The 55,632-nt window shown below is 70.8% G+C and carries 56 protein-coding genes and 1 tRNA gene (2 of these 57 running past the window's edge); 44 read left to right on the top strand and 13 right to left on the bottom strand.

Features of this window, described 5'->3' with window-relative positions; genetic code table 11:
• Window positions 1–99: the end of a peptide-methionine (S)-S-oxide reductase MsrA gene (gene msrA / locus ABIA36_RS01655; RefSeq protein WP_369960536.1), read on the top strand. Its footprint begins 414 nt before the window's first position; 99 of the gene's 513 nt are visible here — the last part of the coding sequence; the start codon falls outside the window, past its left edge; its stop codon occupies window positions 97–99.
• Between the two features lie 145 nt (window positions 100–244).
• On the opposite strand, the gene rlmC is transcribed toward msrA, so the two are convergent.
• On the bottom strand, window positions 245–1,369 hold the full coding sequence (gene rlmC, locus ABIA36_RS01650) for a 23S rRNA (uracil(747)-C(5))-methyltransferase RlmC (RefSeq protein WP_369960535.1): 1,125 nt from the start codon (window positions 1,367–1,369) through the stop codon (window positions 245–247).
• Window positions 1,370–1,499: 130 nt separating this feature from the next.
• Between rlmC and ABIA36_RS01645 the strand changes: the two genes are divergently transcribed.
• From ABIA36_RS01645 to ABIA36_RS01625, 5 genes are all read left to right on the top strand, one after another.
• On the top strand, window positions 1,500–2,285 hold the full coding sequence (locus tag ABIA36_RS01645) for a DeoR/GlpR family DNA-binding transcription regulator (RefSeq protein WP_369960534.1): 786 nt from the start codon (window positions 1,500–1,502) through the stop codon (window positions 2,283–2,285).
• Window positions 2,282–3,247 (top strand): 1-phosphofructokinase family hexose kinase, encoded by a 966-nt coding sequence (locus ABIA36_RS01640; RefSeq protein ID WP_369960533.1) that lies wholly within the window; start codon window positions 2,282–2,284, stop codon window positions 3,245–3,247. The genes ABIA36_RS01645 and ABIA36_RS01640 overlap by 4 nt, the downstream gene beginning before the upstream one ends.
• Window positions 3,248–3,306: 59 nt before the next feature.
• Complete coding sequence (locus tag ABIA36_RS01635) at window positions 3,307–5,370, top strand: fructose-specific PTS transporter subunit EIIC (RefSeq protein WP_369960532.1); 2,064 nt, start codon at window positions 3,307–3,309, stop codon at window positions 5,368–5,370.
• A gap of 53 nt (window positions 5,371–5,423) precedes the next feature.
• On the top strand, window positions 5,424–5,693 hold the full coding sequence (locus tag ABIA36_RS01630; RefSeq protein WP_369960531.1) for an HPr family phosphocarrier protein: 270 nt from the start codon (window positions 5,424–5,426) through the stop codon (window positions 5,691–5,693).
• 123 nt (window positions 5,694–5,816) lie between these two features.
• On the top strand, window positions 5,817–6,728 hold the full coding sequence (locus tag ABIA36_RS01625; RefSeq protein WP_369960530.1) for a serine protease: 912 nt from the start codon (window positions 5,817–5,819) through the stop codon (window positions 6,726–6,728).
• 63 nt (window positions 6,729–6,791) lie between these two features.
• Here ABIA36_RS01625 and ABIA36_RS01620 read toward each other — a convergent pair.
• A tRNA-Arg gene (locus ABIA36_RS01620) sits at window positions 6,792–6,864 on the bottom strand.
• Window positions 6,865–6,947: 83 nt separating this feature from the next.
• Window positions 6,948–7,547: an iron ABC transporter ATP-binding protein gene (locus tag ABIA36_RS01615; RefSeq protein ID WP_369960529.1), complete on the bottom strand. Its 600-nt coding sequence runs from the start codon at window positions 7,545–7,547 to the stop codon at window positions 6,948–6,950.
• Window positions 7,548–7,645: 98 nt separating this feature from the next.
• Here ABIA36_RS01615 and argS point away from each other — a divergent pair, with 98 nt between their 5' ends.
• The 8 genes from argS to prfA all read left to right on the top strand — a co-directional run bounded on the left by argS (window position 7,646) and on the right by prfA (window position 18,787).
• Window positions 7,646–9,349, top strand: a complete 1,704-nt coding sequence (argS, locus tag ABIA36_RS01610; RefSeq protein ID WP_369960528.1) for an arginine--tRNA ligase — start codon at window positions 7,646–7,648, stop codon at window positions 9,347–9,349.
• Between the two features lie 4 nt (window positions 9,350–9,353).
• Window positions 9,354–10,118, top strand: coding sequence for a DUF2993 domain-containing protein (locus ABIA36_RS01605; protein ID WP_369960527.1), 765 nt, complete (start codon window positions 9,354–9,356; stop codon window positions 10,116–10,118).
• A 152-nt stretch (window positions 10,119–10,270) separates the two neighbouring features.
• Window positions 10,271–11,686 (top strand): diaminopimelate decarboxylase, encoded by a 1,416-nt coding sequence (lysA, locus tag ABIA36_RS01600; RefSeq protein WP_369960526.1) that lies wholly within the window; start codon window positions 10,271–10,273, stop codon window positions 11,684–11,686.
• Window positions 11,683–13,038, top strand: coding sequence for a homoserine dehydrogenase (locus ABIA36_RS01595; protein WP_369960525.1), 1,356 nt, complete (start codon window positions 11,683–11,685; stop codon window positions 13,036–13,038). Before lysA ends, ABIA36_RS01595 begins: the two co-directional genes overlap by 4 nt.
• Complete coding sequence (gene thrC / locus ABIA36_RS01590) at window positions 13,038–14,159, top strand: threonine synthase (protein ID WP_369960524.1); 1,122 nt, start codon at window positions 13,038–13,040, stop codon at window positions 14,157–14,159. The genes ABIA36_RS01595 and thrC overlap by 1 nt, the downstream gene beginning before the upstream one ends.
• A complete protein-coding gene (gene thrB, locus ABIA36_RS01585; protein WP_369960523.1) occupies window positions 14,156–15,118 on the top strand; it encodes a homoserine kinase in 963 nt (320 codons plus the stop codon). The genes thrC and thrB overlap by 4 nt, the downstream gene beginning before the upstream one ends.
• Window positions 15,119–15,378: 260 nt before the next feature.
• Window positions 15,379–17,622, top strand: coding sequence for a transcription termination factor Rho (rho, locus tag ABIA36_RS01580; RefSeq protein WP_369960522.1), 2,244 nt, complete (start codon window positions 15,379–15,381; stop codon window positions 17,620–17,622).
• Between the two features lie 88 nt (window positions 17,623–17,710).
• Window positions 17,711–18,787: a peptide chain release factor 1 gene (gene prfA, locus ABIA36_RS01575; RefSeq protein ID WP_369960521.1), complete on the top strand. Its 1,077-nt coding sequence runs from the start codon at window positions 17,711–17,713 to the stop codon at window positions 18,785–18,787.
• Between the two features lie 73 nt (window positions 18,788–18,860).
• Here the strand turns inward: prfA and epsC are convergent, their stop codons facing one another.
• Together epsC and cysK are read right to left on the bottom strand one after the other, a co-directional pair.
• On the bottom strand, window positions 18,861–19,430 hold the full coding sequence (gene epsC, locus ABIA36_RS01570) for a serine O-acetyltransferase EpsC (protein WP_369960520.1): 570 nt from the start codon (window positions 19,428–19,430) through the stop codon (window positions 18,861–18,863).
• A 4-nt stretch (window positions 19,431–19,434) separates the two neighbouring features.
• The gene (gene cysK, locus ABIA36_RS01565; RefSeq protein ID WP_369960519.1) at window positions 19,435–20,373 is read right to left on the bottom strand and encodes a cysteine synthase A; all 939 of its coding nucleotides are present in this window, start codon (window positions 20,371–20,373) and stop codon (window positions 19,435–19,437) included.
• A gap of 62 nt (window positions 20,374–20,435) precedes the next feature.
• Between cysK and prmC the strand changes: the two genes are divergently transcribed.
• Window positions 20,436–21,308: a peptide chain release factor N(5)-glutamine methyltransferase gene (gene prmC / locus ABIA36_RS01560; protein WP_369960518.1), complete on the top strand. Its 873-nt coding sequence runs from the start codon at window positions 20,436–20,438 to the stop codon at window positions 21,306–21,308.
• Window positions 21,309–21,332: 24 nt separating this feature from the next.
• Here the strand turns inward: prmC and ABIA36_RS01555 are convergent, their stop codons facing one another.
• A complete protein-coding gene (locus ABIA36_RS01555) occupies window positions 21,333–21,989 on the bottom strand; it encodes an HAD-IA family hydrolase (protein WP_369960517.1) in 657 nt (218 codons plus the stop codon).
• Between the two features lie 62 nt (window positions 21,990–22,051).
• On the opposite strand from ABIA36_RS01555, the gene ABIA36_RS01550 reads away from it, so the two are divergent.
• The 13 genes from ABIA36_RS01550 to ABIA36_RS01490 all read left to right on the top strand — a co-directional run bounded on the left by ABIA36_RS01550 (window position 22,052) and on the right by ABIA36_RS01490 (window position 32,929).
• Entirely contained in the window at window positions 22,052–22,816 is a 765-nt protein-coding gene (locus ABIA36_RS01550; RefSeq protein WP_369960516.1) for an L-threonylcarbamoyladenylate synthase, read from the top strand.
• 3 nt (window positions 22,817–22,819) lie between these two features.
• Window positions 22,820–24,079 carry an MraY family glycosyltransferase gene (locus ABIA36_RS01545; protein ID WP_369960515.1) on the top strand — a complete coding sequence of 420 codons (1,260 nt, stop codon included), beginning with the start codon at window positions 22,820–22,822 and terminating at the stop codon, window positions 24,077–24,079.
• Window positions 24,076–24,582 carry a hypothetical protein gene (locus ABIA36_RS01540; protein WP_369960514.1) on the top strand — a complete coding sequence of 169 codons (507 nt, stop codon included), beginning with the start codon at window positions 24,076–24,078 and terminating at the stop codon, window positions 24,580–24,582. Before ABIA36_RS01545 ends, ABIA36_RS01540 begins: the two co-directional genes overlap by 4 nt.
• 170 nt (window positions 24,583–24,752) lie before the next feature.
• Window positions 24,753–25,550, top strand: coding sequence for a F0F1 ATP synthase subunit A (gene atpB / locus ABIA36_RS01535; RefSeq protein WP_369960513.1), 798 nt, complete (start codon window positions 24,753–24,755; stop codon window positions 25,548–25,550).
• A 51-nt stretch (window positions 25,551–25,601) separates the two neighbouring features.
• Entirely contained in the window at window positions 25,602–25,823 is a 222-nt protein-coding gene (atpE, locus tag ABIA36_RS01530) for a F0F1 ATP synthase subunit C (RefSeq protein WP_179607020.1), read from the top strand.
• Between the two features lie 35 nt (window positions 25,824–25,858).
• Entirely contained in the window at window positions 25,859–26,428 is a 570-nt protein-coding gene (locus ABIA36_RS01525) for a F0F1 ATP synthase subunit B (protein WP_369960512.1), read from the top strand.
• Window positions 26,428–27,219 carry a F0F1 ATP synthase subunit delta gene (locus ABIA36_RS01520; protein WP_369960511.1) on the top strand — a complete coding sequence of 264 codons (792 nt, stop codon included), beginning with the start codon at window positions 26,428–26,430 and terminating at the stop codon, window positions 27,217–27,219. The genes ABIA36_RS01525 and ABIA36_RS01520 overlap by 1 nt, the downstream gene beginning before the upstream one ends.
• Window positions 27,220–27,252: 33 nt before the next feature.
• A complete protein-coding gene (gene atpA / locus ABIA36_RS01515; protein WP_369960510.1) occupies window positions 27,253–28,890 on the top strand; it encodes a F0F1 ATP synthase subunit alpha in 1,638 nt (545 codons plus the stop codon).
• A 26-nt stretch (window positions 28,891–28,916) separates the two neighbouring features.
• Window positions 28,917–29,816 carry a F0F1 ATP synthase subunit gamma gene (locus ABIA36_RS01510; RefSeq protein ID WP_369960509.1) on the top strand — a complete coding sequence of 300 codons (900 nt, stop codon included), beginning with the start codon at window positions 28,917–28,919 and terminating at the stop codon, window positions 29,814–29,816.
• Between the two features lie 25 nt (window positions 29,817–29,841).
• Window positions 29,842–31,305: a F0F1 ATP synthase subunit beta gene (gene atpD, locus ABIA36_RS01505; protein WP_369960508.1), complete on the top strand. Its 1,464-nt coding sequence runs from the start codon at window positions 29,842–29,844 to the stop codon at window positions 31,303–31,305.
• Window positions 31,306–31,307: 2 nt separating this feature from the next.
• Window positions 31,308–31,568: a F0F1 ATP synthase subunit epsilon gene (locus ABIA36_RS01500; protein ID WP_369960507.1), complete on the top strand. Its 261-nt coding sequence runs from the start codon at window positions 31,308–31,310 to the stop codon at window positions 31,566–31,568.
• A 2-nt stretch (window positions 31,569–31,570) separates the two neighbouring features.
• Window positions 31,571–32,128, top strand: a complete 558-nt coding sequence (locus ABIA36_RS01495; protein ID WP_369960506.1) for an AAA family ATPase — start codon at window positions 31,571–31,573, stop codon at window positions 32,126–32,128.
• A complete protein-coding gene (locus tag ABIA36_RS01490; protein WP_369960505.1) occupies window positions 32,129–32,929 on the top strand; it encodes a YaaA family protein in 801 nt (266 codons plus the stop codon).
• A gap of 350 nt (window positions 32,930–33,279) precedes the next feature.
• On the opposite strand, the gene ABIA36_RS01485 is transcribed toward ABIA36_RS01490, so the two are convergent.
• Together ABIA36_RS01485 and ABIA36_RS01480 are read right to left on the bottom strand one after the other, a co-directional pair.
• Window positions 33,280–33,909, bottom strand: a complete 630-nt coding sequence (locus tag ABIA36_RS01485; RefSeq protein ID WP_369960504.1) for a DNA-3-methyladenine glycosylase I — start codon at window positions 33,907–33,909, stop codon at window positions 33,280–33,282.
• Window positions 33,906–34,403: a methylated-DNA--[protein]-cysteine S-methyltransferase gene (locus tag ABIA36_RS01480; protein ID WP_369960503.1), complete on the bottom strand. Its 498-nt coding sequence runs from the start codon at window positions 34,401–34,403 to the stop codon at window positions 33,906–33,908. Before ABIA36_RS01480 ends, ABIA36_RS01485 begins: the two co-directional genes overlap by 4 nt.
• A gap of 132 nt (window positions 34,404–34,535) precedes the next feature.
• On the opposite strand from ABIA36_RS01480, the gene ABIA36_RS01475 reads away from it, so the two are divergent.
• The 4 genes from ABIA36_RS01475 (at window position 34,536) to ABIA36_RS01460 (ending at window position 39,954) form a co-directional block, all read left to right on the top strand.
• A complete protein-coding gene (locus tag ABIA36_RS01475; protein WP_369960502.1) occupies window positions 34,536–35,507 on the top strand; it encodes an aldo/keto reductase in 972 nt (323 codons plus the stop codon).
• 78 nt (window positions 35,508–35,585) lie between these two features.
• On the top strand, window positions 35,586–36,230 hold the full coding sequence (locus ABIA36_RS01470; RefSeq protein WP_369960501.1) for a TetR/AcrR family transcriptional regulator: 645 nt from the start codon (window positions 35,586–35,588) through the stop codon (window positions 36,228–36,230).
• Complete coding sequence (locus ABIA36_RS01465) at window positions 36,221–37,954, top strand: ABC transporter ATP-binding protein (protein WP_369960500.1); 1,734 nt, start codon at window positions 36,221–36,223, stop codon at window positions 37,952–37,954. Before ABIA36_RS01470 ends, ABIA36_RS01465 begins: the two co-directional genes overlap by 10 nt.
• Entirely contained in the window at window positions 37,951–39,954 is a 2,004-nt protein-coding gene (locus ABIA36_RS01460; protein WP_369960499.1) for an ABC transporter ATP-binding protein, read from the top strand. Before ABIA36_RS01465 ends, ABIA36_RS01460 begins: the two co-directional genes overlap by 4 nt.
• A gap of 9 nt (window positions 39,955–39,963) precedes the next feature.
• On the opposite strand, the gene ABIA36_RS01455 is transcribed toward ABIA36_RS01460, so the two are convergent.
• Entirely contained in the window at window positions 39,964–40,746 is a 783-nt protein-coding gene (locus ABIA36_RS01455; protein ID WP_369960498.1) for a DUF1206 domain-containing protein, read from the bottom strand.
• A 109-nt stretch (window positions 40,747–40,855) separates the two neighbouring features.
• On the opposite strand from ABIA36_RS01455, the gene nusA reads away from it, so the two are divergent.
• The 5 genes from nusA to ABIA36_RS01430 all read left to right on the top strand — a co-directional run bounded on the left by nusA (window position 40,856) and on the right by ABIA36_RS01430 (window position 46,010).
• The gene (gene nusA, locus ABIA36_RS01450; protein WP_369960497.1) at window positions 40,856–41,863 is read left to right on the top strand and encodes a transcription termination factor NusA; all 1,008 of its coding nucleotides are present in this window, start codon (window positions 40,856–40,858) and stop codon (window positions 41,861–41,863) included.
• A 210-nt stretch (window positions 41,864–42,073) separates the two neighbouring features.
• On the top strand, window positions 42,074–42,316 hold the full coding sequence (locus ABIA36_RS01445; RefSeq protein ID WP_369960496.1) for a YlxR family protein: 243 nt from the start codon (window positions 42,074–42,076) through the stop codon (window positions 42,314–42,316).
• 114 nt (window positions 42,317–42,430) lie between these two features.
• Window positions 42,431–45,211: a translation initiation factor IF-2 gene (infB, locus tag ABIA36_RS01440; RefSeq protein WP_369960495.1), complete on the top strand. Its 2,781-nt coding sequence runs from the start codon at window positions 42,431–42,433 to the stop codon at window positions 45,209–45,211.
• A 65-nt stretch (window positions 45,212–45,276) separates the two neighbouring features.
• Window positions 45,277–45,714: a 30S ribosome-binding factor RbfA gene (gene rbfA / locus ABIA36_RS01435; RefSeq protein WP_369960494.1), complete on the top strand. Its 438-nt coding sequence runs from the start codon at window positions 45,277–45,279 to the stop codon at window positions 45,712–45,714.
• A 2-nt stretch (window positions 45,715–45,716) separates the two neighbouring features.
• Window positions 45,717–46,010, top strand: a complete 294-nt coding sequence (locus ABIA36_RS01430) for a YciI family protein (protein WP_369960493.1) — start codon at window positions 45,717–45,719, stop codon at window positions 46,008–46,010.
• Window positions 46,011–46,020: 10 nt separating this feature from the next.
• Here ABIA36_RS01430 and ABIA36_RS01425 read toward each other — a convergent pair whose 3' ends face one another.
• Window positions 46,021–46,890: an A/G-specific adenine glycosylase gene (locus ABIA36_RS01425; protein WP_369960492.1), complete on the bottom strand. Its 870-nt coding sequence runs from the start codon at window positions 46,888–46,890 to the stop codon at window positions 46,021–46,023.
• Window positions 46,891–46,929: 39 nt separating this feature from the next.
• On the opposite strand from ABIA36_RS01425, the gene ABIA36_RS01420 reads away from it, so the two are divergent.
• Window positions 46,930–47,520 carry a hypothetical protein gene (locus tag ABIA36_RS01420; protein WP_369960491.1) on the top strand — a complete coding sequence of 197 codons (591 nt, stop codon included), beginning with the start codon at window positions 46,930–46,932 and terminating at the stop codon, window positions 47,518–47,520.
• On the opposite strand, the gene ABIA36_RS01415 is transcribed toward ABIA36_RS01420, so the two are convergent.
• The gene (locus ABIA36_RS01415; RefSeq protein WP_369960490.1) at window positions 47,517–48,524 is read right to left on the bottom strand and encodes a ketopantoate reductase family protein; all 1,008 of its coding nucleotides are present in this window, start codon (window positions 48,522–48,524) and stop codon (window positions 47,517–47,519) included. The genes ABIA36_RS01420 and ABIA36_RS01415 overlap by 4 nt on opposite strands.
• Window positions 48,525–48,621: 97 nt before the next feature.
• Complete coding sequence (locus ABIA36_RS01410) at window positions 48,622–50,154, bottom strand: DHA2 family efflux MFS transporter permease subunit (protein ID WP_369960489.1); 1,533 nt, start codon at window positions 50,152–50,154, stop codon at window positions 48,622–48,624.
• A gap of 105 nt (window positions 50,155–50,259) precedes the next feature.
• Here ABIA36_RS01410 and ABIA36_RS01405 point away from each other — a divergent pair, with 105 nt between their 5' ends.
• The 6 genes from ABIA36_RS01405 (at window position 50,260) to ABIA36_RS01380 (ending at window position 54,927) form a co-directional block, all read left to right on the top strand.
• A complete protein-coding gene (locus tag ABIA36_RS01405) occupies window positions 50,260–50,892 on the top strand; it encodes a TetR/AcrR family transcriptional regulator (protein ID WP_369960488.1) in 633 nt (210 codons plus the stop codon).
• Window positions 50,889–51,812 (top strand): tRNA pseudouridine(55) synthase TruB, encoded by a 924-nt coding sequence (gene truB, locus ABIA36_RS01400; protein ID WP_369960487.1) that lies wholly within the window; start codon window positions 50,889–50,891, stop codon window positions 51,810–51,812. Before ABIA36_RS01405 ends, truB begins: the two co-directional genes overlap by 4 nt.
• On the top strand, window positions 51,809–52,177 hold the full coding sequence (locus tag ABIA36_RS01395) for a hypothetical protein (RefSeq protein WP_369960486.1): 369 nt from the start codon (window positions 51,809–51,811) through the stop codon (window positions 52,175–52,177). Before truB ends, ABIA36_RS01395 begins: the two co-directional genes overlap by 4 nt.
• A gap of 64 nt (window positions 52,178–52,241) precedes the next feature.
• A complete protein-coding gene (locus ABIA36_RS01390) occupies window positions 52,242–52,721 on the top strand; it encodes a hypothetical protein (protein WP_369960485.1) in 480 nt (159 codons plus the stop codon).
• The gene (locus ABIA36_RS01385) at window positions 52,718–53,662 is read left to right on the top strand and encodes a bifunctional riboflavin kinase/FAD synthetase (RefSeq protein WP_369960484.1); all 945 of its coding nucleotides are present in this window, start codon (window positions 52,718–52,720) and stop codon (window positions 53,660–53,662) included. Before ABIA36_RS01390 ends, ABIA36_RS01385 begins: the two co-directional genes overlap by 4 nt.
• On the top strand, window positions 53,659–54,927 hold the full coding sequence (locus tag ABIA36_RS01380; protein WP_369960483.1) for a CynX/NimT family MFS transporter: 1,269 nt from the start codon (window positions 53,659–53,661) through the stop codon (window positions 54,925–54,927). Before ABIA36_RS01385 ends, ABIA36_RS01380 begins: the two co-directional genes overlap by 4 nt.
• A 199-nt stretch (window positions 54,928–55,126) precedes the next feature.
• On the opposite strand, the gene ABIA36_RS01375 is transcribed toward ABIA36_RS01380, so the two are convergent.
• A protein-coding gene (locus tag ABIA36_RS01375; protein ID WP_369960482.1) for an ROK family protein crosses the window boundary here: on the bottom strand, window positions 55,127–55,632 show its 3' portion. 451 nt of this gene lie beyond the right edge of the window; 506 of the gene's 957 nt are visible here — the last part of the coding sequence; its start codon lies beyond the right edge, outside the window; its stop codon occupies window positions 55,127–55,129.

Here is a 55,632-nt window from a genome sequence, read left to right as displayed (position 1 = left end):
GAGCACCAGGACTACCTGGAGCGGATCCCATGGGGCTACACCTGCCACTTCGCCCGCCCGGACTGGAAGCTGCCGCGTCGGGAGGCCGCCGCGAGCTAGTCCGCCTGCTGAACGCGAGGCCCGCGTCGCCCAGACGCGGGCCTCGTGCCAGAACTGAGACCGAGTCGCCCTGAGGTGGGCGTCGTCCCAGGACCGTGGCCGAGTCGCGCTGACGCAGGGCTCGTGCCACGACCCGGCACTGGTGTCAGACCCGGTCGAGCAGCACCGCGACCTCCTGGTGCCCGGTCTGCGGGAACATGTCCAGCACGCGCCCGGTGCGGATGCGGTACGACGGCATCCGGGCGAGGTCGTGCGCGAGGCTCTTCGGGTTGCAGCTCGAATACACCACGCTCGGAACGCCGGAGCCTTCGAGCCAGCCGGACAGTTCGGCGCCGATGCCGCGCCGGGGCGGGTTGACGATGACCAGCTCGGGCGCGGTCTTCGCCGCGAGCGCGAACGCGGTCGCGTCGCCGGCGCGGAACGCCACCAGCGGCAGGCCGGCGGCGGAGGCCGTCGCGCGGGCGCTCCGCACCGCCTCCGTACTGGTCTCGACGCCGACCACGCGGCGCCCGGGCGCCGCCACGTTCAGCGCGAACCCGCCGACGCCGCAGTACAGGTCCCACACGCTCGCCGGCGACACCTCGTCCACCCAGGCGGCGACTTGCGCGTAGAGCGCCTCGGCGACGGCGGTGTTGGTCTGGAAGAAGCTCTGCGGGCGCAGCCGCAGCGGGATGCCGCCCACCCGCATCACGAGCGACGACTCCGCGGTCAGCACGATCTCGCGTTCGCCCTCCACGACCGCCTTGTGCTCCGGTTGCAGGTTCACGGTGACGACCCGCGCGTTCGGCAGCGCGGCCAGCAGTTCGGGCAGCAGCGCCCGGATGCGGCCGACGGACTCCTCCGACCGGACGACGAACCGCACCATCAGCTCGTCGTCGGGGGAGAGCGTCACGAGCACGTACTTGAGCTCGCCGCGGCGGTCGGGCACGCTGTACGGCTCGATCCTCGCGCGGGTCACGAAGTCGGCGAGCACGGGGAGCGCGGCGCGCACGCCCGGCGCGCAGATCCCGCACTCGCGGAGGTCCACGCCGCGTCCGGCCTCGTCGAGGATGCCGATGGTCGGCGCGTCGACGGTGCCGGAGACGACCATCTTCGCCTTGTTGCGGTACCCGGACTCGGCGCTCGCCACCGGCGGCAGCCAGACCGCGTCCCCGAACGGCGCCAGCAATTCGCGGGAGTGCCGGTCCTTGCCGGCGAGCTGCTCGGCGTAGGGGACGCCCATCAGCGTGCACGAGCGGCACACGCCGGCGTCGAAGTACGAGCAGTCCATTCCGCGAACGATTGTACGTGGCAGGGCGATTCCCACACGGCCACGCAAAACCACAGAAAAAACAACAGAAGATTCTCTTGTATGCTGTTGTTTCGTGTTGTAATGTGTGGGAAACCAAAGGAGGTCCCGCGTGTATGCAACGGAGCGTCAAGAGCTGATCGAGCGGCTGCTGCTCGAGGAGGGCCGCGTCGCCGTGGTCGAGCTCGCCGAGCGGTTCGGGGTGACCACCGAGACGGTGCGCCGCGACCTCGACGCCCTGGAGACCGCGGGAGCCCTGCGCCGCGTGCACGGCGGAGCCGTCGCCCTGGAGCGCGTCAGCACCGCTGAAGCCTCCGTCTTCGAGCGCACCGGCCTCCGCGCCGACACCAAGCAGCGCATCGCCGCCCGCGCCCTCGACGTGCTCGGCGACGGCTTCCGCGGCTCCCTCTACCTCGACGCCGGCACCACCACGGCGGCCGTCGCCCAGCTCCTCCCCGCCCGCCTCACCGCCACCGGGGGAGAGGCGGAGGTCGTCACCCACTCGCTCACCCTCGCCCCGGCCCTCGCGGCGGCCGACCGCGTGGCCCTCACCGTCGTCGGCGGTCGCATCCGCGGGGTCACCGCCGCCGCAGTCGGCGCAGCGACCGTCCGCTCCATCCAGTCGCTGCGGCCCGACATCGTGTTCGTCGGCGTCAACGGCGTCTCCGCCGGCTTCGGCCTCAGCACCCCCGACCCGGAGGAGGCCGCCGTCAAGGAGGCCATCGTCCGGGCCGCCCGGCGCGTCGTGGTCGTCGCGGACGCCACCAAGTTCCAGCAGGAGTCGCTCGTCTCGTTCGCCGCGCTCGACGCCGTCGACGTCCTGGTCACCGACCGTGCGCCCGACGGCGAGCTCGCTGACGCGCTCGCCGCGTCCGGAGTCGAGGTCGTGCAGGCATGATCGTCACTCTGACCGCCAACCCGTCCCTCGACCGGGCCGTCACGCTGAGCGCGCCGCTGCGTCCCGGCGAAGTCCAGTCGGCCGCGTCGTCGCGGGAGGACGCCGGCGGCAAGGGGATCAACGTGGCGCGCGTCGTCGCATCCTCCGGCGTGCCGGCGCTGGCCGTGCTCCCGCTCGCCGCCGAGGACCCGTTCGGCGTCGTGCTCCGCTCGGCTGCCGTGCCCGTCCGCACGGTCGACATCCACGGCCACGCGCGCGCCAACCTGACCATCACCGACCCGGCCGGCGTCACCACCAAGCTGAACCTGCCCGGCGCCCCGCTCGACCGCGACGACGCCGCCGCGCTGGTGGAGGCCGTGGTGGAGGCCTGCGCCGGCGCCCGGTGGCTCGTGCTCGCCGGTTCGCTGCCGCCCGGCGCTGGGGACGACTTCTACGTGACCGTCATCCGCGCCGTGCGCGAGCGCTGGGCGGACGCCGCCCCGCTGATCGCGGTCGACACGTCGGGGGAGGCACTGCGGGCTGCGGTGTTCGACGGCCACCCCGACCTCATCAAGCCCAACGAGGACGAGCTCGCCGAGCTCACCGGTTCCCCATTCATGTCCGGAGAGCTCGGCGCGTCCGGCGAGCTCCCGGAGGCGGTCCTCGCCGTCGCCCGGACCCTCGTCCCCGAGCAGGCCGGCGCTGCGCTGGTCACGCTCGGCGCCCTCGGCTCCGTCCTCGTGACCGCCGACGGCGGCTACGTGGCCGACGCCCCGCGCATCCGCGTCCGGAGCACCGTCGGCGCAGGCGACAGTGCGCTGGCCGGCTACCTGCTGGCCGACGTCGCCGGCGCCACCCCTTCCGAGCGGCTCGTCCACGCGATCCGCTACGGCTCGGCCGCGGCGTCGCTGCCCGGCACCCAGGCCCCCCGACCGGCCGACCTGCCCACCGGCGACCTCAAGGTCGCCGCACTCCACCCCTGAACCCCGAACTCCCCGGAATTCATCTCCGGCGGAGTTCATCCCCCGACCTGGAGGACACCGTGTCACCGAAGACAATCACCCCAGCCCTCGTCAGCCTCGACAACCATGCGGCCGGCGACAAGAGCGACGTCATCCGCGCCCTCGCCGCGCGCGTCGTCGCCGAAGGCCGCGCCACCGACGCCGACGCGCTCTACGCCGACGCGTGGGCCCGCGAGCAGAAGGACGAGACCGGCCTGCCGGGCGGCATCGCCATCCCGCACGCCAAGAGCCCGTCCGTCACGGTCCCGACGCTCGCGTTCGCGCGGCTGGAGCCCGGCGTGGACTTCGGCGCACCCGACGGCCCCGCCGACCTCGTGTTCCTGATCGCGGCGCCGGCCGACGCGGCCGAGGCCCACCTCGCCGTCCTGTCGAAGCTGGCGCGCAGCCTGATGACCGAGGAGTTCACCGCGGGGCTCCGTGCCGCGAAGACCCCGGAGGATGTGGTAGCCCTCGTGGACGAGGCGATCGGCGAGGGCGAGGCCCCCGCTGCCACGACGAAGCCGGCCGCGGCACCGGGCGCCGCGCCCGACACCTCCCTCCACATCGACGGCCGCCCGGCGCGCATCGTCGCCGTCACCTCCTGCGCGACCGGCATCGCCCACACCTTCATGGCCGCCGACGCGCTCACCGCCGCCGGCACCAAGAACGGCGTGGCACTGACCGTCGAGCCACAGGGCTCCAGCGGCTACCAGGCCATCCCGCAGAGCGTCATCGACGACGCCGACGCCGTCATCTTCGCCAACGACGTGGACGTGCGCGAGGAGGCCCGCTTCGCCGGCAAGCCCGTCGTGCGCTCCACGGTCAAGCGCGGCATCGAGCAGCCCGACCAGCTCATCGCCGAGGCGGTCGCGGTCGCGAACGACCCGCACGGTGCGCGCGTCACCGCGACGCGCGGCTCATCCGCCGGCTCCCCGGCGGTCTCGCTCTCCTGGGGAGCCAACCTCAAGCGCATCCTGCTCACCGGCGTCAGCTACATGATCCCGTTCGTCGCCGGCGGCGGCCTGCTGATCGCGATCAGCTTCCTGCCGTTCCTCGGCGGCTACGGCATCGCCCTCGCCCACGGCACCTCCGGCATGAACAACGCCGTCTACACGCTGACGCACTACGCGATCTGGAACCTCCCGCCGGAAGGCCTCGGCTACTACCTCGGCGCGATCGCCTTCGAGATCGGCAGTGTGAGCCTCGGCTTCCTCGTCCCGGCGCTGGCCGGCTACATCGCCTTCGCTATCGCCGACCGGCCGGGCATCGCACCCGGGTTCGTCGCCGGCGCCATCGCGGTCTTCATGAACGCGGGCTTCCTCGGCGGCCTGATCGGTGGCCTCCTGGCCGGCTATGCCGCGTGGCTGATCGGCCGCCCGGCCGTCCCGCGCTGGCTGCGCGGCCTGATGCCGGTCGTGATCATCCCGCTCGGCGCCTCGATCATCGCCTCCGGGCTGATGCTGCTCATCCTGGGTGCACCGATCGCCTGGCTGATGACCCAGCTCACGCACTTCCTGAACGGGCTGTCCGGAGCCGGCGCGATCGTCCTCGGCGTCATCCTCGGCCTGATGATGTGCTTCGACCTGGGCGGCCCGGTCAACAAAGTCGCCTACGCATTCGCCGTCGCCGGCCTCGCCGCGCAGACCGACGCCAGCTTCCAGATCATGGCCGCGGTGATGATCGCGGGAATGGTGCCTCCGCTCGGGATGGCGCTCGCCTCGACCGTGCTCTACCGGCGCGGCTTCACCGAGGTGGAGCGCGAGAACGGGGCCGCCGCGTGGCTGCTCGGCGCATCCTTCATCTCGGAGGGCGCCATCCCCTTCGCCGCCGCCGACCCGCTGCGCGTCATCCCGGCCAACCTCGTCGGCGGCGCGGTCGCCGGCGGTCTGGCCATGGCGTTCGGCGTCCGCTCGCGGGCCCCGCACGGCGGGATCTTCGTCTTCTTCGCCATCGACCCGTTCTGGGGTTTCGTCGTCGCGATCCTGGCCGGGATGACCGTCACCGCCCTCCTCGTGGTCGGCCTGAAGAAGTTCGCAGTGCCCCGCACGACGACCACGGCGGCGGCCGAGGCCGACCAGCCCGTCCCCGCGGGCGTCGCGGCCTGAGGGCACTGCGGCCCCCATTCCGTCACCGCCACGACCACGGAGAGAACAGAACCATGACCCAGCGCACCGCTACCGTCGCCAGCTCCTCCGGGCTCCACGCCCGCCCGGCCAAGCTGTTCGTGCAAGCCGTCCAGCAGACGGGCATCCCGGTGACGATCGCCGCCGGCGACGGCCCCGAGCTCGACGCCCGCAGCATCCTCTCCCTGATGGGTCTCGCGGCGAGCAAAGGCACGGTCGTGACCCTGAAGTCGGACGCCCCGGGTGCGGAGGCCGCGCTGGACGGGCTCGTCGTCCTCCTGGGGACCGACCTCGACGCCGAGTAGCGGCTGAGGCTCCCCCTTCCCGCGGCCGATGCGGCTCGCCGGCTCCCCGCCCTAGCGTCGAAGGACACGACCGCCCCGCAGTCGCGTCCGGCGGGGACACAGGGGGCGGGAAGGGGGAGCAGGATGCGCACGACCATTCGAGGACTGGGCGCGCTCGCGGTGGCTGTCACAGTGGCGATCGCGCTGGCGGCGGGAGGTCTCGTGCCCGCCTCGGCGGCCGAGCCGCCGATCGATCCGCACGGCTACTGGACGGCGGAGAGGCTGCGGGCCGCCGCGCCCGAGCTCCCGGCCGACCCTGGATCGCCGGCGCCCGCGCCCGCGCATGCGGGGGAGCGGACGCTGGGCTGGGGGTCGACCACCACCGTCAACAACACGGTCGGGAGACTGTTCTTCCGCACGCCGACGGGCGACACCTCCTGCACCGCGACCGTCGTCAACAGCGCCACGAAGAACGTGGTCATCACCGCCGCACACTGCGTGCACCCCGGCGGCCCGGGCCGCGCGTACTACGGGAACTTCCTGTTCGCCCCCGGCTGGAACAACGGCCCGTCGGCGCACGGCTACTGGTCCGGCACGGCGGTGGGCGCCTCCGCCGAGTGGACGCAGAGCAAGAAGTGGGATCACGACTACGCGTTCGTCCGGCTCGCCCCGAGCGGAGGCCAGCAGATCGCGAACCGGCTGGGCGGCAACGCCGTCGCGGCGGGGGCGGGACAGGCGCAGGCGAACGTGCAGATCTGGGGGTACCCCGTGCTCGCGCCCTACACCGGGCAGACCGCCCACCGCTGCATCGTCTCCACCATCCCTGTGAACAGTTACGCGCCCGACGCGCGGGCCGCGTGCCCCTTCACCCACGGGGCGAGCGGGGGCCCGTGGCTGAAGGACGTGCAGGCGTCCGGACTCGGCCTCGTCTGGGCCGTGACCTCCCGCTGCGAGAGCGCGCCGGGCGGCGGCGGCGCGTGCGCGGGCACGGCGCTGTTCGCGACGCCGCTGCCTCCCGCGGCCTTAGCGCTCCGGGACGCGGTCGGCGGCGCCTGACAACGGCGCGTGAGAACGACGAAGGCCCCTCCCGCGGGAGGAGCCTTCTCATGGTGCTTTCGGTGCCCCCAGTAGGATTTGAACCTACGGCCTTCTGCTCCGGAGGCAGACGCTCTATCCCCTGAGCTATGGGGGCCAGGAGTGCCCGTCCAGGCTAGCATCCTTTCGCGCCGTGCCCAGCCAGCGCGGCCCGGCCAGCGCGGCCCGGCCGGAGCCGGCTCAGCTCGCGGGCAGGTCGCTCAGCACGCTCTGCATCAGCGGCGCCGCGTCGCCCGGCTCGAAGAACGCGGTCGACTCCGCGACCACCCAGTACTTGCCGCGGAAGATCTGCACCTGCCCGGCCGTGGCCGGCTTGAAGTAGCCCTCCACCTGCGGCGGCGTGCCGTAGGTGGGAACGGGCTGGGCCACCGTGATCGCGGTGTTCTTCAGCCCTTCGAGCTTGTCCGCGGGAGGCATCGCCACGGCGATCTGGACGACGTCGCCGCTGGTCTGGTTCTTCCAGGCGCAGGTGACGCCCTTCCAGTCGGCGATCTGCTTCTCCAACGTCCCCGCGGTGGGGGCGTAGCCCGGGTCGGTCGAGAAGTTGGGGTTGTACGCGTAGAGCTGGTCGGCCGTCACCACCTGGTCGCAGGTGAGCGTGACCGGCGTCGGCGGCAGCGTCGGCGTCGGGGTCGCGACCGGCTCGGCCTTCGTTCCGCCGGGGTGCGCCGACGACGACGCGACGGCGTCCGGCTTCGCTGCAGGCGTGCAGCCCACGAGCGTGACGGCGGCGGCGGCGATCGCGAGGGCGGCGAGGGTCCGTGCTGTGTGCTGCTGCATGCGGTTGTGCGTCTTCCGTGTCGTCCCGGTGCGTGTCGCATCGCACCCTATCAAGAGCCGCGAAGGGAAGGCTTGGAGCGCCATTAGACTGTTTCTCTATGACTCCCGATGACCTCTCCGCCGCCCTGCTCGCCATCGTGACGACCGTGGTGAGCCGCCGACGCGAGGCCGACGAGAGCATCCCGGAGCTCACGATCACGGCGGAGGACATCCCGCTCGAGCGCCCGAAGAACCGCGAGCACGGCGACTGGTCGTCCAACGTCGCGATGCGGATCGCCAAGCGGCTCGGCGCCAACCCGCGCGAGCTCGCGGGCGAGATCGCCGAGGGCGCCGCCGGCATCGAGGGCGTCTCCTCGGCCGAGGTCGCCGGACCCGGCTTCATCAACTTCCGCCTGGAGGCCGCGGCCGCCGGCAAGCTGGCCCAGACCATCGTGGAGGCCGGCGAGGCGTACGGCCGCGGCGACCTCTACGACGGCCTCCTGGTCAACCTGGAGTTCGTCTCCGCCAACCCGACCGGCCCCATCCATCTGGGCGGCGCGCGCTGGGCGGCCGTCGGCGACAGCCTCGCCCGCATCCTGCAGGCCGAGGGCGCCGACGTCACCCGCGAGTACTACTTCAACGACCACGGCTCCCAGATCGACCGCTTCGCGCGCAGCCTGCTCGCCGCGTACCTCGGTGAGCCCACGCCGGAGGACGGCTACGGCGGCGCCTACATCGGCGAGATCGCGGCCGAGGTCGCGACCCGCGCCGCGGCCGACCCGGCGATCGGCGACCTGGCCGACCTGCCGCGCGAGCAGCAGCAGGAGGTCTTCCGCCGCATCGGCACCGACCTCATGTTCCAGGAGATCAAGGACCGGCTGCACGCGTTCGGCGTCGACTTCGACGTGTACTTCCACGAGGACTCGCTGCACGAGTCCGGCGCCGTCGAGCGCGCGATCGAGCGCCTGGACGAGCTCGGCCACATCTTCGAGGCCGACGGCGCCATCTGGCTCCGCACCACGACCTTCGGCGACGACCGGGACCGCGTCATCGTGCGCTCGAACGGCGAGCCCGCCTACATCTCCGGCGACCTCGGCTACTACCTCGACAAGCGCGAGCGCGGCTTCGAGCAGAACATCATCATGCTCGGCGCCGACCACCACGGCTACATCGGCCGCCTGATGGCGATGGTGGAGGCCTTCGGCGACGAGCCGCACGTGAACCTCCAGATCCTGATCGGCCAGATGGTCAACCTGGTGAAGGACGGCGAGCCGGTCAAGATGTCGAAGCGCGCCGGCACCATCGTCACGCTCGACGACCTGGTCGACGTGGTCGGCGTGGACGCCGCCCGCTACTCGCTGGTGCGCTCCTCCACCGACTCGCAGCTCGACATCGACCTCGACCTGCTCACCAAGCGCAGCAACGACAACCCCGTCTACTACGTGCAGTACGCGCACGCCCGCACCCGGTCGGTGGCGGCGAACGCGGCCAGGTCCGGGGTTGACCGCAGCGTGTTCAAGCCCGAGCTGCTGACGCACGAGACCGAGAGCGCCCTGCTCGGCGGCCTCCAGGAGTTCCCCCGGGTGGTCGCCCAGGCGGCGGAGCTGCGCGAGCCGCACCGCGTCGCGCGCTACGTCGAGGAGCTCGCGGGGCTGTACCACGCCTGGTACGCCGTGCGCGACGGCTCCACCCGCGTGCTCCCGCACGGCGACGAGCCGGTCACCGACGCCCACCGCACCCGCCTGTGGCTGAACGACGCAACCGGCCAGGTCGTCCGCAACGGCCTCGCGCTGGTAGGAGTGTCCGCCCCGGAGCGGATGTGACGGCATGAGCGTTCGAAGCGATCGGCCGGCCCGCCCGCGCTGGCTGAAGACCCTCCTGCGGATCGTGATCCCGGTCGTGGTCGTCGTCCTCCTGCTGGTGGTGGCCGACGCCGTGACGCGCGCGGTCGCCGAGCAGCGGGTGGCAGCCGAGATCGAGAAGAACCTGCCCGACACGGTGAAGGCCGACGTCTCCGTGCACATCGGTGGATTCTCGGTGCTCGCGCAGTTCTTGGAGGGCAGCTTCTCGGACGTGGATCTGACGGCCCCGCACGCGACCGTGAACGGCGCCCCGCTGAGCGCGGCCATCCATGCGACGGGAGTGCCCACCGACTTCAGCAAGCCCATCGCGTCGGCCACGGGCACGCTGAACATCTCGCAGGACTCGCTGAACAAGCTCGTCACCATCCCCGGCGCGAAGGGCGACATCACGCTGGGCGACGGCGCGCTCGGCTACGACGGGAGCATCGACCTGCTCGGCCTCCCGGTCGACTACACCGTGAGCGCCACCGCCAAGGCGAACGGGAGCACCGTCCTGCTCACGCCGGGCAAGGCCAGCGTCTCCGCGGGGTCGGGCAATGTGAGCATCACCAAGCTGCTCCAGGCGCTGACCGCCAGTGGACCGTTCCCGCTGTGCGCAGCCCAGTACCTCCCCGCCGGGGTGCAGGTGAGCGACATCCGGGTGACGCCGAATCACGCCGAGGTGACCCTGACCGCGTCGAACTTCGTCATGGACGAGAAGTTCCTGCACAGCAAGGGAAGCTGCTCGTAGCCGCGGCGGCGCGTAACACGGCGAAGCGGTTTGCGCGCGCTCGATAGACTTCTTGCACTTCTCCACCGGCTTCAGGGGCCAATCCGGGCCCGCTCGCCAGAGAGAACCCCACTCGTCGACTTGTGTTTCTCCGTACTCGTGAGGTTGTCCCCATGGCATCGAATCCGCTCGCACCCCCGTGGCTGCCCGAGCCCGGCGACGCGAACGCGCTGGCCCCCGGCCTCTGGTCGCGCACCGTGCACCGCGAGGAGGGTGTGCTCGTCGTCGGCGGCGTCCCCGTCACCGAGCTGGCCGAGCGCTTCGGCACGCCGCTCTACGTCGTCGACGAGGCCGAGGCCCGCCAGCGCGCGGTCGAGGTCCGCTCGGCCCTGCAGCGCGCGTTCGCCGAGGTGGACTCCGCCGCCCGCGTCTACTACGCGGGCAAGGCGTTCCTCTCCATCGAGGTCGCGCGCTGGATGGTGGCGGCCGGGCTCAACATCGACGTCTGCTCGGGCGGCGAGCTGGCGGTCGCCCTCGCCGCGGGAGTCCCCGCCGAGCGGCTCGGGTTCCACGGCAACAACAAGTCCCTCGCCGAAATCGACCGCGCCGTCGCGGAGGGCGTCGGCGCCGTCATCATCGACAGCCTCCAGGAGGTCGACCGCGTCGCCGCGGCCGCCGAGCGGCACGGCGTCGTGCAGCGGGTGCGGCTGCGGGTGAACAGCGGCGTGCACGCGCACACGCACGCCTTCCTGGCCACCGCGCACGAGGACCAGAAGTTCGGCATCGCGCTCGCCGACGCCGCGGACGCCGTCGCACGCATCCGCTCGCACGCGGGCCTCGCCTTCCTCGGCCTGCACTGCCACATCGGGTCGCAGATCTTCGGGGCCGACGGCTTCGCGGAGTCCGCCGCCCGGCTGCTCGCCGTGCACAAGGAGCTGCTCGCCGGCGGCGACGTCCCCGAGCTGAACCTCGGCGGCGGCTTCGGCATCGCGTACACCGCGGCCGACGACCCCGCGCCGATCGAGAGCCTCGCCCGCAGCATCGCGGAGACGGTGGCGGCGACCTGCGAGGACCTGGACATCCCGATCCCGGCGGTCGCGTTCGAGCCCGGCCGGTCGATCATCGGCACCGCGGGGCTCACGCTCTACACGGTCGGCACCACCAAGGACGTCACGGTGTCCGCGCAGGACGACGGCGAGACCGCGGTCCGCCGCTACGTGAGCGTGGACGGTGGGATGAGCGACAACGCCCGGCCCGCGCTCTACGGCGCCGACTACTCCGCCCGGATCGCCGACCGGGAGTCCGCCGCGGCGCCCGTGCTCGTGCGGGTGGCCGGCAAGCACTGCGAGAGCGGCGACATCGTCGTGGACGCCGAGTACCTGCCCGGCGACGTCGCCCCGGGCGACCTCCTCGCCGTGCCCGCGACGGGCGCCTACTGCTGGTCGCTGGCCAGCAACTACAACTACCTCGGCCGTCCGCCGGTCGTCGCCGTGAACGACGGCCAGGCCCGCGTCATCGTGCGCGGCGAGACCGAGGCGGACCTGCTGGCACGCGACGCCGCGTACGAAGACGGGAGCACCGGCCGATGATCGAATACCGCAACCTCCGGGTCGCGCTGCTGGGCGCCGGCTCCGTCGGCTCCCAGGTGGCGCGGCTGCTGCTGGAGCACGGCGACGAGTTCGCCTCGCGCGTCGGCGCACGGCTGGAGCTCGTCGGCATCGCCGTGCGCGACGTGAACGCGCCGCGCGACGTCGACCTCCCGAAGGAGCTCTTCACCACCGACGCCACCTCGCTCATCCTCGGCGCCGACATCGTCGTGGAGCTGATGGGCGGCGTGGAGCCGGCCCGCGGCTACGTGCTGGAGGCGCTGAACTCCGGCGCCGACGTCATCACGGCCAACAAGGCCCTGCTCGCCACCCACGGCCCCGAGCTGTTCGAGGCGGCGGAGCAGGTCGGAGCCCAGCTCTACTACGAGGCGGCCGTCGCGGGCGCCATCCCGATCATCCGGCCGCTGCGCGACAGCCTCGCCGGCGACACGGTCTCGCGCATCCTCGGCATCGTCAACGGCACCACCAACTTCATCCTCGACCGGATGGACGCGACGGGGGAGACCCTCGCCGACGCGCTCGCGACCGCCACCGAGCGCGGCTACGCGGAGGCCGACCCCACCGCCGACATCGGCGGCTACGACGCCGCGCAGAAGGCCGCGATCCTCGCGAGCCTCGCCTTCCACACCACCGTGCCGCTGGAGCAGGTCTACCGCGAGGGCATCACCTCCGTCACCCGCGAGCAGGTCGAGGCCGCCCGCGCGGGCGGCTGGGTGATCAAGCTGCTGGCGATCTGCGAGCGGCTGGTCGACCCGGAGACCGGCGAGGAGGGCGTCTCCGCCCGCGTCTACCCGGCGCTGATCAGCCGTGAGCACCCGCTAGCCGCCGTGCGCGGCGCGCACAACGCGGTGTTCGTCCAGGCCGAGGCCGCGGGCGACCTCATGTTCTACGGCGCGGGCGCCGGCGGCGTGGAGACGGCCTCCGCCGTGCTCGGCGACGTCGTGTCGGCCGCGCGCCGCCACGTCGTGGGCGGACCGGGTGTCGCCGAGTCGACCCACGCCGGCCTCCCGGTGCTCGACGTCGGCCGCGTGGTGACCCGCTACCAGATCACGCTGTCGGTGGCGGACCAGCCGGGCGTGCTCGCCACGGTCGCCCGCATCCTGAGCGACGGCGGGGTGAGCGTGGAGACGGTGCAGCAGTCCGTACCCAGCAGCACCGGCGCCGTCGTCATCTCCGGTAACGCACCGATTCACGGCGCGACCGCGCCCACCGCTACCCTGGTGATCGGCACCCACGAAGCCGAGGAGGCCGCGCTGGCGGCCACCGTGGAGGCGCTCGCCGCGAGCGACGTGGTCACCGCCGTCTCTTCCGTTCTCCGAGTCGAAGGATCGTAATGCCCCAGTCGTCGAATGGGCCGAAGTCGTACAGCCGGCAGTGGCGCGGCGTGCTCCGCGAGTACGCGGACCGCCTGAACATCTCCGAAGCGACTCCGATCGTGACGCTCGGCGAGGGCGGCACGCCGCTCCTGCCCGCCCCTGCGCTCTCCGCGCGCACCGGCGCCAACGTCTTCGTCAAGTTCGAGGGCATGAACCCGACCGGGTCGTTCAAGGACCGCGGCATGACGATGGCCATCTCCAAGGCCGTCGAGCACGGCGCGAAGGCCGTCATCTGCGCCTCCACCGGCAACACCTCCGCCTCGGCCGCGGCCTACGCCACCCACGCCGGCATCCAGGCCGTCGTGCTGGTGCCCGAGGGCAAGATCGCGATGGGCAAGCTCAGCCAGGCGATCGCGCACAACGCGCAGCTCCTCCAGGTGCAGGGCAACTTCGACGACTGTCTCGACATCGCCCGCGAGCTCGCGACCAACTACCCGGTCCACCTGGTCAACTCGGTGAACCCCGACCGCATCGAGGGTCAGAAGACCGCCGCGTTCGAGGTCGTCGAGGTGCTCGGCGACGCGCCGGACTTCCACATCGTCCCGGTCGGCAACGCCGGCAACTACACCGCCTACCACCGCGGCTACACCGAGGAGCTGCAGCGCGGCGAGGCCACGAAGCTGCCGCGGATGTTCGGCTTCCAGGCCGCGGGCAGCGCCCCGATCGTGCTCGGCCACCCTGTCACGGAGCCCGACACCATCGCCACCGCCATCCGGATCGGCAACCCCGCGTCGTGGGAGCTCGCGCTCAACGCGCGCGACGACAGCGACGGCTACTTCGGTGCCATCGACGACGCCGCGATCCTGGAGGCGCACCGCATCCTCTCGGCCGAGGTCGGCATCTTCGTGGAGCCCGCGAGCGCGATCAGCGTCGCCGGCCTCCTGGAGCGCTCCGCCGCCGGCGTCATCCCTGCCGGCGCCACCGTCGTGCTCACCGTCACCGGCCACGGCCTGAAGGACCCGCAGTGGGCCCTCCGCACGGCCGACGGCTCCGACGTGCAGCCGACCAGCGTGCCGGTCGACACCAACGCGATCGCCGACGTGCTCGGCCTGGTCCCCACCGCCGGAGCGTCGGCATGACCTTGCGCGCCGTCGACCTGCGCGGGCGCACGGTCGCGGTCAAGGTCCCGGCGACGAGCGCGAACCTCGGTCCGGGCTTCGACACGCTCGGGCTCTCGCTCGCCCTCTACGACGAGCTGCGGGTCAGCGTGCGCGACCAGCCCGGCGCGACCGTGGAGGTCGTCGGCGTCGGCGCGGGGGAGGTCCCGACCGACGAGAGCAACCTCGTCGTGCGGGCGATCGCCCACACCTTCGAGTCGGTCGGCGTCGCTCTGCCCGGACTGAACCTCCTCGCGCGCAACAGCATCCCGCACGGCCGCGGCCTGGGCTCGTCCGGTGCGGCGATCGTCTCCGGCATCATGGCCGCCAAGGGCCTGCTGGAGGGCGTCGTCGACCTCGACGCTCAGGCGCTGCTCGCGCTCGCGAACGACATGGAAGGCCACCCCGACAACGTCGCGCCCGCGCTTTTCGGCGGCCTCACGATCGCCTGGGTCACCCCGGACGGTCCGCGGTTCAAGAAGCTGATCGTGCACCGCGGCGTCTCGCCGCTGGTGCTCGTGCCGGAGCACGTCATGTCGACCGCGCTCGCCCGCAGCCTCCAGCCGGAGTCGGTGCCCCACGAGGATGCCGTCTTCAACGTCTCGCGCTCGGCCCTGCTGGTCGCCGCGCTCATCCAGAGCCCCGAGCTGCTGCACGCGGCGACGGAGGACAAGCTCCACCAGAGCTACCGCGCCTCCGCCATGCCGGAGACCGACCGGCTGATCACGCTGCTACGGTCCAACGGTTTCGCCGCCGTGGTCTCGGGAGCGGGGCCGTCGATCCTGGTGCTGTGCAGCGACCCGAGCCAGCGGCTCGCCGCGGCGGAGCTCGTCGCCCGCGAGGCGCAGACGGCCTGGCAGCCGCTGATGCTCGCGGTCGATTTCAAGGGCGCGACGGTCGCTCCGGTGGCCGTCGAGGACGCGGACACACCGGCGGCGTAGCGTCCGAACCGCCTGTCGTGAGGTGGTAAACTACCGAGTGCACCCGTGAAGAACCCGCGTCACGAGCGAATCCAGCTTCCGGGTGATCTCTTAGCAATCATGCCGTCACTCCTGCCTGCGCTTTTCGGATATCCGGAGCATCCGGGTCTCCAGAGCGCACCGTAGCGCGGATCAGAACGCAGCACGGTAAGGCAGGCTCACGTGACGAGTGCTCCACAGCGGCGCGCAGAGTGCGCGCCGGGGGAAAGGAATCCTCTTCAGTGACTGATGTCGAACTCCACGCCGGGGGCGTGGACACCAGCGACCTGACCTCGCTCAAGGTGGCGGAGCTCCAGGCTCTCGCCGCCGAGCTCGGCCTCCAGGGCGCGACCCGGCTCCGCAAGGGCGAGCTGGTCGAGGCGATCGCGGCGGCTCGCGCCGCTGCCGCCGGAACCGAGGCGCCCGCCGAGCAGGAAGCGGCCCAGCCCGTCTCCCTCGAGACGGTCCCGGCCGAGACCGAGCAGCAGGCGGACCACGCCACCGCGGCCTCCCAGGTGCTCATCGAGCCGCTCATCGCCGAGCCCGTCACGGACGCGCCCATTGCGGGCGACGCCCTCCTCTCGCAGGTCGCCGCCGAGCCGCGTCGCCGCGGCTCCCGCCGTGCCTCCAGCCCGGGCGGCACGAGCATCGAGCCGTCGACCAGCGCGCCGTCGACCAGTGTCGGCGCGGGCTCCCACGTCAACACCGGCGAGACCGGTGTCGAGTCGCTCATCCCGGACGTCGACGCTCTGCTCGACTCCGCTCTCGCCTCCCGCGAGCAGGCGCAGCGCGACGGCCAGGGCGGCCGCCGCCGCCGTGGCCGCGGCGGCCAGAACGGCCAGGGCCAGCAGAACGGTGCGCAGGAGGCCGACGAGCAGTCGGCCGAGGCGCCCGCGCAGGCCGAGCAGGCCCGAGGCGACCAGAACCGCGGCGACCAGAACCGTGGCGACCAGGGCGGCGAGCCGCAGGGCGACGCAGCCGAGCAGGGCGGCGAACAGCAGCCCTCCGGCCGCAGCCGCCGCAACCGCAACCGCAACAAGGGCAACGCCCAGAACGGCGAGCAGGGTCAGCAGAACCAGCAGGGCGGTCAGCAGGGCCAGAACCAGCAGGGTCAGCAGAACCAGCAGAACCAGCCCAAGGACCTCCAGGGCGACGGCGACAAGCAGGGCGGTCAGCAGAACCGCGGCCCGCAGCAGCAGCAGCAGGCCGACGGCGACCGTGCCGGCCGGTTCCGCGACCGCAACCGCAAGCGCCGTGGCGGCGCGGCGGGCGACGAGTTCGAGCCGGAGATCTCCGACGACGACGTGCTCATCCCCGTCGCGGGCATCCTGGACGTGCTGGACAACTACGCGTTCGTCCGCACGACGGGTTACCTGCCGGGCGCCAGCGACGTCTACGTCTCGCTCGGCCAGGTCAAGAAGTACAGCCTCCGCAAGGGCGACGCCGTCGTCGGCGCCATCCGCCAGCCGCGCGAGGGCGACAACAACAGCCGCCAGAAGTACAACGCGCTGGTGAAGGTCGACTCGATCAACGGCCAGACCATCGAGGAGGCCGCGACCCGCGTCGAGTTCGGCAAGCTCACCCCGCTGTACCCGCAGGAGCGGCTGCGGCTCGAGACCGAGCCGGGCAAGGTCACCCAGCGGATCATCGACCTGGTCGCCCCGATCGGCAAGGGCCAGCGCGGCCTCATCGTCGCGCCGCCCAAGGCCGGCAAGACCATCGTGATGCAGCAGATCGCCAACGCGATCACCACCAACAACCCCGAGGTGCACCTCATGGTCGTGCTGGTGGACGAGCGTCCCGAAGAGGTCACCGACATGCAGCGCACGGTGAAGGGCGAGGTCATCGCCTCCACCTTCGACCGTCCGGCGGAGGACCACACCACCGTCGCGGAGCTCGCGATCGAGCGCGCCAAGCGCCTGGTCGAGCTCGGCCACGACGTGGTCGTGCTGCTCGACTCGATCACCCGCCTCGGCCGCGCGTACAACCTGACGGCTCCGGCCTCCGGCCGCATCCTGTCCGGCGGTGTCGACGCGTCCGCGCTGTACCCCCCGAAGCGCTTCTTCGGCGCCGCGCGCAACATCGAGCACGGCGGCTCCCTGACCATCCTCGCCTCGGCGCTGGTGGAGACCGGCTCCAAGATGGACGAGGTGATCTTCGAGGAGTTCAAGGGCACCGGCAACATGGAGCTCCGCCTCTCGCGCCAGCTCGCCGACAAGCGCATCTTCCCGGCCGTCGACGTCAACGCCTCCGGCACCCGCCGCGAGGAGATGCTGATGGGCCAGGACGAGGTCAAGATCACCTGGAAGCTGCGTCGCGCCCTCGCCGGTCTCGACCAGCAGCAGGCCCTGGAGATCGTGCTCGGCCGCCTGAAGGAGACCTCGAGCAACGTCGAGTTCCTCATGCAGGTGCAGAAGTCGATGCCGCAGCCGACGAACGGCCACGGCACCGCGCACTCGCACGGCCACGAGAACGACCACCGCTAGCTGACGAAGTGCCCGTCCGCCGCGCCCTCGTGCGCGGCGGGCGGGCGCTTTCTCGTTTCCAGACGGCGCCACCAGAAAGAAGTCACGCATGTTCGAGTCGGTCAACGGCCTCATCGCCGAGCACGACGACCTCCAGCAGCAGCTCTCCGACCCCGAGCTGCACAGCGACCCGGCGCGCTCCAAGAAGGTGAACCGCCGCTACGCGGAGCTGTCGCGCATCGTCGCCTCGTACAACCAGTGGAAGCAGCTCTCCGATGACCTGGAGGCCGCGCGCGAGCTCGCCGCCGAGGACGAGGCCTTCGCCGAGGAGATCCCGGGTCTGGAGCAGAGCGTGGAGGAGTCCGGCGAGAAGTTGCGCCGCCTGCTGATCCCGCGGGACCCCAACGACAGCCGCGACGTCATCATGGAGATCAAGATGGGGGAGGGCGGGGCCGAGTCCGCGCTCTTCGCCGGCGACCTCCTGCGCATGTACCTGCACTACGCGGATTCCCGGCGCTGGAAGGCCGAGATCATCGAGCAGACCTCCAGCGACCTCGGCGGCATCAAAGACGTCCAGGTCGCATTCAAGGGCAACTCGAGCGACCCCGCTGAGGGCGTGTGGGCGCACCTGAAGTACGAGGGCGGCGTGCACCGCGTGCAGCGCGTGCCGGCGACCGAGTCGCAGGGCCGCATCCACACCTCCGCCGCGGGTGTGCTGGTGTTCCCGGAGGTGGACGAGCCCGAAGAGGTCGACATCAACCCCAACGACCTCAAGATCGACGTCTTCCGGTCCTCCGGCCCCGGCGGCCAATCGGTCAACACCACGGACTCGGCGGTCCGCATCACGCACGTGCCGACCGGCATCGTGGTGTCGATGCAGAACGAGAAGAGCCAGCTCCAGAACCGCGAGGCCGCGATGCGCGTGCTGCGCGCGCGCCTGCTCGCCAAGCAGCAGGAGGAGGCGGACGCCGAGGCGGCCGAGTTCCGCAAGGGCCAGATCCGCACGATGGACCGTTCGGAGCGCATCCGCACGTACAACTTCCCCGAGAACCGGATCGCCGACCACCGCACCGGCTACAAGGCGTACAACCTCGACTCCGTGATGAACGGCGCCCTCGACCCCGTCATCGAGTCGAACATCCTCGCCGACGAAGAGGCCCGCCTAGCCGACCTCGCCCAAGACTGAAACCGCCGAGTACGCGATAAATCAGCCGAAAACCGCCGAGTACGCAGACAATCTGCGTACTCGGCGGTTTCTGTCAGATGTAGAGGGCGGGGTCGAGCCAGTCGTCGCCGGCGATCTGCTCATGCCCCGACCGTGGCCGCGCCCGCGCGGGGACGCCGGTCAGCACCGAGTCCGGCGGGGCGTCATGGACGACGACGGCGTTCGCGCCGATCACCGTCCGCGTCCCGATCTCGATCGCGCCCAGCACCTTCGCGCCGGCGCCGACGACCACGTGGTCGTGGATGGTCGGGTGCCGTTTCCCGTGCCCGCTGCCGCGTCCGCCGAGGGTCACCCCGTGGTAGAGCATCACGTCGTCGCCGATCCACGTGGTCTCGCCGATGACGACGCCCATCCCGTGGTCGATGAAGAAGCGGCGGCCGATGCGGGCGCCGGGGTGGATCTCGATGCCGGTCAGGAAGCGGGTGAACTGGGAGAGCATGCGCGCGGGCATCCGGTACCCGGCCCGCCAGAGCCGGTGGGCGACGCGGTACGACCACACGGCGTGGAGGCCGGAGTAGACCAGCGCCACCTCGGCTCCACCGCGCGCGGCGGGGTCGTGGGTGCGCGCGTTGCGGATGTCCTCGCGCGCCCGGAACAGGGCCACGCCGTCAGTCCAGCAGGTCGGCCCAGAGGGCCGTCGAGATGTACCGTTCGCCCGTGTCGCAGACGATCGCGACGATGGTCTTGCCCGCGTTCTCCGGGCGTGCCGCCACCTGCAGCGCGGCCCAGATGATCGCCCCGGACGAGATGCCGGCGAGGATGCCCTCCTCGGAGGCGAGCTGCTTGGCCACGGCGATGGAGTCGTCGAAGGAGACGTCGATGACCTCGTCGTAGACGCTGGTGTCCAGGATCTCCGGGACGAAGTTGGCGCCGAGGCCCTGGATCTTGTGCGGTCCGGGCTTGCCGCCGTTGAGAATGGGGGAGTCCGCCGGCTCGACGGCGATGACCTGCACCTCGGGCTTGCGCTCCTTGAGCACCTGGCCGACGCCGGTGATGGTGCCGCCTGTGCCGACGCCGGAGATGAAGATGTCCACGCCGCCGTCGGTGTCGGCCCAGATCTCCTCCGCCGTGGTGGCGCGGTGGATGGCGGGGTTGGCCTCGTTGGCGAACTGCTGCGCCCAGATGGCGTTGTCGTTCTCGGCGACGATCTTCTTGGCGGCCTCCACCGCTCCGCGCATGCCGTCGGGGCCTGGCGTGAGGACGATCTCGGCGCCGAACGCGCGCAGCAGCACGCGGCGCTCCTTCGACATGGTCTCCGGCATCGTGAGGATCACCTTGTAGCCGCGGGCGGCGCCGACCATCGCCAGGGCGATCCCGGTGTTGCCGCTGGTGCCCTCCACGATGATCCCGCCCGGGCGGAGCGCGCCGGCTTTCTCGGCGGCGTCGATGATCGAGACGCCGATGCGGTCCTTGACCGACGCGGCGGGGTTGAAGAACTCCAGCTTCGCCAGAACGGTCGCGCCGGTGTCGGCGGCGAGCCGGTTCAGCTTGACGAGCGGGGTGCGTCCGATGGTTTCGGTGATGTTCTCGTAGATCTTCGCGGGCATGGTCCTCACTCTATTCCGCCCAGCGCCTCGGTGAAGGCCTGTGACGGTAAGCTCGTCGGGCCATGTCTGACTCCGCGCCCGCCACCGTCCGCTCCCTCCGCGACGAGACGGTCGCCGTCCTCGCGCAGGCGGGGGTCCCCGACCCGGAGGTGGACGCCGACCTGCTCGTCGGGTTCGTGCTCGGCGTCGGGCGCGGCCGCGTGCAGGCGCTGGTGGTCATGGACGCCGCGATCGACGCCGACGACGCGCGCCGGGTCCGCGAGTTGGCAGCACGCCGGGCCACGCGGGAGCCGCTGCAGCACATCACCGGTCTGGCGCCGTTCCGTTCGCTGGAGCTCGCGGTCGGCCCCGGCGTGTTCGTGCCGCGGCCGGAGACCGAGCAGGTGGTCCAGTTCGCGATCGACGCGCTGCGGGCGGTGCCCTCGGCCCAGCCGGTCGGCGTGGACCTCGGGACCGGCAGCGGCGCGATCGCCCTCGCGATGGCGACGGAGGTGCCGCACGCCCGGGTCTACGCGGTGGAGAAGTCCCCGGAGGCGTTCGCCTGGACACGCCGCAACGTCGAGTCGGTCGGGGCGACGAACCTGCAAGCGGTGCTCGGCGACCTCGCCGACGCCCTCCCGGAGTTGGACGGCGCGGTGGACGTCGTCATCTCCAACCCGCCGTACGTGCCGGACGACGCGATCCCGCGCGACCCGGAGGTGCGGCTCTTCGACCCGGCCGCGGCGCTCTACGGCGGCGCGGACGGGCTGGACGTCGTGCGCGTCATCTCCGGCGTCGCCCGCCGGCTGCTCCGCCCGGGCGGCACGCTCGTGCTGGAGCACGGCGAGCTGCAGGGCGCCCAGATCCGCGACCTGCTGACCGCCGACGGCTGGCGCGCGGCGGCGACGCACCCCGACCTCACCACCCGCGACCGCGCGACCACGGCGCTGAAGTAAGCGCCCCCAATCCGGCGCGGCGCCTCAGCGCTCGGCGAAGGCGCGGACCGCGGCGAGCATTCCGTCGGTGTCGAACGTGCCGTCGTCGTTGCGCGTGAAGTGGTACGCCTGCATTCCCGCCTCGCGGGCGCCCTCCACGTTGGCGAGCGAGTCGTCGAACAGGATGGCGTCCTCCGGCTGCGCGCCGAACCGGCCGAGCGCCCGGGTGTAGATGCGCCGCTCGGGCTTGCGCGCGCCGAGCACGGCGGAGACCAGGTCGTTGCCGCCCAGGATCTCCGTCACGTCCGGCATCAGCACGGGCAGGGAGTCCTTGAACGGGATCGGGTTGTTCGACAGCAGCGACACCGTGCCGAGCGTCGCCGCGAGCCGCAGCGCCTCGATCGACCCGTCGATCCTGGTCATGGCCGCCTTCCTGGCGTCCTGCCACTGCTCCAGCGTGAGACGGCCTCCTGTCACCTCCGCGAACGCCGCGAGGTACTCCTCGCTGGTGGCGTACTCGCCGATCTCGGCCGCGCGCTCGAAGCCGCCTGCCCACCAGCGCGACGCGAGCCGGTACTGGCTCACACCGCTCAGCTCGGCCAGGCGGGGGAGCCGTTTGTGGAAGTCGTAGTCGTACAGGGTTTTGTCGCAGTCGAAGAAGTACACGTCCATCGCCACCAGTATCGTCCCGCGGCCGCTCATCGTCCTACGGTCCGCGCGGTCGCAGGGAACCTTGCGGTGGCTCAACTATCATGGGTGCCGTCATGGCTCCCATCTACGACTGCTCCGTCGACTCCGAACTGCTCACCGGCATGCGCCTCGCCCGCGGGGCACTCGGCCGCGGCGAGCTCGTCGTGATCCCCACCGACACCGTCTACGGCGTCGCCGCCGACGCCTTCAACCCGGCCGCGGTGCAGCGGCTCCTCGACGCCAAGGGACGCGGCCGGCAGTCGCCGCCCCCGGTGCTCGTGCCCGGCATCCCCACGCTCGCCGCGCTGGCCGAGCACGTCCCGGCCGAGGTCGACGCGCTCGTGCAGGCGTTCTGGCCGGGCGGCCTCACCGTCGTGCTGCCCGCCGCGCCCTCCCTGGTCTGGGACCTAGGCGAGACCAAGGGCACCGTCGCGCTGCGCATGCCGCAGGACCGGATCGCCCTGGAGATCCTCTCCGAGACCGGCCCGCTCGCCGTCTCGTCCGCCAACCTCACCGGCCGCCCGGCCGCCCGCACCGCCGCGGAGGCGGAGGCCATGCTCGGCGACTCCGTGTCCGTCTACCTCGACGGGGGAGAGGCCGGCACCGCCTACGAGCGCGTCGAGGGCAAGGACTCCTCGTCCACCATCGTCGACGCGACCGCGCTGGCCGCGGGCGCGGGCAAGCTCCGCATCCTCCGCCACGGCGTCATCTCGGCCGAGCAGCTCCGCGCCGTCGTGGGTGACGCTCTCGCCGACGACGATGCCGCAGACGCTACGGCCGACGAGGCCCCCGCGGCCGTCGACGCCGAGGCGGTCGCCGACACCGCCGCGGACACCTGAGCCGTGACCCTCTTCCTCGCTCTGGCGCTCATCTCGGCCGTGATCACGTTCGGGATGTCCGTGGTGGTCTACAAGGTCTCCATGCGCTTCAAGCTCTACCCGAAGATCCGCGAGCGCGACGTCCACACCCGGCCGACGCCCCGGCTCGGCGGCGTCGCCATGTTCCTCGGGATCCTGGTGGCGTTCGGCGTCTCCTGGCTGCTCTCCAGCCAGTTCGGCGTGCTCTCGCTGATCTTCTCGGACGCCGGCCCCATCCTCGCGATTTTGGGCGCCGCCCTCCTCATCGTCGTGCTGGGTGTCGCCGACGACCTGTGGGACCTCGACTGGATGACCAAGCTCGCTGGGCAGTTCGTCGCGGCGGGGATCGTCGCCTGGCTGGGCGTCCAGATCTACTCGCTGCCGATCGGCGGCCTCACGATCGGCTCCCCGGTGATGAGCATCGTGATCACGCTCTTCGCGATCGTGCTCGTGATGAACGCCATCAACTTCATCGACGGACTGGACGGCCTGGTCGCCGGCGTCGCGCTCATCGCCAACGGCACGTTCCTCGTGTACACATACCTGCTGCAGCGCGACATCAGCCCGCAGAACTACTTCAGCCTCGCCGGTGTCATCGCGGCCATCCTGGTCGGCGCCTGCGCGGGCTTCCTGCCGCTCAACTGGCATCCGGCCAAGATGTTCATGGGCGATGCCGGGGCGCTGCTGATCGGCCTGCTGATGGCCACCTCGGCCATCTCGGTGACGGGCACGATCAATCCGGAGGCCCTGCAGACGCTCGGCAAGTCGTCGCTGGTGCCCGCCTTCATCCCGGTCACCATCCCGTTCGCGGTGCTCGTCATCCCGCTGCTCGACTTCGGGCTGGCGGTGATCCGCCGCCTGCGCGCGGGCAAGTCGCCGTTCAGCGCCGACCGCAAGCACCTGCACCACCGGCTGCTCGACATGGGCCACACGCACCTGCACGCCGTGCTGATCTTCTACGCGTGGACGGCGGTGCTCTCGATCGGCTGCCTGCTGTTCTTCTTCGACCCGTACTGGATGGCCATCGTCTTCGTCGCGATCGGCCTGGTGATCTGCACCGCGATCACCCTGGCCCCGCTCAGCCGACGCAAGCTGAACGAGGCCGTCGCCGAGCTCGCCCCCGCCGGCAGCAAGGAAGCCGAGGAGACCGCGAAGTACGACGCCCTCGACATCGCGAGCGAGCGCGTCTCCGTCACCATCCCGCCGGACGAGACCGGCGACCCCACCAGCAAGGAGAACCGATGACCGACCACCAGGACGGAGCCCCCGCCCCGCGGCCGGACGACACCCCGAAGGCCGCCCCGCAGCAGCCCACCTCCACGCCCGTGCTGAAGGACGTGCTGAAGTACGGTTTCATCCTCGCCGCGGTCATCGCCGTCGTCGGCATGGTGCTCGGCGGGATCTTCGCCGGCTGGGTCGGCGTCACCAGCGCGCTGATCGGCACGATCATGGCCGCCGTCTTCCTCAGCATCACCGCGCTCAGCATCCTGATCGCCAACCGTTTCATCGGCTCCGACCTCTTCGTCGGGCTGTTCTTCGGCATCGTCCTCGGCGGCTGGATCGTGAAGTTCGTGCTGTTCATCGTGCTCGCGCTGCTGCTGCGGGACCAGCCGTGGATCAACGCCACCGTGCTGTTCCTGAGCCTGATCGCGGGCGTGATCGGGTCCCTCGTGGTCGACATGATCGTCGTGTTCCGGTCGCGCATCCCCTACGCCAGCGACGTCACGCTGCCGGGGGACAAACGCTGAGCCTTATCCGATTCGTTACCGGTTGAAAACTCTTGTAGAGTTGTCAGTGATTCCCCACCCGTACGCGCCCGGAGCACCACCGGCGCGCGAGCCCGGGTGTCCACCGTTCGTCGTCGCGAGAGCATCAGCTCGACGCCCCGAAACAGGAGATAGCGCTGTTAGCTAACGCTGTGAACCTGCTGGTCCAGGCCGCAAGCTCCGATGGAGGAAGCTTCCAAGGCCCATCGATCAACGAGTTCTTCCCACCCACCCTGTTCACTATCGGCGGGCTCGAGTTCAACCGCATCACGCTCGTCCGCATCATCTCGACCGTCGCGCTGATCCTCATCTTCTGGCTCGGCACGCGCAAGATGAAGCTCATCCCGGGCCGTTTCCAGTCGGTCGTCGAGATGGGCCTGGACTTCGTCCGCGTCAACATCGCGGAGGACCTGCTCGGCCGCAAGGACGGCCGGCGCTTCCTGCCGCTGCTCACCACGATCTTCTTCATGGTGCTGTTCTTCAACATCACCGGCATCATCCCGTTCCTGAACATCGCAGGCACGGCGATCATCGGCACGCCAATCGTCCTAGCGATCGCGGCGTACGTCGCGTTCATCTACGCGGGCATCAAGAAGAGCCCGGGCAACTTCTTCCGGAACGCGCTGTTCCCGCCCGGTGTCCCGTGGTTCCTGTACATCCTGGTGACCCCGATCGAGTTCATTTCGACGTTCATCCTCCGGCCGATCACGCTGACGCTGCGACTTCTCATGAACATGGTCGTCGGGCACCTGCTGCTCGTGCTGTTCTTCACCGGCACCGCGTTCTTCGTCTTCACCCTGAGCGGGCTGTGGTCGCTGTTCGGTGTGGTGACCTTCGCTTTCGGGTTCGCATTCTCCCTGTTCGAAATCCTGGTGGCTGTCCTCCAGGCCTACGTCTTCGCACTGCTCACGGGTGTCTACATCCAGCTCGCAGTCGCCGAGGAACACTAATTACGGTTCGCGCGACCGCGCGCACCGCCATCACGGAAGGAAACACATAACGTGGACATCGCTGCAATCAACGGCAACATCGCCACCGTCGGTTACGGCCTCGCCGCCATCGGCCCGGCCATCGGCGTGGGCATCGTCGTCGGCAAGACCATCGAGGGCGTCGCTCGCCAGCCTGAGCTGGCCGGCCGCCTCCAGGTTCTGATGTACATCGGTATCGCGTTCACCGAGGCGCTTGCGTTCATCGGTATCGCCGTCGGCTTCATCTTCCAGTAGTCCGTCCTCTTTATCCACTCCCGTAAGGAGGAACGATGCTCAACAGTGTCGTGATCGCCGCGACGGAGGAGACGCACAACCCGCTGATCCCCGCGTGGCCGGACATCATCGGCTCGGTGATCTGCTTCGTCATCATCCTGTTCTTCTTCTGGAAGCTTGTGCTCCCGCGCATGCGGAAGCTCCTGGATGAGCGTGCAGAAGCGATCGAGGGCAACATCGCCAAGGCCGACGAGGCCCAGCACAAGGCCGAGGCGCTGCTCGAGGAGTACACCGCCCAGCTCGCTGACGCGCGTGCCGAGGCGGCCAAGATCCGCGAGACGGCCCGCACCGACGGTCAGAAGATCGTCGCGGAGGCCAAGGACAACGCCCTGGCCGAGGCCGCGCGGGTGACCGCCGCCGCCCAGGCCCAGATCGAGGCGGAGCGCCAGGGCGCGCTCGTCTCGCTCCGCGGCGAGGTCGGCTCGCTCGCGATCGACCTCGCCTCCGGCGTGGTCGGCGAGGTGCTCACCGACGACAAGAAGGCCCAGGCGATCGTCGACCGGTTCCTCGCGGACCTCGAGTCCAGCGAAGCCCGGAAGGCCCAGGAAGCAGGGTCGAGCAACTGATGGGAAGCGCCTCCAGAGAAGCACTGGCCCGATCCGTCTCGGCGCTCGCCGGGCTCGGGTCCAAGGCCGATCTGGCGACGGCTGAAGACCTGTTCGCCGCAGGACGAGTCGTCGCCGACTCCGCCCAGCTCCGCGCGGTGCTCAGCGACCCCTCGGCGCCCGCCGACGGCAAGGCCGTGCTGGTCCAGCGCGTCTTCGCGTCGCTCTCGGCGCCCGCGGTCGAGCTGCTGACCGTCGTCGCCGGCGAGCGCTGGTCCGACCAGGACGACCTGCTCGCTGCGATCGAGGAGCTCGGCATCCGCTCGATCGCCGCCTCGGCGCCGCGCAACGTGGACATCCCGGGCGAGCTGTTCGCATTCGGAGGCGCCGTGACCTCCGACGCGCAGCTCGAGCTCGCACTCCGCAGCAAGCTCGCCGCCCCCGAGGCGAAGGCCGCCCTGGCCGAGCGCCTGCTCGAGGGCAAGGCCTCCGCGCAGACCGTCGCGATCGCGCGCCAGCTCGTGCTGCAGCCGCGTGGCCGCAGCATCCGCGAGTCGCTGCGCGCAGCCGCGCGCATCGTCGCGGACCAGTACGGCCAGACGATCGCCACGGTCGTCACGGCCAGGCCGCTCCCGGCCGAGCAGGCCGAGCGCCTGCGCGCGAGCCTCGCCGCGAAGTACGGCGACCTCAAGCTCAACGAGGTCGTCGACTCGTCGATCCTCGGCGGCCTGCGCGTGCAGATCGGCGACGACGTCATCGACGGAAGCGTCGCGTCGCGCCTCACCGAACTCCGACTTCAGCTCGCGGGCTGATCCCCGACAGAGAAACCCAGATAGGGAACAACGATGGCAGACATTCAGATCAGCCCCGATGAGATCCGGGACGCGCTCAAGGACTTCGTCTCGAAGTACGAGCCCGCCAACGCCGAGACCGTCGAGGTCGGACACGTCCTCGACGCCTCCGACGGCATCGCGCACGTCGAGGGCCTCCCCGGCGTGATGGCGAACGAGCTCATCCGCTTCGCGGACGGCACCCTGGGCCTGGCCCAGAACCTCGACGAGAACGAGGTCGGCGTCGTCATCCTCGGCGAGTTCGACCAGATCGTGGAGGGCATGGAGGTGACCCGCACCGGCGAGGTCCTCTCCGTCCCGGTCGGCGACGGCTACCTCGGCCGCGTGGTCGACCCGCTCGGCAACCCGATCGACGGCCTCGGCGAGATCGCGACCGAGGGCCGCCGCGCCCTCGAGCTCCAGGCTCCCGGCGTGATGCAGCGCAAGTCGGTGCACGAGCCGCTCCAGACCGGCATCAAGGCGATCGACGCCATGATCCCCGTCGGCCGCGGCCAGCGCCAGCTCATCATCGGCGACCGCCAGACCGGCAAGACGGCCATCGCGATCGACACGATCATCAACCAGAAGGCCAACTGGGAGTCCGGCGACGTCAACAAGCAGGTCCGCTGCATCTACGTCGCGATCGGCCAGAAGGGCTCGACCATCGCCTCGGTGAAGGGCGCGCTCGAGGACGCCGGTGCGATGGAGTACACCACCATCGTCGCGGCCCCGGCCTCCGACCCCGCCGGCTTCAAGTACCTCGCCCCCTACACCGGCTCGGCCATCGGCCAGCACTGGATGTACGGCGGCAAGCACGTCCTGATCATCTTCGACGACCTGTCGAAGCAGGCCGAGGCCTACCGCGCCGTGTCGCTGCTCCTCCGCCGTCCGCCGGGACGCGAGGCCTACCCAGGCGACGTCTTCTACCTGCACTCCCGCCTGCTGGAGCGTTGCGCCAAGCTCTCCGACGAGCTGGGCGCCGGCTCGATGACCGGTCTTCCGATCATCGAGACCAAGGCGAACGACGTCTCGGCGTACATCCCGACCAACGTGATCTCGATCACCGACGGCCAGATCTTCCTGCAGTCCGACCTGTTCAACGCCAACCAGCGTCCCGCGGTCGACGTCGGCATCTCGGTCTCGCGAGTCGGCGGCGACGCTCAGGTCAAGTCGATCAAGAAGGTCTCCGGCACGCTCAAGCTGGAACTCGCGCAGTACCGCTCGCTCGAGGCGTTCGCGATGTTCGCGTCCGACCTCGACCAGGCCAGCCGCCGTCAGCTCGCCCGTGGCGCGCGCCTCACCGAGCTGCTCAAGCAGCCGCAGTACTCGCCGTTCCCGGTGGAGGAGCAGGTCGTCTCGATCTGGGCCGGCACAAACGGCAAGCTCGACGAGGTCGCGGTGGAGGACATCCTCCGCTTCGAGGCCGAGCTGCTCGACCACCTGCGCCGCAACACCGACATCCTCACCACCCTGCGCGACACGAACGTCCTCGACGACGACACCGTGGCGAAGCTCGGCGAGGAGGTCGACAAGTTCAAGCTCGAGTTCCAGACCGGTGAGGGCAAGCCGCTCGCCTCGGTCGGGCGCGAGGAGTTCGAGGCGAGCTCCACGGAGGACGTCAACCAGGAGCGCATCGTCAAGGCGAAGCGCTGAGCACGGATAGGTACTGAGGAAGACACATGGGAGCACAGCTTCGGGTCTACCGGCAGAAGATCAGGTCTGCCCAGACGACCAAGAAGATCACCCGTGCCATGGAGCTGATCTCCGCCTCGCGCATCCAGAAGGCACAGGCTCGGGTGGCCGCCTCCACGCCGTACGCCCGCGCGATCACGCGCGCGGTGTCGGCGGTGGCCACCTACTCGAACATCGAGCACGTCCTCACCACGGAGCCGGAGAAGATCGAGCGCGCAGCGATCGTCATCTTCTCCTCCGACCGTGGCCTCGCCGGCGCGTTCAACTCGAACGTGCTCAAGGAGTCGGAGAAGCTCGCCGAGCTGCTGCGCAGCCAGGGCAAGGAGGTCGTCTACTTCCTCATCGGACGCAAGGCGCAGGGCTACTTCAGCTTCCGGCGCCGCGGGTTCGAGCGGGTGTGGACGGGCAACACGGACAGCCCCGAGTTCGAGCAGGCCAAGGAGGTCGCCGACGCGGTCCTCGAGTCCTTCCTGCGTGACGCGTCCGACGGCGGCGTGGACGAGATCCACATCGTCTACAACCGCTTCGTCAGCATGCTGGTCCAGGAGCCCCAGATCGTCCGCCTGCTTCCGCTGGAGGTCGTGGAGGGCCTGGAGGAGCCGGACCGTACGCAGGTCCTGCCGCTCTACGAGTTCGAGCCCGACGTCAACACGGTGCTCGACTCGCTCCTGCCGGTCTACATCGAGAGCCGCATCTTCAACGCGATGCTGCAGTCCGCCGCTTCCAAGCACGCGGCGACGCAGAAGGCGATGAAGTCCGCCAGCGACAACGCCGACAAACTCATCACCGACTACACGCGACTGGCCAACAACGCCCGACAGGCGGAGATCACCCAGCAGATCTCCGAGATCGTGGGCGGCGCGGACGCGCTGAGCTCGGCAAAATAATCGTCCAACGAAGAGAGAACGAATCATGACTACCGCTACCGCCGAAGCCCAGGCTTCGACCGCGCAGCCGGCCGGCGTTGGGCGCATCGCCCGCGTCACCGGTCCGGTCGTCGACATCGAGTTCCCGCACGACTCGATCCCGGGCATCTACAACGCGCTGAAGACCACCATCACCATCGGCGAGGAGTCGACCGAGATCACGCTCGAGGTCGCGCAGCACCTCGGCGACGACCTCGTGCGCGCCATCGCCCTGAAGCCCACCGACGGCCTGGTCCGCGGCGGCGAGGTGCGCGACACCGGCGCTCCGATCTCCGTCCCGGTCGGCGACGTGACCAAGGGCAAGGTCTTCAACGTGACCGGCGACGTGCTCAACGCCGAGCCGGGCGAGAAGATCGAGATCACCGAGCGCTGGCCGATCCACCGCCAGCCGCCGTCGTTCGACCAGCTCGAGTCCAAGACCCAGCTCTTCGAGACCGGCATTAAGGTCATCGACCTCCTCACCCCGTACGTCCAGGGCGGCAAGATCGGCCTGTTCGGCGGCGCGGGCGTCGGCAAGACCGTCCTCATCCAGGAGATGATCCAGCGCGTGGCGCAGGACCACGGCGGTGTCTCAGTGTTCGCCGGTGTCGGCGAGCGCACCCGTGAGGGCAACGACCTCATTCACGAGATGGAGGAGGCGGGCGTCTTCGACAAGACCGCGCTCGTCTTCGGCCAGATGGACGAGCCGCCGGGAACGCGTCTGCGCGTCGCCCTGTCCGCGCTGACGATGGCGGAGTACTTCCGCGACGTGCAGAAGCAGGACGTGCTGCTCTTCATCGACAACATCTTCCGCTTCACGCAGGCCGGCTCCGAGGTCTCCACGCTGCTGGGCCGCATGCCGTCCGCGGTGGGCTACCAGCCGAACCTCGCCGACGAGATGGGCGTTCTGCAGGAGCGCATCACCTCGACCCGCGGTCACTCGATCACCTCGCTGCAGGCGATCTACGTGCCGGCCGACGACTACACCGACCCGGCGCCGGCGACCACGTTCGCGCACCTCGACGCCACGACCGAGCTCTCCCGTGAGATCGCGTCGAAGGGTCTGTACCCGGCCGTCGACCCGCTGACCTCGACCTCGCGCATCCTCGACCCCCGCTACCTGGGCGCCGACCACTACCGCGTGGCCACGACGGTCAAGCAGATCCTCCAGAAGAACAAGGAGCTGCAGGAGATCATCGCGATCCTCGGTGTCGACGAGCTGTCCGAAGAGGACAAGATCACCGTGTCGCGGGCGCGCCGCATCCAGCAGTTCCTCTCGCAGAACACCTACATGGCGAAGAAGTTCACCGGTGTCGAGGGCTCGACCGTCCCGCTGAAGGACACCATCGAGTCGTTCGACGCCATCGCCAAGGGCGAGTTCGACCACGTGGCGGAGCAGGCGTTCTTCAACGTCGGCCCGATCTCGGACGTCGAGGAGAAGTGGGCGCAGATCCAGAAGGAGAACGGCTGAGCATGGCTGTCCTCAACGTCAGTGTCGTCGCCGCCGACCACGAAGTGTGGTCGGGCGAGGCGAACATGGTCGTGGCGCGGACCGTGGAGGGGCAGATCGGTATCCTGCCCGGCCACGAGCCGCTGCTCGCCATCCTCGCCCAGGGCGAGGTGCGCGTGACCCTGAACGGCGGGGAGTCCATCACGGCGCAGGCCGACGACGGCTTCCTCTCCGTGGAGAACAACACCGTCACCATCGTGGCCCGTCAGGCCGAGCTGGTCTGAGCGTGAACGACCCGAAAGCCCCGCTGGAACGGCAGTTCGGCGACGTCCGCGTCCCCGTGCTGATCGTGACGGCGGGGCTTCCCGGTTCCGGCAAGTCCACCATCGCGGAGATCATCGCCGGCCGCCTGGGCGCGACGGCGATCTCGGTGGACCCGATCGAGGCAGCGATCCTGAAGGCCGGTATCGACTCGGATCAGCCGACCGGTCTTGCCGCCTACCTCGTGGCCGAGCGGATGGCCGAGCAGGTGCTCATCAGCGGGCACTCGGTCGTCGTCGACGCCGTCAATGCGGTCGAGCCGGCGCGCCTGCAGTGGCGCGACCTGGCCGAGCGCTGCGGGGTCGCGCTGCGCGTGATCGAGACGGTCTGCCCGGACGAGGAGCTGCACGAGCAGCGGCTCGCGAAGCGCACGGGGCTGATCGCCGCCTACGCGGTGGAGCAGAGCGTCGATGAGTACGCCGAGTGGAAGGGCGCCGCGGCGTCGCTCCCGCGGGTGACCCTGGACACGTCCCGCCCGCTCGGCGCGAACGTGGACGCGGCGCTGGCCTTCCTGGAGCGCTGAGTGCTCGTCCTGCTGCCCCCGTCGGAGACCAAACGCGACGGGGGAGAGGGCGAGCCGCTCGCACTGACGTCGCTCGGCTTCCCGGCTCTGAACGCGACCCGCCGAGGGGTCGTCGCCGACACCGTCGCGCTGTCCCGTACCCCGGAGGCCGCGGCCAAGGCGCTCAAGCTCGGTCCGAAGCAGGCGAACGAGATCGCGCGCAATCGCGGACTTCGCCGTGCTGCGACGATGCCCGCGCTGCTGCGCTACACCGGCGTGCTCTACGACGCGCTCGACGCGGAGTCGCTGACCGAGGACCAGTGGCGGTTCGCCGCGCGCTCCGTCGCCGTGCAGTCGGCGCTGCTGGGGCTCGTGCGGGCGCACGACGCGATCCCGGCCTATCGGCTGTCGTTCGACTCGCGCCTCTCGCCGGCGCTCAAGAAGCGCTGGGCGGCGGTGTGCGCCGCAGAACTCGCGGCCGTGGACGGCGTGATCCTCGACCTCCGGTCGGAGGGCTATGCCGCGCTCGGACCGCTGCCCGAGCGCGAGGGAGTGCACTACCTGCGTGTGCTGGCGCGGGACGAGAGCGGTACCGTGCGCGCGCTCAACCACTTCAACAAGCAGGCCAAGGGGCTGTTCGCGCGCGCGCTCATCGAGCGCGGCGAGGACTTCGCCTCCACGGCTGACCTGCTCGGCTGGGCCGCTGCCGAGGGCTACGAGCTGACCCATTCGGCGGACCGGGAGGGCGAGCTCGACCTCGTCGTCCCGGAGGTCGTCGGCGTGCCGGGAAAGCTCAGCGCCGTGCTGCGTTCAGCAAGCTGAAGATCTGCTTCGGAGCGCGCGGGACTGTGGTGCTGGACGTGGAAGTGAGATAAGCTCAATTCACGAGAGAAGGGACATCCCGCCAGTCCCGGCGCCGTGAACGCCGGTAGACCCACCCACATACCAGTCGGGCCGACGCGCAGATCGCGGACACATCACACCGATGTGCCGAGTCCGGAGCCGGTGTGGCGGCAGCACAGTAAGTTCCGCCTGCGGTCGGGCACGAGCGGACGCGCCGTCACCAGCGAGAACGGTTCCGAGATCGACTTCGCCGGCCCGACTCTCTCGTTCCCGCCGAGCTCTCGTTCCCGCCCGGCTCTCGTTCCCGAAGGCGCGCCCCCGTCGGCGCCTCAGTCCTCCGCGCGGAAGCAGCCCGCGAAGTGATCGTCGACCATGCCCGTCGCCTGCATGAGCGCGTACATCGTGGTCGGACCGACGAAGCGGAACCCCCGGCGGCGCAGCTCCGCGCTCATCGCGGTCGACTCCGCGGTGACGGCCGGCACGTCGCCCCACGCCTGCGGCCGCGGCCGGGAGCCGGTCGGCGCGAAGCCCCACATCAGCTCTTGAAGCGGCACGTCGAGCGCGAGGGTCGCGCGCGCGTTCGAGATGGTCGCTTCGATCTTGCCGCGGTGGCGGATGATGCGCTCGTCGCCCAGCAGCCGCTGCACATCGGTCTCGGTCATCGCCGCGACGCGCTCGGGGACGAACCCGAGGAAGGCCTCGCGGAACGCCGGCCGGCGGCGCAGGATCGTGATCCAGGAGAGCCCGGCTTGGAAGCCCTCCAGGCAGAGCTTCTCGTAGAGCGCGCGCGGATCGCGCTGGGGCGTGCCCCACTCCTCGTCGTGGTACCGCCGGTACTCGGGATCGTTCGCCGACCACGAGCACCGCGCCCGCCCGTCGTCGCCGGTCACGAGCGCGGCGCGCGCGACCGTCTCGGCCGGGAGGGTGGTCGTCGTCTCGGTGGAGTCCGTGTTGCTCATGCGGCCAGGGTGATCCCCTCGTGCTCGAGCAGCCAGAGCTTGGTGGGGATGCCCTCGCCGCCGCTGTAGCCGGTGATCTTGCCGCTGGAGGACAGCACGCGGTGGCAGCCGATGATGATGGGCACCGGGTTGGCCCCGACGGCTCCGCCGATGGCGCGTCCGTAGCCCGGATACCCGAGCGAGAGCCCGAGCTCGCCGTAGGTGGTGAGCGTGCCGTACCCCAGCGCGGTGAGGCGCTCCCAGACGGCCGTGCGGAACGGGGTGCCGATCAGGTGGACGGGCACGTCGAACTCCCGGCGGGTGCCGGCGAAGTACTCGTCGAGCTGTGCGGCCGCCGTCTCGAGCACGGCGTCGCGGTTCTCGGGGAGGTCGTCGTGGGGAAGCGCGTCGTCGCGTGCGATCGAGAGCGACGTGACGGCGTCGCCGTCGCCGGTCAGCTCGATGCGGCCTATGGGGCTTGGCATCCGCAGGAGGAAGGTCGTGGAACTGCTCATGGGTCGACTCTACGGGGGCCGGCCGACCCTCTCTCGCGGAAATCGGACATCGGGGACAAGTCGCATTCCGGCCGGTTCTGTGGAGGACTAATTGGTCCGGTCCACCCCGGCCGGCTGCCTAGACTCGACAGCATGGCGAACATCGAATACCGCACCCTCGGAGACTCTGGCCTGATCGTCTCCACGATCGGCCTCGGCTGCAACAACTTCGGCCGCGCGGGCACGGCCACCGAGACCCAAGAGGGCACGGACGCGGTCATCGGCGCCGCGATCGACGCCGGCGTGACGTTCTTCGACACCGCCGACATCTACGGCAAGGAGCGCGGGCTCTCCGAGACCCTCATGGGCGCGTCCCTGCAGGGCAAGCGCGACCGGATCGTCCTGGCCACCAAGTTCGGCATGGACATGGCGGGCGTCAACGGCCCCGACTGGGGAGTGCGCGGCTCCCGGCGCTACATCCGGCTCGCAGTGGAGTCGTCGCTGCGCCGGCTGCGCACCGACTGGATCGACCTCTACCAGCTCCACCGGCCCGACCCGGTGACGCCGATCGAGGAGACGCTCGCGACGCTGGACGACCTGATCGCCGAGGGCAAGATCCGTTACATCGGGCACTCCAACCTCGCCGGCTGGCAGATCGCGGAGGCCGAGTTCACCGCGCGCCTCGCCGGGCACCCGAAGTTCGTCTCCGCGCAGAACGAGTACAGCCTGCTGGTCCGCGAAGCCGAGCGTGAGGTGCTGCCCGCCGTCAACGCCTACGGCCTCGGCTTCCTGCCGTTCTTCCCGCTCTACAACGGGCTCTTCACGGGCAAGTTCAGCAGGCAGGGCGGCCCGGCGGACAGCCGCATCATGACGGCCCGCAAGCACCTGCTCGACGACGCGCCCTGGGATGCCATCGAGCGGTACCAGGCGTTCTGCGACGAGCGCGGCGTCACGATGCTGCAGGCGACGTTCGCGTGGCTGCTCGCCCAGCCGGGGCTGACCAGCGTGATCGCCGGGGCGACGCGGCCCGAGCAGATCGTCGCGAACGCCGAGGCGGCGACCGCGTTGACGCCGTCGCGGGAGGACATCGCCACCATCTCGGGGTTCTTCCCGCTCGACCGCTGACGTCCCCGGCGCGCCGTTCGCTCAGGGCGAACGAATTCCTCATTGTGAGTGAGCACTCACTCAACTTAGGATTCCCGCGTGGAAACCGAGTTGGAGACGCCGCGCAACCGCGCCCAGCCGCTGCCGCCGGAGGACCGCAAGGCGATGATCGTCGATGCGGTCATCCCGCTCCTCATCGAGCACGGCCGTGGCGTCACGACGCGCCAGATCGCCGACGCCGCCGGGATCGCGGAGGGGACGATCTTCCGCGCCTTCGGCGACAAGGAGACGCTCGTCCGGGCCGCCGTCGAGAAGTACCTCGACCCGGAGCCGCTGCGTGAGAACCTGCGCTCCATCGACCCCGCCCTCCCGCTGGAACTCAAGCTGCGCGGGATCGTCTTCCTGCTGCGCGAGCGCTTCCAGAACGTCATGCGCATCATGCCGGTGGTCGGCCACCAGCGGCCGCCCATCCCGCAGGAGCGCACCGAGCTGGCGGCGATCATCGCCGGCATCCTCGCTCCGGAGGCCGACGACCTCAACTGGCCGCCGGAGCGCGTCGCGCACATCCTGCGCCTGATCAGCTTCTCGTCCGCCTTCCCCGCACTGAACGACGGCATCGAGTTCAGTGTCGACGACCTCGCCACGATCGCCCTCCTCGGCGTCGCCGGCCGGCCGTCCGTCCTCAGCACACCCGTCACGACCGCCGCGGACGCGGCAGACCTGGGAGAGCCCGGATGCTCCTGAAACTCCTCGGCCGGTACCTCCGGCCGCACTGGCCGCTCCTGGTCGGGGTGGTGGTCTTCCAGCTCGCGCAGTCGCTGCTGTCCCTCTGGCTGCCGACCCTGAACGCCGACATCGTGGACAACGGCATCGCCAAGGGTGACACCGGCTACATCCTGTCCACCGGCACCGAGATGCTCGGCGTGACCCTCGTGCAGGTCGCCTGCGCGATCACCGCCGTCTACTTCGGCGCCAAGGTCGCCATGCTGGTCGGCCGCGACCTCCGCGGCGCCCTCTTCCACCGCGTCGGCGAGTTCTCCGAGCGCGAGGTGACCCACTTCGGCGCCCCGTCGCTGATCACCCGGAACACCAACGACGTGCAGCAGGTTCAGATGCTCGTGCTGATGACCTGCACGCTGCTGGTGTCGGCGCCGATCCTCGCCATCGGCGGGATCATCCTGGCGATGCGGCAGGACCTCCAGCTCTCCTGGCTGATCGCGGTGAGCGTGCCCGTGCTGCTGATCGCCGTGAGCATGATCATCGTGCGGATGGTCCCGCTGTTCCGCAAGATGCAGGAGCGGATCGACCGGGTGAACCGAGTGCTGCGCGAGCAGCTCACCGGCATCCGCGTGGTGCGCGCCTTCGTGCGGGAGGACGTCGAGACCGCGCGGTTCACGGTCGCCAACGACCAGGTCACCGACACCGCGATCCGGGCGGGGCGGCTCTTCGCGCTGATGTTCCCGATCGTGATGCTGGTGCTCAACGTCTCCAGCGTCGCCGTGATCTGGTTCGGCGCGTACCGGGTGTCCAGCGGCGCGATCCAGATCGGCACCCTGACCGCATTCCTGCAGTACCTCGCGCAGATCCTGATGGGCGTGATGATGTCCACGATGATGGCGGTCCTCGTGCCGCGCGCCGCCGTCTGCGCCGACCGCATCGGCGAGGTGCTGGAGACCGAGCCGTCGGTGGGCGCCGTCGAGAACCCGATCACCGAGGTCACCGCGCGCGGCACGGTCGAGTTCGTCGACGTCGGCTTCTCCTATCCGGGCGCCGAGCAGCCGGTGCTGAACGACGTGACGTTCTTCGCGGAGGCCGGCAAGACCACCGCGGTGATCGGCAGCACCGGCGCGGGCAAGACGACGCTCGTCAACCTCATCCCGCGGTTGTTCGACGCCACGAGCGGCATCGTGCTGGTCGACGGCGTCGACGTCGCCGAGCTCGACCCTGAGCTGCTCTGGTCCCGCATCGGGCTCGTGCCGCAGAAGCCGTACCTGTTCTCCGGCACGGTCGCCAGCAACCTCCGCTACGGCAACCCGGACGCCACCGACGACGAGCTCTGGCGGGCGCTGGAGATCGCGCAGGCGAAGGGCTTCGTCGAGGAGATGCCGGAGAAGCTGGACGCGCCGATCGCCCAGGGCGGCACCAACGTCTCCGGCGGTCAGCGGCAGCGCCTTGCCATCGCCCGAGCGCTCGTGCGCCGGCCGGAGATCTACATCTTCGACGACTCGTTCTCGGCGCTCGACACCGCCACCGACGCGCGGCTGCGCAGCGCGCTCGCCCGCAACGAGTCGGAGGCCACCATGATCGTCGTGGCCCAGCGGGTCTCCACCATCGTGGACGCCGACCAGATCGTCGTGCTCGAGGACGGCCGTGTCGTCGGCCGCGGCACGCACGCCGAGTTGGTCGAGACCAATCCCACCTACGCCGAGATCGTCTCGTCGCAGTTCACCGCGGAGGAGGCGGCATGAGCCGCGCAGACGGCGCCCGTGGCGGCGCGGCGACCCAGCAGGCGCAGGAGCCTCCCGTGCGGACACCCGTCCGCCGCGGACCGGGCGGCGGCCCGTTCGGCGGGATGACGATGCCCGGCGACAAGTCGCTGAACTTCGGCCCCTCGGCCAAGCGCCTCGCGCGGCGGTTGCGGCCGGAGCTGGCGGGAGTCGTGTTCGTCACGATCCTCGCCGTCGTGAGCGTGTTCTTCGCGGTTCTCGGGCCGAAACTCTTGGGCAACGCGATCAACCTCGTGTTCTCGGGCGCGATCTCGGCCCACCTGAAGGCAGGCGAGACGCAGGCGGAGGCCATCGCGCGCCTGCGTGCGAGCGGTCAGGGCCAGCTCGCCGACCTGATCTCGGGCACGACCCTCGTTCCCGGCCAGGGCATCGACTTCACCGCCGTCGGCCACATCCTGATGTGGGTGCTCGCGCTCTACATCGCGTCGTCGCTGTTCGCCTACCTGCAGGGCTACGTGCTCAACGGCATCACCCAGCGCACCGTCTACCGGCTGCGCCAGGACGTCGAGGCGAAGATCCACCGCCTCCCGCTGACCTACTTCGACCGGATGCAGCGCGGCGAGCTGCTGAGCCGGGTGACGAACGACATCGACAACATCTCGCAGACCCTGCAGCAGACGATGAGCCAACTCCTCACCTCGCTGCTGACGGTGATCGGCGTCACGGTCATGATGTTCGTGGTGTCGCCACTGCTCGCGGTGATCGCGCTCATCACCATCCCCCTGACGCTGGTGGTCACGATGCTGATCGCCAAGCGCTCGCAGCGGCTGTTCGTCGCCCAGTGGCGCAACACGGGCGAGCTGAACGGCCAGATCGAGGAGGCCTTCACCGGGCACTCGCTGGTGAAGGTCTTCGGCCGCCACCGCGAGGTGGAGGAGCGCTTCCGGTCCAAGAACCAGGAGATGTACCAGGCGAGCTTCGGCGCGCAGTTCATCTCCGGCCTGATCATGCCGTCGATGATGTTCGTCGGGAACCTGATGTACGTCGCCATCGCGGTGGTCGGCGGCCTCCAGGTGGCGAACGGCGCGCTGCAGCTCGGCGACGTGACGGCGTTCATCCAGTACTCACGCCAGTTCACGCAGCCGCTCACGCAGCTCGGGTCGATGGCCAACCTGCTGCAGTCGGGCGTCGCCAGCGCCGAACGGGTCTTCGAACTGCTGGACGCCGACGAGGAGAGCCCGGACCCGGCCGAGCCGGTCAGCCCGCGCGGCACCCGCGGCCGGCTGGCGTTCGAGCACGTGTCGTTCCGGTACGCGGCCGACACGCCGCTCATCGAGGACCTCTCGCTGGTGGCCGAGCCCGGCCAGACCGTGGCGATCGTCGGGCCGACCGGCGCGGGCAAGACCACGCTGGTCAACCTGATGATGCGGTTCTACGACCTGGACGCCGGCCGGATCACGCTCGACGGCGTCGACATCGCGACCATGACCAGGCACGACCTCCGCGACCGGATGGGCATGGTGCTGCAGGACACCTGGCTGTTCAAGGGCACGATCCGCGAGAACATCGCCTACGGCCGGCCCGACGCGACCGAGGAGGAGATCCTGGACGCGGCGCGCGCCACGTACGTCGACCGGTTCGTGCACTCGCTCCCGGACGGCTACGACACCGTGCTGGACGACGAGGGCTCGAACGTCTCGGCGGGGGAGAAGCAGCTCCTCACGATCGCGCGGGCCTTCCTCGCCCGGCCGAGCGTGCTGATCCTCGACGAGGCCACGTCGTCGGTGGACACCCGCACCGAACTGTTGGTGCAGAAGGCCATGAGCGCGTTGCGGGCCGACCGCACCTCGTTCGTCATCGCCCACCGGCTGTCCACCATCCGCGACGCCGGCCTCATCCTGGTGATGGAGGCTGGGCGGATCGTGGAGCAGGGCACCCACGCCGAGCTGCTCGCCCGGGGCGGCGCGTATTACACGCTCTACAACGCACAGTTCGCGGCCCCGGCGGAGGAGGAGGCCTGAGGGGGCCGATCAGAGGCGCGCCTTGACGGACCGCACGCACCAGAACAGCCCGTACGCGATCAGCCCGAGCGCGATCACGATCAGCGCGACGACGCCGAACGGCACGCTCGCGAGCGTCTTGAGACTGCCGTCCAGCCCCGTCGCCTTCGACGGGTCGTAGGTGACCGCGCCGAAGATGACCAGGCCGCCGACCAGCAGCAGGGCGATGCCCTTCGCGATGTAGCCGACGCGGCCGAGGACGCTGATCGCGTCCGCCCAGCGATCCGGCGGCAGTTTCAGGTCGCGCTCGAACTTGTTCGTCACGCCGTTGCGGATGAACACGACTCCGACCACCACCACGATCAGACCGATCAGACCGAGGACGAAGGCGCCGCCCGGAACCGCGAGCAGGTGCGCGCTGCCGGACTTCTGCTTGCCCGTGGAGTTGTGGCCGCCGCCCAGGGAGACCGAGATCGTGACCGCAGCCAGCGCACCGTAGACGACCGCCTTGGCGACCTCCACCACCTTCGTCCCCGCCCCGTGCGCGGTGACCGCCACCAGGAGCTGCCAGAGTGCGAGCACGACGAGCCCGATGACGATCAGCCAGAGGACGAAGACGCCGCCCGGCACCGAGGCGACCGCCTGCAGGGCGCCGGACTGGTCGGCCGTGCCGCCGGCCCCGGCGGCGACCGCCAGCGCGATGACGCCGATGAGGATGTGCAGGAGGCCGATGGAGGCCAGTCCCACGCGGGTCAGGACGCGCACGGTGGTGCTGTGCTCCAGCCGGGCGGCTGTTCGGGAAGGTGAGCTCATGCCCTGCACGGTACCCGGGGTCCCCGGCGCTGAGAATCTCGGGTACCGTAGATAGCTGAGTCCGCCGCGCCATCGCACGGCGGCGAAGATCTGAATAGAGGAGGCCGGCATGGACATCGACCTCAGCGTCTTGCGTCTCATGGAACGCGAGAAGGAGATTCCCTTCGATGAACTGGTGCAGATCATCGAGCAGGCGATCCTGACCGCGTATCTCAAGCACACCAACCAGGCCGACCACCGCCACGGGCACAGCGACCAGCCGCCAGCCGCGCGCGTCCACCTGGACCGCAAGACGGGGCATGTCACCGTCTACGTCCCGGAGCGCGACGAAGAGGGCAACGTCATCGGCGAGGCCGAGGACAGCCCGAGCGACTTCGGCCGCATCGCGGCTTTCGCCGCCAAGCAGGTGATCAACCAGCGGCTGCGCGACATCGCGGACGACGCGGTGCTCGGCGAGTTCCGCGGCCGGGAGGGCGACATCGTCGCCGGCGTCATCCAGCAGGGCCCGAACCCGCGCATGGTGCACATCGACCTGGGCAGCGTGGAGGCCATCCTCCCGCCCGAGGAGCAGGTGCCGGGCGAGGAGTACACGCACGGCTCGCGCATCCGCGTCTACGTCACGAGCGTGTCGAAGGGCGCGAAGGGCCCGTCGATCGTGGTCTCGCGCACCCACCCGGCGCTGGTGCGCAAGCTGTTCGCGCTGGAGGTCCCCGAGATCGCCAGCGGCATCGTCGAGATCGTCTCGCTCGCCCGGGAGGCCGGCCACCGCACCAAGATCGCGGTGCGCGCGACCGAGCCCGGCGTGAACGCCAAGGGCGCCTGCATCGGCGAGCTCGGCCAGCGGGTGCGCGCGGTGACCGCGGAGCTCAACAACGAGAAGATCGACATCGTCGACTACTCGCCCGACCTCGCGACGTTCGTGTCGAGCGCGCTGTCGCCCGCCAAGGTGACCAGCGCGTTCGTGATCGACGAGTCGCTGAAGGCCGTGCGCGCGCTCGTGCCCGACTACCAGCTCTCGCTCGCGATCGGCAAGGAAGGTCAGAACGCGCGCCTGGCGGCGAAGCTCACGGGCGCGAAGATCGACATCCAGCCCGACTCCATCCTGGACGAGAAGTAGAGGGAGGGCTGGATGTCGATCTTCGCACCGTGGCGACGCGGCGAAGCCGTGGCGCCACGGTTGCCGCAGGCACACAAGCACGACATCCAGCCCGACTCCATCCTGGACGAGAAGTAGAAGCCTGCCGAGGGAATGCGAAGCGGTGACGGAGCGTTGGGTTAGAGAGCGGCGCTCCGTCCTGATTCGGCGCAGAGATGCGTGAGGGGTAAGATGGAAACCGTCAGAACGTGCATCGGATGCCGTTCTCGCGCTCCCCGGTCCTCTCTTCTGAGGGTCGTAGCCCAGCAATCGGCCCTGGTGGTGGACCCGTCCGCCATCCTGCCGGGGCGGGGCGCGTGGCTGCATCCGGTCGACGAGTGCGTCGAACTCGCGATCAAGCGCCGGGCCTTCGGGCGCGCGCTCCGCGTGGAGGGCACGCTCGACACCGCGACCATCCGGGTCGCAATTCATTAGAACAGGCTGAAGAAGTTGACTTCACATGAGTGACAACCGATGAGCGGCTCGAAATGAGATCCGTCCGCTACTAACGCCTGCCCTGTCCGGGGTAGGCCCCCAGACAGGAGAATTGTGGCTGCAAAACCACGCGTACACGAGGTCGCGAGCGAGCTCGGCGTCGACAGTAAAGTCGCGCTCGCGAAACTCAAGGAGATGGGCGAGTTCGTCAAGGGACCGTCCTCCAGCATCGAGCCGCCGGTAGCGCGCAAGCTGCGCGCCGCCCTTGAGGCTGAAGGCTTCACCGCCGACAAGGCGTCGGCTCCCAAGGCGGAGGCTCCGCGCCCCGCCGCGCCGCGTCCGCCGGCGCCCGCGTCGAGCGAGTCCGGCTCGCCGAAGCCGCAGGCGCCGCTCTCGGTCGCCGAGCGTCAGGCCGCCGCCGAGAAGGCAGCGGCGGAGAAGGCCGCCGCCGACAAGGCCGCAGCCGAGAAGGCCGCGCAGGCGGCTCCCGCCGCGTCCGCGCCGACCGACGCAGCCAAGCCGGCTTCGCCGCGCCCTGCTGCGGGCGGCGGCTCCGGCTCCGGCTCCAGCAGCATCCCGCGCCCCGGCGCCCCGCGCCCGGGCAACAACCCGTTCTCGTCCAGCCAGGGCATGGGCCAGCGGCCCAGCACCCCGCGGCCGGGCAACAACCCGTTCTCCAGCTCGCAGGGCATGGGCTCGCGTCCGAGCCCGGGCAACATCCCGCGCCCGGCCCCGCCGCGTCCCGGCTCGCCGCGCATCGGCGCGCCCGGCCAGGGCGGCGGAAACCGTCCCGGCCCGCGTCAGGGCGGCGGCGGACGTCCCGGCTTCCAGCAGCGCCCGGGTGGCGCCGGTGGCGCCGCGGGCGGCGGCTTCCAGCGCCCAGGCGGCGGCACGGGCGGCGGCTTCGGCGCCCCGCGTCCGGCCGGCGGCGGCGGTGGCCGCGGTCGTGGCCCCGGCGGCGGCACGGCCGGCGCGTTCGGCCGTGGTGGCGGCAAGTCCAAGGCCCGCAAGTCGAAGCGCGCGAAGCGCCAGGAATTCGAGATGAGGGAAGCTCCGTCGCTGGGCGGCGTGAGCGTTCCCCGCGGTGACGGCGGCACGGTCGTGCGCCTGCGCCGTGGCTCCTCCATCTCGGACTTCGCCGACAAGATCGACGCGAACCCCGCGTCGCTGGTCACCGTGCTCTTCCACCTGGGCGAGATGGCGACCGCGACCGAGTCGCTCGACGAGGCGACCTTCCAGATCCTCGGTGAGGAGCTGGGCTACAAGATCCAGGTCGTCTCGCCCGAGGACGAGGACCGCGAGCTGCTCGAGGGCTTCGACATCGACCTCGACGCCGAGCTGGAGGGCGAGTCCGACGAGGACCTCGAGATCCGGCCCCCGGTCGTCACCGTCATGGGTCACGTCGACCACGGTAAGACGCGCCTCCTCGACGCCATCCGCAACGCGAACGTCGTCGCGGGCGAGGCCGGCGGCATCACCCAGCACATCGGCGCCTACCAGGTGTGGACGGAGCACGACGGCATCGAGCGTGCCATCACCTTCATCGACACCCCTGGTCACGAGGCGTTCACCGCCATGCGTGCCCGTGGTGCGCAGGTGACGGACATCGCGATCCTCGTGGTCGCGGCGGACGACGGCATCATGCCGCAGACGATCGAGGCGCTGAACCACGCCCAGGCGGCGAACGTGCCCGTCGTGGTCGCGGTCAACAAGATCGACAAGCCGGACGCCAACCCGGCCAAGGTCCGCCAGCAGCTCACCGAGTTCGGTCTGGTCGCCGAGGAGTACGGCGGCGACGTCATGTTCGTCGACGTGTCCGCCCGCAACAACATCGGCATCGACTCCCTGCTCGACGCGGTCCTGCTGACCGCCGACGCCGGGCTCGACCTCCGCGCCAACCCGAACAAGGACGCGCGCGGTGTCGCCATCGAGGCGAAGCTCGACAAGGGCCGCGGCGCCGTGGCGACCGTGCTCATCCAGTCCGGAACGCTGCGCGTCGGCGACGCGATCGTCGCGGGCACGGCTTACGGCCGCGTCCGTGCGATGGCCGACGAGAACGGCGACGCCGTCTTCGAGGCCGCGCCGTCCCGACCGGTGCAGGTGCAGGGTCTCTCCAGCGTCCCGCGCGCCGGTGACACCTTCATCGTCACCGAGGAGGACCGCACCGCCCGGCAGATCGCCGAGAAGCGCGAGGCCGCCGAGCGCAACGCCCAGCTGGCGAAGGCGCGCAAGCGCATCTCGCTCGAGGACTTCACCCGTGCTCTGGAAGAGGGCAAGGTCGAGGCGCTCAACCTCATCATCAAGGGCGATGTGTCCGGTGCCGTGGAGGCGCTGGAGGAGTCGCTCATGAAGATCGAGGTCGACGACTCGGTCAGCCTCCGTATCCTGCACCGCGGTGTCGGCGCGATCACCGAGTCGGACATCGACCTGGCGACCATCGACAACGCGATCGTGATCGGCTTCAACGTCCGCCCGGACGTGAAGGCGCGCGAGCGTGCGGCCCGCGAGGGTGTGGACGTCCGCTTCTACTCGGTCATCTACAACGCCATCGAGGACATCGAGAACTCGCTCAAGGGCATGCTCAAGCCCGAGTTCGAAGAGGTCCAGTCGGGTGTGGCCGAGATCCGCGAGGTGTTCCGCTCCTCCAAGTTCGGCAACATCGCTGGTGTCATCGTCCGGTCCGGAACGATCACGCGCAACGCCAAGGCGCGCGTCATCCGCGACGGCGTCGTGGTGGGGGACAACCTCGCCATCGAGTCGCTGCGCCGCTTCAAGGACGACGTCACCGAGGTGCGGACGGACTACGAAGCCGGTATCGGCCTCGGCAAGTACAACGACATCCAGATCGGTGACGAGATCGAGACCACCGAGATGCGGGAGAAGCCCCGCGTCTGAATCATCGGAGCGGCGGCCGGTGGCTCTGCCACCGGCCGCCTTGCCCCGAAAGGAGACACAGTCCCATGGCCGACCCGGCACGCGCGAGGAAGCTCGCGGACAGAATCCAGGTCATCATCGCCAAGCGGCTGGATCGCGGCCTCCGCGACCCGCGGCTCGGCTTCGTGACGATCACCGACGTCCAGGTGACGGGCGACCTCCAGCACGCCACCGTGTTCTACACGGTGTACGGCACCGACCAGGAGCGCGCCGACACGGCCGCTGCCCTGCAGGCGGCGACCGGCATGCTCCGCAGCGAGGTGGGCAAGAACATCACCGCGCGGCTGACGCCGACGCTGGAGTTCCAGCTCGACGCCATCCCGGAGAACGCCGCCCACATCGAGGACCTGCTGCGCCAGGCGCGCGATCACGACACCGAGGTGGCGGGGCTCGCGTCCGGCGCGAGCTACGCCGGCGACGAGGACCCGTACGTGAAGCCGCGCGAGGACGACGAGGAGGACTGAGCGTGTACGCCGTCTCGTTCTACGATCCCGACCCCGACACCACCCCGGAGCGTTTCCAGCGCGTCGTGGAGGCCTACCCGCGCCACAAGGCGTACCTGGACGCGTTCGCGGCCGAGACCGGCGACGTGCTGATGATCGGCACCTTCGGCGACCCCGGCACGCAGGGGTCGATGGCCGTGTTCCGGTCGCGGGAAGCCGCCGAGCGGTTCCGCGACGGCGACCCGTTCTTCACCGAGGGGCTCGTGTACCGGTCGCGGATCCTGGACTGGGACCCGATCGTCTTCGCCGAGGCCTGAGCGCTTCGACTCAGGGCAGCGTGTACCCGCCGCCCTCCGCGACCGCGAGGCCGTCGGCCAGCAGCCCGCGGAGCGCGCGGTCGCGCTGGTCGGCGTCGGGCCAGACGTCCTCCAGCTCGGCGGCGGTGACCGGGATGTGCGAACCGCGCAGTTCCACGAGGATGCGGCCGCGCACCTGCCGGTCGCTGCCCTCGTACTTCTTCTGGACCGCCTTGCGCGGGCCGTCGTACGCGGGGTAGCCCGCCGTCCGCCACGCGCAGGTCGCCGTGAGCGGGCACTCGTCGCAGCGCGGCGAACGGGCGACGCAGACGATGGCACCGAGCTCCATCATCCCGGCGTTGAAGGCGGCGGCCGCCGGGCGGTCGTCGGGGAGCAGCGCCGTCATGGCCGTCAGGTCGCGGCGTGCGCTCGGCGGCCCCGGCTCGCCCTGCCCGTCGACGGCGCGCGCGATGACGCGACGCACGTTGGTGTCGACCACGGGATGGTGCGCCCCGTACGCGAACACCGCGACGGCGCGCGCGGTGTAGTCGCCGATCCCCGGGAGCGCGAGCAGCGCCTCCACGTCGTCGGGCACCACGCCGCCGTGCCGATCGGTGATGGCGACGGCGGCGGCGTGCAGCCAGAGCGCCCTGCGCGGGTAGCCGAGCGACTGCCAGGCGCGCACCGCCTCGCCGGGCGGCACCGCGGCGAGGTCCGCCGGCGTCGGCCAGCGGGTCAGCCACTCCTCCAGGCGCGGGATCACGCGCGCCACCGGCGTCTGCTGCAGCATGAACTCGCTGACCAGGGTGCCCCACGGGGTGAAGCCGTCGCGGCGCCAGGGGAGGTCGCGGCGGTTGGCGTGGTACCAGTCCACCACCGCCGTGGCGAACGCTTCGGGCATGCATCGAGGCTACCGGGTGCGGCGGCATATGCTCATGGCATGATGCTGCCTCCGACGCCGCGGGTGCTGGCCCTCCGCGAGATCGTGGCGGAGGTGCGCGCGCTCGCGCCGGGCGGCCGGGTGATCGTCGCGGTGGACGGCGGCGGCGGCACCGCGGGCTTCGCGGACGACCTCGCCGCGGTGTTCCGGGAGTCCGGCGTCGACACGCACCGGGCGTCCGTGGGCGACTTCCATCGGCCGCGCGCCGACCGGACGTTCTTCGGCCCCGAGACGCCGGAGCGCTACTACCGGGACGCGTTCGACTACTCGACGTTGCAGCGGGTGCTCCTCGACCCGTTCCGGATGGGAGGGAGCGCCGGGTTCCAGACGGCGGCCTTCGACGAGGTGCGGGACGCGCCGCTCACCAGCCGGTGGGAGACCTCCGGCCCCGACGCGGTGCTCGTCATCGACGGCGAGTTCCTGCTGCGGCCCGAGCTGCGGCGGGAGTGGAACGCGTCGGTGCTGCTGGTGAACGCGCCGCAGCGGGCGGTGTACGAGGAGGATGCGCGGCCGCGGGCGTTCGCGACCATCCTCGTCGACGACTCGGACCCGCAGGCGCCAGTGCGGGTGCCTCGGTCCGAGCCGGCCTAGCGGCCCAGCAGGGGATCAAGCCGGCTGGCGACCTCGGCGGGCGCGATGAACGCCTTCGTTACCTCCACCTCGTGCACCAGGGCGGTCAGCGCAGCGTTGACCGGCGCCTCCCGGCCGATCGCGCGCGCCTCGGCGACGACCGCGCCGTTCAGGTAGTCGATCTCGCTGAGCTGGCCGCGGCGGATGCTCTGCAGCGTGGAGCCGGGGTTCGGCGTCGCGCCCATCCTGCGTCGCATCAGCAGCGGGACGACCTGCGCCAGCCCGCGCGGGGCCGACGCCACGAAGCGCAGGATCCGGTCGTTCAGGCCCTGGATGCTGCCGAAGCGGACGCCGCGCGCGATGCCGACCCGGACGGCCTCCTGGAGGCTCGCGGTGATGATCGGGCGCAGGATGCGGCTCCCGAGCGTCTCCTGGGCGCTGAGGCCGGTGATCGCGGGCATGGCGTTGACCTGGTTGACGATGAGCTTGGTCCACTGGCAGCCGGTGAAGTTGTCGACGGCGAAGGCGGGCATCGCGGCATCGAGGATGCGGGCGGCCTCCACGGCGCTCGCCGGCGGCTCGCCGTCCCCGGCGCCGAGGTAGGTGTTCGCGGTGGTCGTCACGGTGACGTGGCCGGGGGAGAGGTAGCTGGCGGCGTAGAGCGCGAGCGCGCCCACGCAGTCCGAACCGGGCAGCAGCTCGGTCGCGACGCGGAGTCCGGCGAGGCCGTTCTGCACGACGACGACTGTGACGCCGTCCAGCAGGGCGGCGTTGTCGCGGATGGCGGCTTCGGCGTCCTGCGCCTTGGTGCAGACGAACACGAGCTCTGGCCGGGTCTGCAGCCGCTCGGCGGCCGCGACCCGCGCGGTGTGGACGCCCCAGCCGCCATCGAGCCGGAGGCCGTCGGCGCGGATGGCCGCGAGCTGCTCGCCGCGCGCGGTGACCTCCACGAGGTGCCCGACCCGGTCGAGCAGCGCCGCGATCGTGCCGCCGATGGCCCCTGCTCCGATCACGCCGATTCGCACGGGTCCAGCCTAGGTGTCGCGCGCGGCCGCGAACGAACTGGCAGAACACGCCGTCTCGCGAGGGTGCGAGACGGCGTGTCCTGCCAGGTGGATGACGCTAGTCGGCGAGGACCGGGGTCGGCTCGGCGGTGGCCTCGGCCGCTGCGGCGGCGCCGAGAGCGCCGGGCTCGGCGTCGGCGGCGTGCGAAGCCGCGGCGAGCTCGGCGGCCCGCCGCCGGCTGGGCAGCGCGAGCGAGATCACCGCGGCCAGCGCAAGCGCTCCGGCGCCGACCCAGACGGCCGGGATGGCCGCGCTCACGTAGCCGGTCGGGGTGAGCGTGCCGCCCGCTCCGGTGAACACCGCGGTCAGCACGGCGACGCCGAGGGCGACGCCGATCTCCCGCAGCGTGGAGTTGGTGCCGGAGGCCTTCGCGTGGTCGGCCGTGCGCATGTTCGCCAGCACGGCGGTCGAGCTCGGCGCGAACACCAGGCCCATCCCGATCCCGGCCAGCAGGAACGGCGGCCACATCTGCGAGTACGGCAGGTCGGCGGACAGCGTTCCGGCGATCCAGGCGATCGCTCCGGCGAGGAACACCAGCCCCACGACGATCGGCAGGCGCGTGCCGGTGCGTCCCGACACGAGGCCCGTCAGGGGCGCGACGACCATCGGCGCAAGCGTCCACGGCATGGTCATCACGCCGGCCTCCAGCGGGGTGTGTCCCTGCACGACCTGCAGGAACTGGATGAGGATGAAGATCGCGCCGAAGATCCCGAAGCTGAAGGTGACGCCGACCAGGTTAGCGACGGTGAAGCTGCGGTCGCGGAACAGCCGCAGCGGCAGCAGCGGAGCGGACGTGCGCGACTCCCAGAACACGAACGCGATCAGCAGCGCGCTGCCTGCGATCAGCGAGAACAGCACCTCCGCACTGCCCCAGCCCGCGTCGTTGCCGCGGACGATGCCGTAGACGAGTCCGAGCACGCCGGGCGCGGCGAGCAGCAGACCGACGATGTCCGCGCGCACCCGGTCCCCGAAGCTGTTCGGGAGGGCGAGCAGCACGAGTGGGGCGGCGATGACGCCGAGCGGGACGTTGAGCCAGAAGATGGCCTGCCAGTTCCAGCCCTGCACCACCGCGCCGCCGATCAGCGGGCCGAGGGCGACGCCGAGGCCGGAGATGCCGCCCCAGATGCCGATGGCGGCCGGGCGGAGGCGCTGGCTGACACTGCCGGCGAGCAGGGTGAGGGAGAGTGGGAGGAGCGCTGCGGCCCCGGCGCCTTGCACCGCGCGGGCGGCGATCAGCATCCACGGCTCGGTCGCGAGGGCGCTCGCGGCGCTGGCGAGGGTGAAGACGACGATGCCGCCGAGGAACACCGAGCGGCGGCCGAGCCGGTCGCCCATCCCGACGGCCATGAGCATGAGCGTCGCGAAGCTGAGCGTGTAGGCGTTGACGACCCACTGCAGCTGCTCGATGGAGGCGCTGAGGTCGCGGGCGATGACGGGGAGAGCGCTGGTGACGACCAGGTTGTCGAGGGTCGCCATGAACATCGGGAGGGAGGCCGCGACGATCGCGAGCCAGACCGGGACGCGGCGAGCGGGGGAGCCGGCGCGGGCCGAGGTGTCGGTGCCCGGCTGTGGTGTGCGGAGAGCAGTCATGGGACTCATCGCTTCCTGGGTTGATGACGGGTTTTCTCGGGAGAGGTTTGTGAGTAATCGAATGATTACAACGAACAGTAGTAATCCGCTGATAACATGTCAAGCATGACTTCGGCGATCAGTGAACGGATCCCCTCGGCCGAGCGGCGCGAGCAGATCCTCGGCGCGGCGAGCCTCGTGTTCGGGGAGCGCGGCTACTTCGGCGCGACCACCGACCAGATCGCCAAGGCGGCCGGGATCAGCCAGCCCTACGTGGTGCGGATGTTCGGCAGCAAGGAGAACCTCTTCGTCGAGGTGCTGCAGCGCGCGCTCGACAAGCTGATGGTGAGCTTCCAGTCCACGATCGACGAGTGGAAGGCAGAGGGCTCGCCCGCGGGCGAGGACGACGGCGCGCTCCACGAGATCGGCCGCAGGCTGGGGCTGGCGTACGTCAACCTCCTGGAGGACCGCGGCATCCTGCTCTCGCTCATGCAGGCGTTCGCGATGGGCAACGACCCGGTCATCGGCGAGCGCGCCCGCGAAGGCTTCCTCGGGATCTACAAGATGGTCCGCGACCAGGTCGGCTTCTCGCCGGACGAGGCGCGCAGCTTCCTCGCCGAGGGCATGCTGCTCAACACGGTGCTCGGGCTCAAGCTGCCCGCCGAGTACGGCAAGGACGTCTGCGCCACGGAGATCATCGAGTCCACGTTCCGCACCAAGCTCCAGCTCGTCCTCGACATCGCCGGCGAGAACGCATGACCGGCAGCGGTCTGATCTTGGTCGACAAGCCGGGGGGCTGGACGAGCCACGACGTCGTCGCGCGCGTGCGCCGGCTGGCCGGCACCCGCAAGGTGGGCCACGCGGGCACGCTCGACCCGATGGCGACGGGGCTGCTCATCCTCGGCATCAACTCCTCGACCCGGCTGCTGACCTACATCGTCGGCGCCGACAAGGAGTACCTGGCGACCATCCGGCTCGGGGCGACCACGACGACCGACGACGCCGAGGGCGACGTGGTGACCGAGGCCGATCCCGCCGCCGTCGCAGCGGTCACCGACGACGCCATCGCCCGCGGCATCCGGGCGCTCACCGGCGAGATCGAGCAGGTCCCGAGCTCGGTGAGCGCGATCAAGGTGGACGGCAAGCGCGCCTACGCGCGGGTGCGGGCCGGCGAGGAGGTCGTCCTCCAGCCGCGCGCCGTGACCATCGCGGAGTTCGAGCTGCTGGCGGCACGGCGGCTGCCGGACGCCGAAGCACCTGTCGCCATCGAGCTCGATGTGCGCGTGGTCTGCTCCTCCGGCACCTACATCCGGTCGCTTGCGCGCGACCTCGGCGCGGACCTCGGCGTCGGCGGCCACCTCACCGCGCTGCGCCGCACCCGGGTCGGGCCGTTCGACGTGCGGGAGGCCGGCGAACTCGATACGCTCGATCCCGCGTCGGCCCTCATCCCCGCCGCACGAGCGGCCTCCGAGCTGTTCGAGACGCTCGAGCTGACCGAGCAGCAGGCGATCGACCTGACGCACGGCCGGCGCATCCACATCGCCGACCGGGAGGGACCGGGAGGCGGACCCGTCGCCGCCATCGCCCCCGGTGGCCACCTCGTGGGACTCATCGAGTTCCGCGGAAAGGAAGCCAGGACCCTCGTGAACTTCCCGACCGACGAGATCGCCTCCGCATGATCGAATGGTTCGTGGCGCTGCAGGTCGGCGTCGCCGTGATCGGCGGCGTGCTCTGCCTGGTGCTCGGGTTCGCCGGGCGGGTCCCCGGCGACGTCTCCATGGGAGCCGTCGCGCTCGTGGAGCTGCTGCTGATCGTCCAGCTCGTGATGGCCATCGTCGCCCCGCTGGTCGGCAACCCGCCCACCGGCAGCCTGGCGGAGTTCTACATCTACCTGATCTCCGCGCTGCTGCTGCCGCTCGCCGGCGGCTTCTGGGCACTGATCGAACGCAACCGGTGGAGCACAGTCATCCTGGGCGGGGTCTGCCTCGCCATCGCGGTGATGGTGTACCGGATGGGGCAGATCTGGTTCGTGCAGGGCGCCTGAGCCCGCGCGAGAAGACCTGGGCCCGCGCGAGAAGACCTGGGCCGCGCGAATAGAATCGTTAGCGATGTCCCACCACACCATGCCCGACCGCGCGAAGAGCGGGGGCGAGGCGCCGAAGCGCCGCGTCTCCGGCATCGGCCGCGTCCTCGTGTTCGTCTACGGGGTGCTGGCGCTGGCCGCCACCGGCCGCAGCGTCTTCCAGATCATCGACCGCTTCCACGAGGCGCCGGTCGCGTTCACGCTCTCCGGACTCTCCGCGGCCGTCTACATCGTGGCGACCATCGCGCTCATCGCGCCGGGGCGGGTCTGGTACCGGGTCGCCTGGATCACGATCACCTTCGAGCTGGTGGGCGTGCTCGTGATCGGGTCGCTCAGCCTGTTCGCGCCCGCGACGCTGGGCCTCCACGACATCGACCCGTTCGGGCGCGACGCGACCGTGTGGTCGGTCTACGGCATGGGCTACCTGTTCATCCCGCTGGTGCTGCCGATCCTCGGCCTGCTCTACCTCTCGAGGCACCACCCGCCCGCGGGGGAGCCTTCGTGAGGGTGTTCGGCTCCGTCGAGGAGATCCCGGACGGCTTCGGGCCGAGCGCCGTCACGATCGGCAAGTTCGACGGCGTGCACACCGGCCACCGCGCGGTGATCGACCGGCTGCGCGCGGTCGCCGCCGAGCAGGGGCTGACCGCGGCGGTCGTCACGTTCGACCGCAACCCGCTGGAGGTGCTGGCGCCCGAGAAGTGCCCGGCCTCGCTGGTCAGCAACCGGCAGAAGCTGGCACTGCTGGCGGAGACCGGGATCGACGCGACCCTCATGGTCGCCTTCGACCGTTCGCTCGCGGACCTTCCCCCTGAGGAGTTCGTGCACCGCATCCTGGTCGACCGGCTCCACGCCGCGGCCGTGCTCGTCGGCAGCGACTTCCGGTTCGGCGCGCGCGGGGTCGGCGACGTCGCCCTGCTGCGCGAGCTGGGGGAGCGCTACGGCTTCACCGTCGAGCTGATCGACGACGTACGGCCAGAGCACGGCCGGCGGGTGTCCTCCACCTGGATCCGGGAGCTGCTGGCCGCGGGCGACGTCGGTCACGCCGCCGAGCTGCTGGGCACCGTCCCGACGGTGCGCGGGGTCGTCGTCCACGGGGCGGCGCGCGGACGCGAGCTCGGCTTCCCGACCGCGAACCTGTCGCCGGAGTCGGAGGGGCTCATCCCGGCCGATGGCGTGTACGCCGGCTGGCTGACCGACGACGACGGCACCCGCTATCCCGCCGCCATCTCGGTCGGCAACAACCCGACGTTCGAGGGCGTGCCGCAGAAGCAGGTGGAGGCCTACGTGCTCGACCGCGAGCTCGACCTCTACGGCCACACGGTCGACGTGGCGTTTTCGGAGCGCATCCGCGGCATGGTCGCCTACGCCGGGATCGAGCCGCTGATCGCGCAGATCGCCGCGGATGTGGAGCAGGCCCGGCGCATCCTGACGGCCGAGCGCGCGTGAGCGAGACCGCCCCGAACACCGAGTCGACGGCCTCCGAGTCGACGGCCTCCGCGCCGCCGGTCGCGCCGCCCCGACCGCTCTGGCAGGGCCGCGCGGTCGCGCTGCTGGGCATCCTGCTGGTCGCCGCGAACCTGCGCACCGCGGTCGCCGCGCTCTCGCCGATCTTCGCCGAGATCCGGGTCGAGTTCCCGGTGTCGAGCGTCGGCGTCGGGCTGCTCGGGATGCTGCCGCCGGTCTTCTTCGCCCTCTTCGGCCTGCTCGCGCCGACCTTCACCCGTCGCCTCGCGCTGGAGACCGTGCTGCTCATCGCGCTGGGCGTGATGCTGGCCGGGCACCTCCTGCGGGCCACGGCAGGCTCGTTCACGATGCTCGCGGTGGGCTCGGCCGTCACGTTCGCGGGGATGGGCGTCGGCAACGTCCTGCTGCCTCCGCTGGTCAAGCGGTACTTCCCCGATCGGATCGGCCTGGTGACGTCGCTCTACGCGACGGTGATGTCGGTGAGCACCCTGCTGCCGCCGCTCCTCGCCGTGCCGGTCGCGGACGCCGCGGGCTGGCACGTCTCGGTGGGGATGTGGGCGTTGGTGAGCGTGCTGGCGATCGTGCCGTGGCTGCGCATCCTGATCACCCGCCGGCCGGCGCATCCCGCGCACGACGTGGAGGTCGAAGGGGCCGGCCACGCGCTGGGCCGCCCGATCTGGCGCTCGGGCCTGGCGTGGGCGATGGCGGTGGTGTTCGCGGTCTCGAGCCTGAACGCGTACGCGATGTTCGCGTGGCTCCCGCAGCTCGTGCACGACGTCGCCGGGACGCCGCCGGCGGAGGCGGGCGCGCTGCTGTCGATCTACGCCGGGATGGGCATCCCGGCCGGCCTGCTGGTGCCGCTGCTGGCCGCGCGGATGCGGAACGTGTCGCTGCTGATCTACGTCGGCGTCGCGCTCTTCGTCGCGGGCTACGCCGGGCTCGTGTTCGCGCCGATGACCGCGACCTGGCTCTGGGTCGCGTTCGCCGGCCTCGGCCCGCTGCTGTTCCCTTTGAGCCTGGTGCTGATCAACATGCGCACCCGGACGCACGCCGGCTCCGTCGCGCTGAGCGGCTTCACGCAGGGATTCGGCTACACGCTCGGGGCGCTGGGGCCGCTCGCCGTGGGTATCCTCCACCAGGTCACCGACGGCTGGACCGTGCCGCTCGTGGTGCTCACAGCGACCGCGCTGGCGGCCGCGGCGGCGGGCGCCGTCGTCGCGCGGCCGGTGCCGCTCGAAGACCGCTGACGGCAACTCCGGAACATCGGCTGCGAAGCGGCTCGTTCCGTCCGTAGTTCCGGAGATCCGCGGCCGCGACGCTGGGATCTCCGGAGTTGGTGACGCGCTCGTTTCCTCCGGAGATCCGGCCGCCGACGGCCCGAATCTCCGGAGTTACGGAGATTTTGGCGGCGTGGCGAGGCGGGGCTCCGGAGTTACCGGCACCGCGCTAGCGCGGGTTCGCCGGGAGCAGGGTGCTGCGGTGGACGAGGGCGGCCGCGCCGATGAGCGGGCCCTCCGACGAGAGCGCGCTCGGGACGATGCGCACCTTGCGGACGAACGGGAAGTAGTGCGCCTCGATGACCTCGCGCATGTGCGTGAACAGGTCGGGGGTGGAGTGCGAGAAGCCGCCGCCGATCGCGACCAGTTCCAGGTCGAGCAGCGCCGTCGCAGAGGCGATGGCGTGGCCGACGGCGCGGCCGGTGCGCGTGATCGCCGCCACGGCGACCTCGTCGCCGGCGGCGTACGCCGCGGCGAGCTCCTCGCCGGTGCCGCCGGTGAAGCCCTGCCGGCGCGCCCAGGCGACGGTGTGCGGGCCGGAGGCGATCGCCTCCAGCGCATACGGCGCCCCGAAGGTGTCCTCACCCCGGATGTCGCCCACCTCCACATGCCCGATGTGCCCCGCGTTGCCGGTCGGGCCGGTGATGACCCGCCCGTCGACGATGAGACCGCCGC

Origin of the sequence: Leifsonia sp. EB34 (assembly GCF_041260585.1) — a bacterium.
Taxonomy (GTDB): Bacteria; Actinomycetota; Actinomycetes; order Actinomycetales; family Microbacteriaceae; genus Leifsonia.
This window is presented reverse-complemented; position numbering and strand designations above follow the sequence as displayed.

What these genes read in the sequence shown, in the direction of transcription:
- rlmC (WP_369960535.1), bottom strand. Translation starts at nt 1,369, where the DNA reads ATGGACTGCTCGTACTTCGACGCCGGCGTGTGCCGCTCGTGCACGCTG.
- ABIA36_RS01640 (WP_369960533.1), top strand. Translation starts at nt 2,282, where the DNA reads ATGATCGTCACTCTGACCGCCAACCCGTCCCTCGACCGGGCCGTCACG.
- ABIA36_RS01630 (WP_369960531.1), top strand. Translation starts at nt 5,424, where the DNA reads ATGACCCAGCGCACCGCTACCGTCGCCAGCTCCTCCGGGCTCCACGCC.
- ABIA36_RS01625 (WP_369960530.1), top strand. Translation starts at nt 5,817, where the DNA reads ATGCGCACGACCATTCGAGGACTGGGCGCGCTCGCGGTGGCTGTCACA.
- ABIA36_RS01615 (WP_369960529.1), bottom strand. Translation starts at nt 7,547, where the DNA reads ATGCAGCAGCACACAGCACGGACCCTCGCCGCCCTCGCGATCGCCGCC.
- argS (WP_369960528.1), top strand. Translation starts at nt 7,646, where the DNA reads ATGACTCCCGATGACCTCTCCGCCGCCCTGCTCGCCATCGTGACGACC.
- ABIA36_RS01605 (WP_369960527.1), top strand. Translation starts at nt 9,354, where the DNA reads ATGAGCGTTCGAAGCGATCGGCCGGCCCGCCCGCGCTGGCTGAAGACC.
- lysA (WP_369960526.1), top strand. Translation starts at nt 10,271, where the DNA reads ATGGCATCGAATCCGCTCGCACCCCCGTGGCTGCCCGAGCCCGGCGAC.
- ABIA36_RS01595 (WP_369960525.1), top strand. Translation starts at nt 11,683, where the DNA reads ATGATCGAATACCGCAACCTCCGGGTCGCGCTGCTGGGCGCCGGCTCC.
- thrC (WP_369960524.1), top strand. Translation starts at nt 13,038, where the DNA reads ATGCCCCAGTCGTCGAATGGGCCGAAGTCGTACAGCCGGCAGTGGCGC.
- thrB (WP_369960523.1), top strand. Translation starts at nt 14,156, where the DNA reads ATGACCTTGCGCGCCGTCGACCTGCGCGGGCGCACGGTCGCGGTCAAG.
- prfA (WP_369960521.1), top strand. Translation starts at nt 17,711, where the DNA reads ATGTTCGAGTCGGTCAACGGCCTCATCGCCGAGCACGACGACCTCCAG.
- cysK (WP_369960519.1), bottom strand. Translation starts at nt 20,373, where the DNA reads ATGCCCGCGAAGATCTACGAGAACATCACCGAAACCATCGGACGCACC.
- prmC (WP_369960518.1), top strand. Translation starts at nt 20,436, where the DNA reads ATGTCTGACTCCGCGCCCGCCACCGTCCGCTCCCTCCGCGACGAGACG.
- ABIA36_RS01555 (WP_369960517.1), bottom strand. Translation starts at nt 21,989, where the DNA reads ATGAGCGGCCGCGGGACGATACTGGTGGCGATGGACGTGTACTTCTTC.
- ABIA36_RS01550 (WP_369960516.1), top strand. Translation starts at nt 22,052, where the DNA reads ATGGCTCCCATCTACGACTGCTCCGTCGACTCCGAACTGCTCACCGGC.
- ABIA36_RS01540 (WP_369960514.1), top strand. Translation starts at nt 24,076, where the DNA reads ATGACCGACCACCAGGACGGAGCCCCCGCCCCGCGGCCGGACGACACC.
- ABIA36_RS01525 (WP_369960512.1), top strand. Translation starts at nt 25,859, where the DNA reads ATGCTCAACAGTGTCGTGATCGCCGCGACGGAGGAGACGCACAACCCG.
- ABIA36_RS01520 (WP_369960511.1), top strand. Translation starts at nt 26,428, where the DNA reads ATGGGAAGCGCCTCCAGAGAAGCACTGGCCCGATCCGTCTCGGCGCTC.
- atpA (WP_369960510.1), top strand. Translation starts at nt 27,253, where the DNA reads ATGGCAGACATTCAGATCAGCCCCGATGAGATCCGGGACGCGCTCAAG.
- ABIA36_RS01510 (WP_369960509.1), top strand. Translation starts at nt 28,917, where the DNA reads ATGGGAGCACAGCTTCGGGTCTACCGGCAGAAGATCAGGTCTGCCCAG.
- atpD (WP_369960508.1), top strand. Translation starts at nt 29,842, where the DNA reads ATGACTACCGCTACCGCCGAAGCCCAGGCTTCGACCGCGCAGCCGGCC.
- ABIA36_RS01500 (WP_369960507.1), top strand. Translation starts at nt 31,308, where the DNA reads ATGGCTGTCCTCAACGTCAGTGTCGTCGCCGCCGACCACGAAGTGTGG.
- ABIA36_RS01485 (WP_369960504.1), bottom strand. Translation starts at nt 33,909, where the DNA reads ATGAGCAACACGGACTCCACCGAGACGACGACCACCCTCCCGGCCGAG.
- ABIA36_RS01480 (WP_369960503.1), bottom strand. Translation starts at nt 34,403, where the DNA reads ATGAGCAGTTCCACGACCTTCCTCCTGCGGATGCCAAGCCCCATAGGC.
- ABIA36_RS01475 (WP_369960502.1), top strand. Translation starts at nt 34,536, where the DNA reads ATGGCGAACATCGAATACCGCACCCTCGGAGACTCTGGCCTGATCGTC.
- ABIA36_RS01465 (WP_369960500.1), top strand. Translation starts at nt 36,221, where the DNA reads ATGCTCCTGAAACTCCTCGGCCGGTACCTCCGGCCGCACTGGCCGCTC.
- ABIA36_RS01460 (WP_369960499.1), top strand. Translation starts at nt 37,951, where the DNA reads ATGAGCCGCGCAGACGGCGCCCGTGGCGGCGCGGCGACCCAGCAGGCG.
- ABIA36_RS01455 (WP_369960498.1), bottom strand. Translation starts at nt 40,746, where the DNA reads ATGAGCTCACCTTCCCGAACAGCCGCCCGGCTGGAGCACAGCACCACC.
- nusA (WP_369960497.1), top strand. Translation starts at nt 40,856, where the DNA reads ATGGACATCGACCTCAGCGTCTTGCGTCTCATGGAACGCGAGAAGGAG.
- ABIA36_RS01445 (WP_369960496.1), top strand. Translation starts at nt 42,074, where the DNA reads ATGGAAACCGTCAGAACGTGCATCGGATGCCGTTCTCGCGCTCCCCGG.
- rbfA (WP_369960494.1), top strand. Translation starts at nt 45,277, where the DNA reads ATGGCCGACCCGGCACGCGCGAGGAAGCTCGCGGACAGAATCCAGGTC.
- ABIA36_RS01425 (WP_369960492.1), bottom strand. Translation starts at nt 46,890, where the DNA reads ATGCCCGAAGCGTTCGCCACGGCGGTGGTGGACTGGTACCACGCCAAC.
- ABIA36_RS01420 (WP_369960491.1), top strand. Translation starts at nt 46,930, where the DNA reads ATGATGCTGCCTCCGACGCCGCGGGTGCTGGCCCTCCGCGAGATCGTG.
- ABIA36_RS01410 (WP_369960489.1), bottom strand. Translation starts at nt 50,154, where the DNA reads ATGACTGCTCTCCGCACACCACAGCCGGGCACCGACACCTCGGCCCGC.
- ABIA36_RS01405 (WP_369960488.1), top strand. Translation starts at nt 50,260, where the DNA reads ATGACTTCGGCGATCAGTGAACGGATCCCCTCGGCCGAGCGGCGCGAG.
- truB (WP_369960487.1), top strand. Translation starts at nt 50,889, where the DNA reads ATGACCGGCAGCGGTCTGATCTTGGTCGACAAGCCGGGGGGCTGGACG.
- ABIA36_RS01395 (WP_369960486.1), top strand. Translation starts at nt 51,809, where the DNA reads ATGATCGAATGGTTCGTGGCGCTGCAGGTCGGCGTCGCCGTGATCGGC.
- ABIA36_RS01390 (WP_369960485.1), top strand. Translation starts at nt 52,242, where the DNA reads ATGTCCCACCACACCATGCCCGACCGCGCGAAGAGCGGGGGCGAGGCG.